We start from the raw sequence: 57,671 nt of genomic DNA on the forward strand, positions 1-57,671 counted from the left end.
CTGTGATTGACTTTTTTGCACAAGCACTGCTGGCTAATTCTAATAATTATCTGTCTCGCCCATCTCTGCTTCCTAAATATTAGACCTGAATCCTTACTCCAAAACTTTAAGGGTAACTCGTTGATCATTTTCCACCCAAAATTTTAAGTCTTCTAAAAATTCAGGTTGAAATACTGTTTTTCTTTGCTTTGGAGTTGCTGGATTTTCTGGTTTTGATTGGTTTTTGATGTTCTGCTTCTTGGTCAAATCCTAACTCCTTACTAAGATCATCCAAGCTTTGAGATTTCACAACTCCTGATTTAGCTCGATTTAAAGCTGTTAGCAAACGTTCAGCGTTACGAGGGGAACGTAAAAGATGAGCAGTTTCTAGAATACTAGAAAGTTCGTCAACAGCTATTAAAGCTACATTTTCAGCATTACGACGTGTAATGATTACAAAATCGCGTTCTGAAGTAACTTTCTGGCACAGTTCAGACAGCTTTTCTCGTGCTTGTGTGTAAGTATAAGTTTCAAAAACCATAAGTATCAAAAGTTTCCTTTGTACTTGTAAATTGAATTAAGTACATTTTCACTTAACCTGTACACAAAGTCTGTACAGGTTGATGCTTTTATCGTAACATCACAGAAATTGATAAAGTAAAATTTTCAAAAAACCTGGTCAAAAAATTCTGACTAATTGGGGTCAAAAACATTATAGGCTGCGGATTACAGGGTCTACAGTCTAACGATGAAAATAAATGCGATCGCATTTATTGAGGGGTGACAAGCACACGTCAGTCGATAACCCGCAACTTTGGTTACATAGCTACGCGTCTACGGTTGTCAATAGCTTATTAGTGACAAAATTAATATGTTACTGAGACGTCAAGATAGCAAATAATAAAATATGAAAAAAAATTAATTATTCCCCGCCTAAAATTTCCGGTTTTCTTCGGTTTGTGATGATCAATAAAAATAATAGGGTCAAATGTCATGCTTCTTGATGCGAAGGAACTCTTAGATTTTTCGCTTTTTCTAATCTGACATATTGTTATTATTACTACATTTTTCCATCAGATTCAGGAGGAGCAAATGTCTTCATTTATCAATGAATACTTAACAGCAATTAGCACTTACTGCGAATCAGTTTGTTTGTGGTGACGTTAATTCCTGATAAAACTCTACTCTAGATAGATACAAGTAACTATGCTGAAAAATGTAAAGAATTGATGGTATCTTTGAGCAAATTTTAAAGGAAAAGTAAAGGGTTTCGTGCCATTTTGGCAGGTTTTTATCAGACAGATGGGATATTAGTAGATTGTACCAATCGTTATTGTTATTCACACACTAGTTGCTATCTACCGAAAACGGCTAAAGCTAAGCCAATCCCGATATAGGTATAGGTGATTCTCTCCGCAATTTTAGGAACTAGGAAATAATACATGGTATTATCACTGTCTTCTCATAACGTTATCCAGTATTTGCAAGATGCAGGTCTGTGTAGCTCAGAAGATGGCGCAGCAAATGAATCTGAGTTACCAGAAAGTAGTAAGAATTGCAATTTACTGGTTACTCTGGCAGGTAACCGTAAACTGCTTGTTAAACAAGAACGTAATCTTAACAATGATGGAATGCCGCAAGAGTTTTTTAATGAGTGGCTATTTCATCAGTTACTTCAACAGTTTCCGGTTCTAGGCAACATTTCTGCGATCGCATCACTAGTGCTGCACTTTGATGAGGAAAATTCTATCCTTGTTCGCAATTATCTCAGTGAATATTTGGAACTTGGGAGAGTATATCACAGAAATGATATTTTTCCACTAGAAATTGCCTCCGCTATTGGCACTACTTTGGCTGGTCTGCATCGTGCAACCTTCAATCGCCGAGAATATAGTGATTTCATGGCAACTGCTCCTCAAGGACAGTTTCGCTATGGCTATTACAACCCGGCGCAAGGAATAGGGTCAATTAGTCCAGAGATTTTTGGTACAGTTCCCAGCGAGGCGCTAAAGTTTTATATTCTCTATCAGCGCTACGAAAGTTTAGAATCAGCAATTGCTGATTTAGCAAATGAGTGGCATCCTTGCTGCCTAACACATAACGACCTGAAATTAAATAACATTTTAGTTCATTCTAGGTGGGAGCAGCTAGACAATTGTCTAGTGCGGCTAATTGACTGGGAAGCCTGCTCTTGGGGAGATCCAGCATTTGATTTAGGAACTTTACTAGCAAGCTATTTAGAAATTTGGCTATCTAGTCTTGTAGTAGACCCCACAATTGAATTAGAAGAATCTTTGCATTTGGCGATGACACCTCTAGAGGTTATACAACCTTCAATAGTTGCCTTAATTAGAGCTTATCTCAATGCTTTTCCCATGATTTTGGAATACCGTCGTGATTTTATTTTGCGCGTTATTCAATTTGCGGGGCTGGCACTGATTCATCAAATTCAAGAGATGATTACGTGCCGCAAATACTTTGATAATGCTGACATCTGTATGCTTCAAGTCGCTAAAAGTTTGCTCACTATGCCTGAGCAATCTGTACTGACTATTTTCGGCATATCTGAGTCAGAAATTCTCAAACCTGTGGGAAACCTTCATAAAGTTCCTCAACCAGAAAAAGAGCAGCAAGTACTTCGCATTTATTATGAAAAAACTCGGCTGCGTGGCTGTTAATAGCACATAACAGAACAATTTAAAAGATAATTAAGATATTTTGAATTGTTCTGTATGCTATTTTTTGTCTAATTTGCTTAAATTGAAGTTTATGAAAAACTAGAAGGTTTTAAAATCAAATTATAGGCTAATACAAATAAATATTTTCGATTTATCTGTGGTTACAAATTTTATATTATGCTTTTTACAAGTAGCAAAGATATTTGATACAGAGTGGTTATTGAATTTTGAGTTCTGAATCGATTAATGCTAGATTATTCTACCAATCAACTGCTAACTACACTATTCGATATTGTTAACAATATCCAGATTGAGTCAAATTTTTGTATTTACCATCCCAACTATCAACCCTTTGCTCTGCCGACTAAAGTAGCCGACAGATTTCAGCAAACTTCCTCGGCTTTGCAGCATAAATATCTCACTTTGCTATTGCGAAATTTCCTTTATGGAATTTATTACAATGGCTCGCTGCAAACTACTTTGGCAGTTAATACCGAAAGTACAAATCACACGCAGTGCCATAATTTAGAAACCGATTCCGCCTTGGGAATTGATTGGGAATTTTATGGGCAACTGCATGAGTGTAATTATGGTATCGGTTATTTTGACCCTAGTTGGCGGGTGTTGCGGCAAGAGCCTGATGGTAGTATGGCTGTGGCTAAAGGCGGTTTGACACTTTATGTTGAGCCAAACTGTCATCTCAAACCCAGGATGAAATCTGCCAAAGCGGGTGAGCTAGTAGCCATCTGGATGCCCAAAAATCGTCTGCAAAACGGTTGTTATGTAGCAGTTAGCAATATTGGACAAGAACGGCAAAACCCAGATGCGGATTTGGGAGCAGGGAGAATCTATTTTAATTTCACCCCATCTGGTGCGATCGCGCTCATGCAAAGCCTAACTCAGCAACTAAATGCAGCGGCTATTCCTTTTAGCTTTCAGGTTCTCTACAACCCCTCTGCATACGAACGCTATGACTCAGGGGTACTCTTCTTTGAACTTCACGACTATCCAGCCATCCGCGAAATCCTTCAGGCTGTTTATACAGAACATCAATCCCATTTTCAAACCGAAATACCACTATTTACGAAATTTTTAGCCCCAGGACTGAGTTTAGCTGAGGAACCAACTCAAAAATTTGCGGCGCAAGAGAGTTTTGGGATGAACCGTTGCCAAATTGTAGCTAATGCATTGTTAGAGGCTTGGCAAAAAGGTAAGAATGCAATGGAGGAGCGGATGAGGGTAATTGACCAACACTTTGCACAGCATTCAATTGATTTACAGCATCCTTATCTAAATCCTAGTTCTGAAGATATATATTACCCCTTAAATTAATAATTTTAGTTACAGTAAAATTATAGAGCAGGTTTATTGCCTGCTATTTTTATGATTTAAAATTTTGAAAAATGCCTTTTACTTATAATCGAACAGTTCACTTTCAAGATACTGATGCTGCTGGGGTAGTTTATTTTGCTAATGTTTTGGGTATTTGTCATGAAGCTTACGAAGAATCTCTAGAAACATCAGGTATTAATATTAAGGGTTTTTTCAGTAACTCATCTGTAGCTTTTCCGATTGTTCATGCTAGTGTAGATTTTTTGCGCCCAATGTTTTGCGGTGATAAGTTAGTGATTAGCTTAATGCCCCAAAAATTAGGTATTGATAAGTTTGAAATTGCTTATGAAATTTCAGTTGGTGATATGGTTGTTGCTAAGGCAATTACTAGACACGTTTGTATTGAAGTGAGTAGTAGAAGTAAGCAGGAATTGCCTGATGAGATTATTCGGTGGTTGGAAACGAACCGCAGAGAAGCAGAGGGCGCAGAGAGAAGAAAGTCAAGAGAGATTATGTAAGAATTTTGTGGCTATTTGCTGTAGTTTTTGACGGTTGATTTTACCTTGGGAGTTGCGGGGTAAACTTTGCTGAGGAATCCAATGTTTGGGGATTTTAAATTTGCTAAGTTTGTCTTTGAGTAGGGTTTGGATTTCTAAGGTAGAGATATTTGAGTTTTGAGGAATATAAATGGCTGTTAATGCTTGTCCCCAGTATTTATCTGGTATGCCGATAATACAAATATCAGCAACCGTTTTAGTTGCTAATATCGCTGACTCAATTTCTGCTGGGTAGATATTTTCACCGCCTGTAATGATTTTATCGCTACTACGTCCAACAATATTTAAATAACCTTGGTTATCTAAAAAACCTAAGTCATCTACTTGGAAATAATCTTGTATTTTCTCAGTTGGATAATAGTAGCCAAGCGCTAAAGATTTTGCTTGGATAGTAATATTTCCTATTTGATTTGAATTTAAAATTTCGCCTTGTTGATTACGAATTGTTACATGGGCATGGGGGAGAATCTGACCACTGCTTATTTTACTTTTGAGAAAATCATCGGGTTTAAGGGTAGCAATTTGAGAGGCGGTTTCTGTCATACCGTATGTAGGTGATAACCGGATGCAATGGAATCTCGCTTTTTCTAGCAGTTCATTCCATGCTGGCGCACCTCCCAAAAGTACGGTTTTAAATTTGGTTAGCCACTCAGTTAATTCTGGGTTTTGTAGGAGACGTTGTAACTGCGTGGGTACTAAAGATAGGAAAAATTTTGATTCTTCAATATTGAGTTTTTGACCAGACTCTACTGCTTTGAATGGTAGGATAGCCAGTTGTCCTCCGGTTGTGAAGGAGCGCATAAATTGCATCAAACCACTGACATGATATAGCGGCAATACACAAAAAGAATTTACTTGCTTTAGCTGAAAATATTCTGTAAATCCTTGAACAGATGCCATGAGAGTTTCCCAAGTATGGATGACAAATTTAACCTGTCCCGATGTACCACCTGTGGGAATCATGATGAGTGTTGAGCGGGGGAGTGGAGGAGTGGGAGAAGGGGTAGTCTTTTCTTCCCAATCCCCAGTCCCCAGTCCCCAAATAATGTCTGGCTGTACTAAATCAAAGACTTGTTGCCATTCTTGTTTTCCCCAGTCGGGGTTACAGAGAAAAACTGAACAATTAGCTGCACAAGCAGCAAGAAAACCTGCTAAAAACTTTATTGGGTCGCGTTCGGCTAAGATAATTTTTGGTGGCGTTCCATATACTGATAACTGCGTTAGTTCTAAATATAATTCTTCAGCTATTTTATGAAACTGAAGGCTGTTATGACCAATCAGCCAATCGTGATCAGCACGTTTTTTTAGATAGTCTAAAGGTCGTTCCATAGACTTTGAAGCCAGGTTTCTTTGGGTTCAAAAAAGTGGTTGATGCCAAAACCAACTGCTCTGTTATTTTGAGATAATTCCGCTGCTAGTTGGAGTGCTGCAAGTCTTGCGATCGCAGTTTCAAATACTGATGAAAATACAGCATCAATTTTATGCTGTTGGCAAAATTGTCGTAGCCGAGATGGTGAACCGACTATCCCAGGCTTAATAACAAAAATTTCTCGCCAACCTTGTTGATAACAGGTGACAAGTTGGTTGAATGTGGCGACAGACTCATCTAAAGCGATCGCAGTCCCATAACATATACTTAATTCCAGCATTTCCTGAAATTGCTCAATAGGTAGCGGTTGTTCGATAAATTCAATTTCTACAGATATTTCTTCATTCGCCTTGATATTGTCGCAATTCCACAGCCATAAGTTAGCTTCTTCATAGCTGAGTCCGCCGTTAGCATCTAATCGCAGTTTTGTAGAAGTTGGTAAGCTATGCGTAAGTATGTTAAAAATTTCTAGTTCATGAGCGATCGCATACACACCAATTTTCCATTTAAACGTACGATATCCCTGCTGCCATAACGTTTCCCACTGATTTAAAGCCGCTTCCCCAGCGGGTAATAAGCCGCTATAGGTGAGAGATTGGGCATTGAACATTGAAGATTGGACATCGGGAAGAGACAAGGGAGAGTCTTTTTCAATAATTCCCCCCAGTCCCCAGTTCCCAGTCCCCAGTCCCTCTAGCGCTGACTCAAAACCAAATTGACAAGCAGGTAACTCATCTGAAATGGAGAAAATTGTCTCGTCTGTGATTTCCTCTGGTAATTGGCGACAAAAATCTAAAGCTTGTTCTATGGTTTCGGAACCAAACCAGCTAATAGGGGCAATTTCTCCCCAGCCGACTCTACCTATTTCATCGGTGAGGTTGAGGATAATCCCATCCCGGATATCCCAAATACCGTGACTGGTAGTTAAAGATTGCACAAATCTATGTCTATACGGACGAAATTTAAATCTGTATGTCACTAAAAGTCATTTGCTAAATGTCATTTGTTATTTGTAATTACAAATGACCAAGGATTAAGGACAGCCGCTACGAAAAATCTCACAACTTCTAGAGTTACTAAAGCATAAATCCCAAACCTAATAGTAAGCAACTCCAGAAATGCACGGATACGGCGATGAATTTACAGTTACTAACTTTTTCTGGCTGGTGATGATTTTTTTGGACATGACGACATAGTTTGACGGCAAAGGGTAAACTAAACCAACTCAGCAACGTCCAAATTGGAAAAAATCCCCACAACACAAACAGCAAGGTGAGGGGATAAATGCCACCAGTGAACCAAATTAGGAGTTGAGCAGCTTTTGCGGTTCCCAAACGGACGATAGGCGATCGCTTACCAGCAGCTATGTCATCCTTAACTTGGTGAAAGTGTGAGCAAAACAAAATTAAACTTGTGACGATGCCGACAATTATTGAGGCTGCTAAACTCGTCATTGACCAAGTTTGAGTTTGACTGTAATATGCTGCCGCTACTGCCAAGGGGCCAAAGGCGAAAAAGCAAATAATCTCGCCTAAACCTTGATATCCTAAGCGAAAGGGCGGCCCTTGGTATGTGTAGCCTAATGCACAGCAAAGCAGAATTATGCCAATAATAGTTGGGTCTTGTTGCCAAGTTGCGATCGCTAATATGCCCAGCAATCCCAAACCTAAACACAAATTTCCTAACCAAAATATTAATGACTTATTGCCAGTTAAGTTTACCAGAGAATGGTGTTTATTTTGATCAATCCCTGTTTCGGAATCAAACACATCATTACTGATATTTTCCCACGCCAGAATTAAAATTGCCGCACCTACAAAAGTAGAAAATACTGCACCATTAAAAATTTTAGTTTCCGCAAATGCTACTGCTGTTCCTACCCAAATAGGCATAATAGCAACGCTGTACATCGGCGGTTTAATTGCCGCCATCCATAACTTAGTGTTGGGATATAAAATCTGCTTGGTAGTCATCAGTCGTGATTAATTAAAATACCAAAATGTTACTCACACAAGAGACTTTAGTCGTGGGGTTTTACTCAGGACTCAGAACTCAGGACTGAGTACTACTGAAGTTGCAGCCCAATACTGAGCTTAGCTTGTTAGGGTCTGGGAACACCACAAACAAGGCAAACCACACGCTGGTGAAATGGCGACTTAATATGTTACCTGTAGAAATACGACCACGATTAATTACACTTTAGGAAGTTAACTTAAAAAAAATTTACTTTAGATCCATGACAGTTTCACCATGTCGTACCAACTCCTTTGTAGAGCACAAAGATTTATATCAATTTCTGTTAGCAGTGCAAGAAAAGTGCCTCAACAATAATTGCAGGCAAATTGTCAGTATCTCCCAAGAGATTGACTTAGTTGACCCCTTAGTTGTATTGAATAAACTTACACAAGCAAATGAAATAAATTTTTACTTTGAGCATAAAGGTAAAGGAGAAGCGATCGCGGCAATTGATACTGTAGCAAAATTACAAATTGATGGTATAGAACGTTTTAATAAAGCCGAATATTTTATCAAATCTTGTCTAAAAAATATAATTAACTTTGGTAACGCTAATCAACCTTTTTCTGGGCCTCACTTTTTTTGTTATTTCAGCTTTTTTGACAAAAATACCCAAGCAGATTATCCATTTCCATCTGCTACTGTTTTCTTACCACGCTGGCAAGTAGCTGTAAAAAATCAGCGTTGTATATTAGTAACGAATACAATTATCAATAGCAGTGTAAATATTCAAAGAGTATTGCAGACTGTGCAGGGCAAAATTGAATTTATCCAGTCTTTAAAATCTTATCCTCATATTGATTTTTTCCCGGCAAACTTCCGTAAGAAATCCGTCACAAATGCAACTCAATTTAAACGTTCAGTATCTTCTGTTCTGGAAAAAATTCGCTCTAACCATTTAAGTAAGATTGTTCTAGCAGATACGCTAGATGTCAGATCAAGTAATCATTTTAACTTATTCAAATCATTAGATAATCTTAGGCAAATACATCCTAATTGTTATATTTTTTCCACAAATAATGGTAAAGGACAAAACTTTATTGGTGCTAGTCCAGAACGATTAATTAGTATTAGTAATCAACAGTTAATCACTGATGCTTTGGCTGGTTCTGCACCACGAGGTAAAACACCCGCTGAAGATGCTGCCAATGCCAATCGTTTATTAAATAGTGAAAAAGAAAGGCATGAACATTTGTTGGTAATTGATTTCATTACTCAACGTTTATCCCAGCTAGGTGTATTACCTCAAGTGTTAGCACCACGCTTGCGACAATTATCTAACATCCAGCATTTATGGACACCAATCAGCGCCATCGTTCCTACCAATGTACACCCGTTAAAGATTGTTGCTCAACTGCATCCGACACCAGCGGTTGCTGGTGCAGCACGAGATGTTGCCTGTGCCGAAATTCGGCGCTATGAAAGCTTTGAGAGGGGTTTATATGCCGCGCCTCTGGGTTGGATAGACTCTGAGGGTAACTGCGAGTTTATCGTTGGAATTCGTTCCGCACTGATAGATGGCGATCGCGCTAGACTTTATGCTGGTGCCGGTATTGTTGCCGGTTCTGATCCTGACAAAGAGTTTGCAGAGGTGCAGCTCAAACTTCAGGCTTTACTGAAGGCATTAGTGTGAACTACTGAAACAATGGGAGTTAGTTACTTCAGTATGATACAGAATATGAGTGAACTTCCCAACAGTCTTGAAGATGCGATCGCCCAATCTCGTGTAGCTACCCAAGCTGCTCTTGCAGATGGCTGTACTCGCCTACAAGTTGAGTTCTTATTCCCAGAACTCAAACCCATACCAGTAGCAGAGCAATTTCTGCCAGTTTTTGCAGCTGATGATTCCCGCTTGAAGATTTTCTTTGCCGATGCTGGTGGTGCTGCCCTTGCCCGTCGTGATTGGGCAGACGCACCATTTAAAATTGAGGATATTGGTACAGGTAGGGCCGCCTCCTTAGAGTCAAAAATTCAGCCAGAGGATGAAATCTTCTTATTCATTGCCCCTACTTCCGTGGAAGTACCACAGCTAGAAAAGTTGTGTGAAGTAATCGGCTCACGCCCTTTAATCATGTTAAATCCTCGCCTAGAAGATTCTGGAGTTGTAGGCATTGGTTATACAGCCAGAAAAATCCGCGATCGCTTCATCAACACCATTGAATCCGCCTATTATCTGCGTCCCGTAGATGATGAAACTGCCGTATATCGCTGCTATCCAGGACAGTGGGAAGTTTGGCTGGAAACTAACGGCGAATATCAAAGAATTGCCGAATTACCCAAAAAACCATCAGGTGATGAGTTAGATCTGATCATTACAAAGGGACAACCACAAACAACAACTGACGCTGTACCTGCGAAAAAACCCAATGTGTTCAAAAGTTTGCAGCGGTTTTTTAAGGCATTGAGTAGTTAACTGACTTGAGCTAATCTATGACGGTGCGTTAGCCAGAAGCATAACGCACCCTAATCGTTTGGAACCATTGCCGGGGTATAAGATTGTTAAACTTCAAAAATCCGAATAAAACCAAAAAGAACCACAGATAAACACCAATATTTATCTGTAGTTATAACCATTTTGAAAAAAGAATGCGACAGATATACCATTGTAGAGACGTTGCAATGCAACGTCTCTACCAAAGGATTTGTTGCTTATGCAAGAAGTCTATTGAATGCTGTTGGCGAAGTCGTATTTGCCTCCACGTTCGAGAGCGCGTTTATAAGCAGGTCGTGTATGGATGCGCTCTACAAATTCCTTGATCTTTGGTCGGCTCTTGATCTGTTCGGGAAGCGTGGCGATCATTTCGAGAGGAAAGCTCATTTGGATATCGGCGGCGGTGAATTCTTCGCCTACAAACCACGTACTCTTACCAAGTTCGCTTTCTATGTAGTCAAAGTGAAGCTTAATCTGAGGCGCGATGAATGCATCCATCGCGCTGCTATCCGCTATTCCAAAACGGTTGAAAATGAGGTTCATCACCAGCGGTGGCATTGCAGAACCTTCGGCGTAATGCAGCCAATACGTGTAACGCAGACGCTCCGGTGTACCGGATGGCGGGACTAGCCGACCATTACCGTAGCGATCTATTATGTATTCAATAATCGCGCCCGACTCAGCGATCGCTAGATCTGCATCTGTAATCACCGGTGACTTGCCAAGCGGATGGACTTGGCGTAGTGACGCCGGTGCTAGCATCGTCTTCGCATCGCGTTCGTAGTACTTGATCTCGTGTTCAATACCTAATTCCTCAAGCAGCCATAACACGCGCTGCGATCGCGAGTTGTTGAGATGATGGACAACGATCATAAAAGGTTTTTCCTTTGGCGGCTCATTACTATCCGACCTCAGTATACAAAATTCGCTCAGAACCTATTTCTTCTAAAGCATAGCGATAATTAATTTCGATGCGATCGCACTTGAGTTTCGTTACGATTGTTATTTACAGTTACTCCAGCAGCAATTAGCTTATGAGCTTTACTTTAGAACGCGAAATGCCTCCTCTTCGTGAGGATGCAAAGGGAGCAATTCGAGTAGGAAATTCAAGAGTTTTACTGGAACTAGTTATTCGAGCATTTCAGGACGGTGCATCTCCTGAATCCATCGTTCAGCGTTATTCAACGCTACCGTTATCCGATGTTTACACCACAATTGGTTATTACCTCCGACACCAAGACGCGGTAGAAACCTACCTTAACCATCGAGAACAGCTAGCTGAATCCGTGCATCAGCGTTTATCGAGTGTTCAACCTGATTTGAGACTAATTCGTTCTCGCCTGTTATCTAGGCAGCAATCTTAAAAGCAATTATGCTGAGATTGCTCAATGATGAAAATTTCAACGGCGATATTATTCGGGGATTATTTCTGCGTTAACCAAATCTTGATTTACTTCGCGTTCAGGATGTTGGTCTACGGGAAGCGGATGATCCAGCAATTCTGGACTGGGCAGCAACCAATGATCGCATTGTTTTGACTTATGACCGTGCAACAATGCCAGACTTTGCTTACGAGCGATTGTTAAGAGGAGAGCAAATGTCAGGGTTGTTTGTGGTTAATGATCGGATGCCAATCAGACAAGTAATTGATGAATTATTACTGCTTGTTGACTGTAGTGAACAGTCCGAGTGGAAGGGAGTTGTACTATATTTACCCTTATAAAGTTTAAAGCCTGAAGCGATCGCTTGACTAATATTAATCAGTTTTTTGGCAACATTAGTGTGGGTTTTCTGTAGGGTAGATATTGCCACAATACCTTTTGGTTAATAGGGAAAGGGAAAAGGCTAAAATTACCCCCATTGGTGTCAACTTAAGCTCAAACACTCAATTTCCAGTAGTTTCAGATCCCCCAACCCCCTTTTTAAGGGGGCATTCGATTATAATTCCCCCCTTTTTAAGGGGGGTTAGGGGGGATCTCAAGTCTAGGTGGTACATCGAAAAACTTTGAAATGCTTATCAGACTAGGCTTTCACGTTAAGTTGACACCAATGAATTACCCCTTACCCTTTAACCTTTTCTCCCCTACTAATTCCCTTGCAACGGGGCGTTTAAGACTTTTTCGATGCGATCGCGTGTTTCTAGAATGTGCGCTTTAGTATATTCATCGTTGGAATTCACCTGCTTAAGTTCGTCATCTAATTGCCTAAGTTTATACCAAGCTAGAGTACGAGCATCTTCAGGTACATATTCTTTCCGCAACACCATAGCAGTCAAAATATTCAAGTATTCCCGCTGTAAGCCTCGCCGCAAACTGGCAATCTTTAGCGGTTTGTTTGTTGGTTTTAATACTTCCGTCCAGACACCTGATTGTAAAGTATCAAACAGTTCCGGTAGAGTCAGTGCTTCCCCTGGCTGCGTTTTGAGTTCGATGTCCTTAAGACGGGAGAGGCGATCGCGTGAAAGTAAATCCCGCAACACCGCACTTTGCATGAATAAAACCGAATCATGAATTGGATAATCCAAACGACCAACCAGCGGATTGCTACCCCAATGTCGCCAACGTGAAGGTGCTAATTTATTCAACAGTTCTGGTGAGAAGCTAAGGGCGTCCTCGGCAAACACATACTTTTGTAGCGTCTCTAAGGCTTGCCGCTGTTGTGCAACTGGCACTGGTTCAAATGGTAAGCGGCGATTAGCTAGATTGCCGGATGGCATTTCACTTGCCTTAACTCGGTAAAAAGACTGTCCACCAATATACTTACTTGTATAATATACTTGCTGAAAATAGTTACCTAATACTGTGCTAAAACGTTCACTCAAATCGCTGTAACTCTCTCCATCCATTGGATAACGCTTATTGAGACGCTCCCACATCACACGAGAATTATTCAACTGCCACTGTGAATAAAGCAACACATCGCTGCTGTTGTCCCAAGCATCGGCAGTTGGGTCGAGGCCATACACATCCTCATCTGTGGAATAACTTAGCTCCGGCTTGTAGGATTGCTGAGCAATTTCTTCTAAAATCGGCTTTTCTGCTATGGGAGATGCCGCCTGAATTGGTGTATAGCCGTACTTAATCGCCCATTCATCATATGGCCCCACCATAGTGGGGAAATAATCTCCCTGCTTTGTACCTTGGGGGGCGATATTTGGAGGAACATAATCCATCACCGATGCTGTCAAACCTTTGGTGCGGGTGATTTCCGTATTATTCATCTCTTCTGCTGGTAGCAGGGTACTACCACGGAAGTTGTGGCGTAAACCAAGGGTATGGCCAACTTCGTGAGCGATGATTAAACGTAAATATTGATTGGTATATTCTTTAAGCTGATCTTGATTAGGTACAGTATCTTGCAGCAGTGACATCGCCAGTGAACCAAAGGCAAACTGGTTAGCAGCTTCCATGCCATAGCACAGATCGTACTCACCTGCCAGTTTAGATAAACGATTCAATAACTCTTGTTTCCCCTGCATCTGCGTGGCAGTATCGTTGTTGGCATTTAAACCGTTGGCGCAAAGTAGGCGATTTTGCATCAATGCTGATAAAGAAGTACGTTCTGTTTGGCTGGGTTGGACGATTTTGCGATAATCATTCTTGAGCGCCCGCACAAAACTAGCATCTACCAAAATATCTGCATCCAAAATTTCTCCAGTCAGCGGGTTAACGCGGGATGGCCCCAGCGCAAAATATCCATCTACCGTGTTAATCCAGCGAATCGTATTGTAGCGAATATCTGCCGGATCCCATGTGGCGTCATCTGGCATTTGCCGAACTTCAATTGCATCCTTAAATCCTGCTTTTAAAAAGGCCTTGTTCCACATTAATACCCCTTCTTTAATGGCATCGCGATACTCGAAGGGCGTGGCATTATCAATCCAGAAGACAATCGGTTTTTTGGGTGGAGAAATTGCTGCTTTGGGGTCTTGTTTTTCTAAATCCCAGCGGTTGATGTAGCGGACAAAGGGATCACCGCGATCGTCTTTGGATAAGTCTTGGTAAGCGGTGATGAAATAGCCGACACGTTCATCAGCCAAACGTGGTCGGTAACTTTTGTCTGGTAGTTGTGAGAGACTATAGTGGACGCGGAGGGTGAAGCCACGGTTGTCAGGTAGTGCCGTGAAATTCCGCATTTCATTTTCGCTGCTTTTACCACTACTGGAGAAGTTTAAAACTGACTCAATTTCTAAGTTTTGCGGGAAGACTTTAGCAGTGCCAAAATAAGATTTGTCTGTGCTTCCGGGCAATCCTAAACTTAGAGATAGTCCGGCTAAGTCTGTTAGTAGCAAATCTCCTAAGTCAATCAGAATAGTTTTGCGTTCTGGATGAATACTTTTAATAGTGATGGTATAAAGAACAGAGTCGCTAAAAGACCGGGCAAGCGATCGCGCCTGGGGATCTCCATCACGAGTCCGAAAATTGACATTGCGAACAACAAAGTTTAAATTTTTACCTACTCGCTGGAAATAAAACAAAAAATCTTGCAAAGGCATACCACTATAAATGCCTTTTTCCCCAATGCCTGATTCCAATGTTGCCGTAGCTAAATAATTCTTATTTAGTTGCTCTGGTTTAACTTCTAGATAGATTTTATTCTTTTCTTGATTCCGATAAAGTGTGAATAGTCCTCCGGATTTTTTAGTGTCTTTCACCACTTCATCAAATGGCTCGAAATCATCCTTTTTTGGTGGTTTACTACTAGGATTAGGCTTTTCATTCGGCTTCTCTGGGGTTTTTTGTACTTGCAAAAATGGCTGCTGTTCTGCTTTTTTCAGATCGTTAACTACCCAAATAAAAGATTGACGCTGTGCCTGTTTGTTCTGATTAACCACCCAAACTTGCTCTGATGGTAGCCTCACTTTCTCAGAGATATTGGCGTTTGCAGATGATGCCGAAAGCAGAGTCGAAGAATTTCCCTCTCGACTATTTTTAATTCCTATAGCAGTCGGGCGACGTCCATTTACATGGAAGTCCTGAGTTGCTTTAGCTACCTTCTGATCAACTTCACTAACAGGTAGTGACTTAGCACTAGTAGTTGCTATTCCTAAAAACAAACTATTTAACAAAATTATACAAAAGGTTAATCTGTTCATTTAATTCATCCCTGACAACTATGACTAGTTAATTTTTAATTTATGCAAAGCTACCCAGTTTTACCTCTGCTAATTGAGTCAATCTAAAAATTCTTGTAACAGCCTGTTATCAAGCAACTAACATTTTAGTTTAGCTTTCATTTGTAATTTTTAGCTTTGTTGAACTGTTTTACTGTAGTATTCTTCCTAATAACTACGTCTGTAACAAACAGTACGTATTATTTTTGCCTCAGACTAGTGAAGATGCTGGAACAGAAGTAGAACTTAAGCAAAATGTTAGAGCTCTCTCAGAAATAAAAGAGTTTTAGATCTGACACTTTAGCCTCCTTGTGAGCAAAAGCGTCAGGTTCCTGGTTCCTCAAGGTTAGCGAGATGCCATCTAGCACGCTACCCATAACTTCTGGCAACTCTTTCGAGTAACGCGATCGCTAACGCACTATTACTTAGGTACTTAGTATTTATTTTACTAATATATTTCTTTATTGAAAAGCTTACTGGCAAGGAAATATCTTTACATACAGTTTATCACAACGGTAATTTTGTAGTATTAACAGGCACAACAATGTCAACATATTTATCTCAAGTCTGGAAGCTGCTGAGAAATTATGTAAGGGGTACAAGGTTAAAACAGATGCCAAAGACAACATCTCTGGAAGCTGAAGCGGCTGTGCCTCCTGGAAAAATGATTAAAGAATTAGACAACGTTAAATTTGCTCCAGATCATTTACAGGATTATTTATGGTTTCAAAGACTGCAAAAAAGCTTGGAAGAATGGACAATATCAGTCAGTAGCTTGACTTTGAAGCCAAACACACTGCTTTACGAGAAGTTGCCTGGAGGAAATTTAGGCGATCGCCAATTGTATGAAGAGATTTACGATTTACTAGGCAACGGTGCGCTGAAACCAGAAATAGTCGAGCAATTGATGGAATTCCTTGTAGCTAGTAAAAAAATTCGCCCGGAAATGCTTTTCCAGCGGCTAGAAGATTTTTATCGTCGCTGGTGCCAGGGAGAATTTATTGACGCCACACCGGAGTCTAACCTGCCTCAGAAAAAAATGTTAAAGCTGGCAGCACAAAATATTACCATCGGACTCAGACAAGTAGATATATATACAGGGCTGAACGTACTGATTTTGCTCTTGGAGTTACATCGCTACGCACAAGAACGAGATGAACTCAAGCAACAAATTACTTTTTATCCATCTGCTCAACCAAATACAGAAAATTTTTTTACATGCCAATTGCTTCAGATTATTAACTATAGTGATGCTCTGGAAATTGGCAATTTTAGTACTATTGTTGGGGAATTTCTCAGAAGTGGCAACTTTAGAGGTGCTTACCTCGGTGATGCCAACCTCACTGGAGTAAACTTCAGCGGTGCTGACCTCAGCGGTGCTTACCTAGGTGATGCCAACCTTACGGGCGTCAACTTCAGCAGTGCTAACCTCAGCGGTGCTAACCTCGGTGATGCTAATCTCAGCGGCGCAAACCTCAGCGGTGCTAACCTTAGCCGTACTGATCTTGGTAGTACCAACCTCAGCGGCGCTAATTTTATCGGTGCTAACCTTAGTCGCGCCAATCTCACCCACGCTGATCTCAACAGTACCAACCTCAGCAATGCTAACCTCAGCCACGCTGACCTCAGCAGCGCAAACCTCAAAAATAGCAAACTCAGCCGCGCCGACCTCAGTAACGCTATCCTCTTCGGTGCTAATCTCAGTGAGGCCAACCTCATCAGCGTTAACCTTAGTCATGCCGATCTTTGCCGCGCCGACCTCAGCGGTGCTGAATTGTGCCATGCTATCCTCAACGGTACTAACCTCAGTGACACAATTCTTTTTAGTACCAACCTCAGCGATGCCATCCTGGTCGCAGCAGACCTTAGTTACGCCAAACTCAACGGCGCAAAGCTCAACGACGCCAGACTCAACGGTGCGATGTTCCTAGGTGCTGACCTGAGTGGTGTAGACCTCAGCAGAGTATCTCTCAACGATGCCGATCTCAGCGGGGTAATTCTCAACGATGCTGACCTCAGTGGTGCTGACCTCTCCGACGCTGTACTTTTCGGTACAGACCTCAGCTATGCCAACCTTAATAATACCAACCTCTGTGGCAGTAACCTCAGCGGCGCTATCCTCAATGGTGCAGATCTCAGCCACAGTAACCTTAGCTACGCAATTCTTAGTGGTGCTGACCTCAGCGACGCCAATCTAGAAGAAATGACTTGGGGTGAAAAGCAGCAGTGGAAAGGTGTACGAGGATTAGAGACAGCAATTAATGTGCCAGAAGCGTTAAAAGAACAACTGGGACTAAATTAGGAAGGGAAGCTTGGGAGTATGTACAAGGACTGAATGTAGTATTCAAAACATCAACTAACGCATGCCGGACATCAACTAACGCATGCCAGACATCAACTAACGCATGCCGGACATCAACTAACGCATGCCGAACATCAACTAACGCATGCCGAACATCAACTAACGCATGCCGAACATCAACTAACGCATGCCGGACATCAACTAACGCATGCCGGACATCAACTAACGCATGCCGGACATCAACTAACGCATGCCGGACATCAACTAACGGGTATGTCAGTCAGTACATAAATAAAACCCGAAACCCTGTAGAGACGTTGCAATGCAACGTCTCTACAATCTGAGGATAGCGTTTATGCATAGCACCACAGCTAACTACCGCAAAAACAACTCCCGAATCCCCACACTACCAATTTCCACCGCCAGGGCCGCCAAGATAAAACCCAAAAGCTGAGTAATAATCACCTCACCTTCTGCACCAATCCACTTGTCGATGTAGTTGCAGAAGCGTAAAATCAACCATGTGACGAGCATAGCCCCCACAATACCGACCAACACGCTAATATGCGGACTTTGAGTCTTCGACATTAATAACATCACTGTTGTAAGCGTACCTGGCCCCGCTAGCAACGGCAAAGCTAGTGGAGTAATTGCGACATCGCGTCCTTCCTCAACAATGGGTGTATCTAATTCTCCCCGCAGCATTTGTAAAGCAATTAACAGCAACAAAAGTCCCCCAGCTACTCGCAAAGACCCCATGCTGATTTCTAAATAATTCAAAATTATTTGACCAGTAAAGGCAAAAAGTAATAGAACTGCGATCGCTACAATAATCGCTTTATCTATGACTTTATTTCTTTCCTCTGGCGTCTTGCCTTTAGTCAAAATTAAAACAATTGGTATATTGCCCACAGCATCCGCTAGGACAAACACCGCGATAAACGTTTGAATCAGAACAGAGGTATCCACAACAGACAGCTTTTATCAGGGTTTGATAACAACCTAATCTGAATCTGGTTTAGTTTTCCAGAATCCATAGGAAGATTAAAATAGAGTAATAAGGATAGCTAACCCTGAAATCACTGAACAGTCAACAGTTACCAAGATTTCTGGCGATAATTTAGCCCCCATCTACACCGCTCACTTAGATTCGTCGCCGACTCTAACTTGCTACTGAAAAACTGATAACTGCTAACAGATAACTGATAACTGTTAAAGAAAAGCAACGTTTAGACATTTCTAATTAAGCCCACTAGGGTTGAAGTAGCGATATATTTTGAGAATCTATCTTGCTTAAATCGACTGCTCCTTATTGAATCTATGAAGTCTTATTTAGCCGCCGCTATTCAATTGACCAGTGTGCCTAATCTCCAAAAAAATTTGGCACAGGCAGAAGAATTAATAGATCTTGCCGTACGTCAAGGTGCTGAATTGGTAAGTTTACCAGAAAACTTTTCTTTTATGGGAGAAGAAAACGACAAACTCGGCCAAGCGGAAGCGATCGCCCGTGAAACGGAAATATTTCTCAAAAAAATGGCTCAGCGCTTTCAAATCACTATCTTGGGCGGCAGTTTTCCCATTCCTGTAGAAAATACAGGCAAAGTTTACAACACCACCATACTTATCGACCCCAACGGTCAAGAACTTGCCCGTTACTACAAAGTACATCTATTTGATGTCAACGTCCCCGACGGTAACACCTATCGAGAATCTAGTACTGTCGTGGCTGGTAAGCAACTACCTCCCGTTTATTTTTCAGAAACACTCGGTAATTTAGGACTTTCTGTTTGCTACGATGTCCGCTTCCCCGAACTATACCGTCATCTAGCAGATAAAGGAGCCGATGTCGTATTTATTCCCGCCGCCTTTACCGCCTTCACAGGCAAAGATCACTGGCAAGTACTACTACAAGCAAGAGCCATTGAAAATACCTGCTATATTATTGCTGCTGCTCAAACCGGCACCAACTACGCCCGTCGCCAAACCCACGGACACGCCATGATTATCGACCCTTGGGGCGTAATTTTAGCCGATGCTGGGGAACAACCGGGAATTGCGATCGCTGAAATCAAACCTACCAGGCTCGAACAAGTCCGCCGTCAAATGCCCTCCCTACAACATCGAGTATTCTAATTAGAGCAGAGGAGGCAGGGGAGGCAGGGGAAGAAAATAACTCTTGATTCTTGACCCTTGACTCCTTCTCTCCTAAGAGAACAAAAAAACCGGGCAACTTAAATGTTCCCCGGTTTATTTATCCCAATATTTAGAATCTTCAGCTTTCTAGGAGGATAACAATACTGTGCCCCTATTTATTCACTGACAAAATTAAACGTTAGCTGTTTTCTTGGTGACAACGTTGAGTTCGCCTTTTGCGTACTTAGCTGCAAAATCTTCCAGAGAAATCTGCTTAATCTTGCTAGCATTGCCAGCTGTGCCAAATTGCTGATAGCGATCGGCACAAACCTTCTGCATATATTTAATAGAAGGCTTGAGGAAGTGACGGGGGTCAAATTCCTTGGGATTTGTAGCCAAAGCTTCACGTACCGCAGCGGTAATAGCCAGACGGTTATCGGTGTCAATATTTACTTTACGTACACCGCTCTTGATCCCTTTTTGGATTTCTTCTACAGGTACACCGTAGGTTTCAGGAATTGCACCACCATACTGGTTAATTAGCGCTAGTAAATCTTCTGGTACAGAGGAAGAACCGTGCATTACCAAGTGAGTGTTAGGTAGACGGCGGTGAATTTCTTCAATGCGGCTGATAGCCAAAATTTCCCCAGTCGGCTTGCGGGTAAACTTGTAAGCACCGTGGCTAGTCCCAATGGCAACTGCCAAAGCATCTACTTGGGTTTGTTCTACGAAGTCAACTGCTTGATCAGGGTCAGTCAGTAGTTGGGAGTGGTCGAGTGTACCCTCAAAACCATGACCATCTTCAGCTTCACCAGCACCAGTTTCTAGAGAACCCAAGCAACCGAGTTCACCTTCAACGCTGACGCCCAAAGCATGAGCTACATTCACCACTTCGCGAGTGACATTAACGTTGTACTCGAAGCTAGCAGGAGTTTTAGCATCAGCTTCTAAAGAACCATCCATCATCACGCTGGTGAAGTTGTTCTTAATTGCTGAGTAGCAGGTAGCAGGTGCATTCCCATGATCTTGGTGCATGACAATGGGAATCTGAGGATAGGTTTCTACCGCTGCCAAAATCAGGTGGCGTAGGAAGTTTTCTCCTGCATAAGCACGAGCGCCACGAGAAGCTTGCAAAATTACGGGGCTATCTGTCTCTACAGCAGCCTTCAGGATCGCCTGAATCTGTTCCAAATTGTTAACATTGAAAGCTGGGATGCCATAACCGTTTTCAGCCGCGTGATCCAACAGCAGCCGCAATGGTACAAGCGCCATAGATAGTCCTCCTAATGTGGTTATCAGCTAGTCTGTGTGAGAGAAGCGTAATAATTACGCTAAATCTTAAGAGTTTTTTCAACTTATAGGAAATTATAACTAGTGTCGTGTGTCTATGTTGAAAAAGTTTATGCCATCATTCATAAACATGCCCTACACTTAACTATTCTACTGTAGGGTAAGCTACCCCATGTTTAGAGGCTTTGGTAGCTTTGTATCCCAAATGATTTAGGGCTATGATTCACTGGCTAATTTCTGAACAAATGCTGTGTGTTCAGGAGATTGCAAACCTGCCTGTAAAATAGTCAACACGGATTGCATATTTCCCGCTAATAACTCTGTTACCCCTAACCACAACCCAGGAAAAACTAGACTTCGCAGAATTCCATTACTATTAGTGGCTAATTCCAGATCCTCACCTTGTTCCAGATAAAACCAAGCCAATTTCTGATCGAGAACTTGCCAAACGATATATTCTTTAACTCCATTCCGGCGATAGGCTTGCTTTTTAGCATGAAGGTCAATGGCGGCGCTACTAGCTGCTATTTCGACAACTAACTCTGGCGCACCTTCGATGTAATCATCATCACTTAGCTTTGCTTGTCCACCTACTTCTGGGTTAATGAGAAGAACTGCATCTGGTTGAGGTTCGTTATCTAAGTCTAAGCGTACAGTCGGTTCCACTCCTAAAGCGACTCCTGGTGTAGGTGCTTCATACGTACCAAGCCATGTGAGAATCCACCCATGAGGTTGACCGTGACTTTTAAAACGCAAAGCAGCAGGCATAATATAGACAATTCCTTCGATCAATTCAGCTTTTTTCAAGTTGGGCATGGCGTTGTAGCGACGCTCAAATTCATAACGGGTGAGTTTGTCGCCATTTTCCAAACGAGGAATTGTTAAATGCTGCGGGGGTGTTTTTACCATGACGATCGCATTTGGATGAGCCTATGGCTATGCTACCGAATTGAGAATATTTATTGTAATGGGTAAATTATGCGATTGCGCTGACTGCAATTAAAAAGAGCGATCGCACTAGAGTGTTTTATTTTCTAGGGCGATCGCATCCGCAAATTTCCGATTAAAAATCAGCCCCGCCTCAACTCTCTATTTCTAAAGCATCAGCAAGGTTTTTTCTTTGATATGGGTCGCCCGGGATTCGAACCCGGAACTAATCGGTTAAAAGCCGAGTACTCTACCGTTGAGTTAGCGACCCTTTCGCTGTATTTCGCAACTTTGCCATCATAGCATAGACATCTGTAGATTTGTAAACAGGTTTAGAAAAAATTAGCAGTCAATCTTAAAGATGCTGTGTGGCTAGCTCCTGGTGCTAACACAGTCAGGTTATCGCCAGTATTAAGAGAGTTACGGGTGGCACTCCACGGTTCTAGACAGTAGAATTCCTTGCCTTTGACTGTCCAAAATACCAGCCAGGTAGAGAAATCGTCATAATCCAAGGTGAGCTTTAACTTACGGCTGCGATCTATAGCAGTAGCCGATTTGCTCGTTAACTGTCCAAAGGCAAAATCAATTTCATCACGGCTAAAGTCAAAATTGCCATCAAAAGAGTGAATTTCTTTACTTTGATTGTCTTGATACTGCTTAGAGGGAATTTCAAACTCTAACTGAGTTTTATCACCGCACAGAAAGTACGGATGGAAACCAGCCGAAAAGGGCATTGGTGTGGATGACAAGTTTTTATACTGTTGACGGACTTCTAAAGTATTACCTTGAAGTTCGTAGGTGAAAGCCAGCTGAAAATCAAAAGGATAAACTGCCTTGGTTTGCTCATTGCTATCAAGAATGACAGTCAGACTAGCTTTATCCTCAGTTTGTTGTTCTGTTGCTTTCCACGGCAATTCACGGGCAAAACCGTGTTGTTTAAGAGTATATTTTTGCCCGTTGTGAGTGTAGGTATTATCTGGTAGATTGCCACAAATAGGAAACAAAATTGGATTTCCACCCCTGACACTTAAATCAGGATGAGTGAAGCGTTCAGTATCCAAGTAGAAAATTTCTTGCCCTTGAATGCGCCAACGGGTGATAATCCCACCGCGTTCTGGTACGACTTCCAGTTGAGAGCCAGCGGTTTCATCTGAAAGAATGTAGGTCTTATACTGTTGCTTTTGAACTGTAATGGTAAACACAAATTTTAGTCCTGGGTGTAAGGATTGGGGACTTGTACTGATCAGAGCCGAAGTAATGGGGAATGGGGAATGGGACTTGTACTGAGCGGCTTGCCTTGACTTGTGCTAAGCGTAGTCGTAAAGCCTACGGCATAGCTACGCTTAGGGCGCAGCCTCAAAGTAGAGAAGTGTTAGGGAGTGGAAAGATTTCCCAGTAACCAGTATTCAGTCCCCAGTCCCTAACTTACTCGTCTTCTGCAAACACAAAGCGATATAACTCGCTGGGGTCTGGTTCAGGGCTGCTTTCGGCGAACTTAACTGCTTCGTCGATTACATCTTGAATTTTACGATCAATGGCTTTGAGTTCTTGCTGATCTGCCAGGTTTTGCTCAACTAAATAAGCTGCTAACTTCTTAATTGGGTCACGAGCAAACCAAAATTCTTTCTCAGCCTTGCTTCGCATTTCATCTGGGTCTGCCAGAGAGTGACCACGGAAGCGGTAGGTAAGTGCTTCAATTAATGTCGGGCCTTCACCTGCACGAGCGCGACTTACAGCTTCTTGGGCTACGGCTCGCACCGCTAGCACATCCATACCATCTACTTCCACACCCACCATGTTAAATACACTGGCTTTTTTGTAAATCTCTGGCTGGGAAGTTGCTCGCTCGTGAGCCATACCGATTGCCCACTTGTTATTTTCTACCACAAAAATAATTGGCAGTTTCCATAAAGCTGCCATGTTCAACGTCTCAAAAAATTGACCGTTGTTAGCAGCACCATCGCCAAAAAAGCAAGCTGTCACTTGGTCGGCGCTGTTATCTCCCAGTACTTCGCGGCGATATTTGCTTTGAAAAGCTGCTCCAGCTGCTACAGGAATTCCCTCAGCCACAAAAGCATAGCCACCTAACAGGCGATGTTCAGCAGAAAACATGTGCATGGAACCACCACGCCCTTTGCTGCAACCTGTGGCTTTACCAAATAACTCTGCCATTACCTCTCTTGCTGGTACGCCTGCACTCAGAGCATGAACGTGGTCGCGGTAGGTACTAGAAACGAAATCTTCACCTGGTCGCATCGCCTGGATAACACCAGTGGAAACGGCTTCTTGACCGTTGTACAGGTGGACAAAGCCAAACATTTTCCCCCTATAGTACATTTCGGCGCACTTGTCTTCAAACAAGCGCCCCAGTACCATGTCTTCGTACAACCGCAACCCTTCTTCTTTGGTGATGTGGGTAGTAGCAGCATTAAATTTGGGTAATGTGCGTTCATGAACCATGATTTTTGAGTGTCCCTGTTGTACAACTTAAAAGTTACGGTCTTAAATTAAGTTGCTCTCATAATGCTTTAGCTTTATGACAAGCTAGCGTTTGCAAGAGTCAACAATCAAATTTATTTATGCACCAAAAAGGGTCGTATGGAATAGTTTATTAGTTCTGAGTTCTCAGTTTTGAGTCCTAGAGTATTATGCTTTTTACTCAAGATTCAAGACCAGCACTGTTTGCTTACTACTCCCCCTCATAGGCTAGCAATCAGGATAGACTGCTTTCTGCATATCCATTAACAATTTAGGAAAAATGGACTTCAAAATCATATACCTAGCTAGGTAATTGTAATTAAAATCTAATCATGATATGATATTCTTCTCCCGTATCGTTATCAGGTTCAACCCTCAAAAGTGGTATTTCTATTACCGCATACGCAGGGTGTACTTAAAGGAAAATCATATAGATTCTTGCAAGTACAATATCTATGCCGTCACTAAAAGTGGTAGTTTTACATTACGGTATCGAATGCAAACAGCAGTTGTGTTAAACGAAAAATACTAAGAATTAAGACAAAAAGCTGACGCTTTCTAGGCGAAGGCAAAAATTAATACTAGAATGTGACTCAAAATTTCGGGAAGGTACAAAACAAGTTGTTGCAATATACACTTGTAGTGTAAATTCTACACGGCATTATTATGGCACGGTTTTACATGCCTGGAACGCTCTAGGTAAATTATGCTGATCACGGTGCAGGGGAAGTAGGCTGTGCGAATTCCACTAGATTACTACCGAATTTTAGGACTACCGTTAGCGGCAAGTAATGAACAATTGCGGCAAGCATATAGCGATCGCATTGTACAATTGCCGCGACGCGAGTATTCTCAGGCAGCAATTTCTTCTCGCAAACAACTCATAGAAGAAGCTTACGTGGTTTTATCAGATCAAAAAGAACGTAGCACCTACGATCAGCTTTATCTGGCTCACGCCTATGACCCTGATAGCGCCACCGCAGTGGAAAACCGCACGGAAAGCCACAAAAAGGGTCTTGACGCGCAAAGTCTTAGCATCGAAATTGTCCAAGACGAATTAGTTGGCGCTTTATTGATTCTGCAAGAGCTAGGAGAATACGAACTCGTACTAAAACTGGGTCGTCCGTACCTAGTGAAAAATAGTGCCAGCAAGGACAATAATCTCGCAAGCGAAGAAATCCACGAAAGTGCTGAACGTCCAGACGTTATTCTCACCGTTGCCCTTGCCTGCTTAGAGCTAGGACGCGAGCAATGGCAGCAAGGCCACTACGAAAATGCTGCCATATCCCTAGAAACAGGTGAGGAATTGCTATCACGCGAAAGCTTATTCCCCAGCGTACAGGTTGAAATTCAGGCGGATCTTTGCAAATTGCGACCATATCGAATTTTAGAGTTACTGGCACTACCTCTAGAGAAAACTACCGAACGGCGTCAAGGTTTAGGATTATTGCAAAATATCTTAGAAGACCGTGGTGGTATTGATGGCACTGGCAAAGATCTATCTGGTTTAAACATAGATGACTTTCTGCGATTCATCCAGCAGTTACGCAACCACTTAACAGTTGCAGAACAGCACAAGCTATTTGAAGCTGAAAGTAAACGTCCCTCTGCTGTTGCTACCTACTTGGCTGTTTATGCTTTGATAGCACGAGGATTTGCTCAGCGTCAACCAGCTTTAATTAGTCAAGCAAGGCAAATGCTGATGCGTCTGGGCAAGCGCCAAGATGTACATTTAGAACAATCACTATGTGCATTACTACTGGGGCAAACCGAAGAAGCAACCCGTGTTTTAGAACTCAGTCAAGAATACGAAGCCCTAGCTTTTATTCGAGAAAAATCTCAAGATTCTCCAGACTTACTACCAGGGCTGTGTCTGTATGGAGAACAATGGTTGCAACATGAGGTGTTTCCGCACTTCCGAGATTTGGCAAAGCAGCAAGCTTCTCTAAAAAATTACTTTGCCGACCAACAGGTTCAAGCTTATTTAGAAGCACTACCAACTGATGCAGAAACAACTGATGAATGGGCTGTAATTAACCGCCAGCCTTTTCCCCAGGTACAGACAAATAATTCCCGTCGCCATAGTAATTCAACTGGGTCTCGGCAATTCAATCACAACATAACACCTGACCCAGAGTTACCAGAAACACTAATAAGAGAAAGGTCTGAATATGCCAACTTCTCGCCACCTACATGGAATACGTCTGGGAGTGCAAAATCAGAAGTATCTGGGGCACAGATTCCTACTGCTGAACGAATAGCCAGAGGCACTAACAGCAACTTAAATGGTTCAGCTAAGGCTGCTACAACGGGTCAGAATCGAAAGCGAAGGAGGCGAAAGCCCACTCAAGTGCCGCCTCGTGAGCGTGTATTAGATAATCATCATCATTATCCTCGGCGGCGGCGAACTTTTGCTAGCACCCTAGAAGGGAAAACGCGGCTTGTGTGGAGAGTGTTTATTTCTCTAGTAGGTCTATTAGTTTTCTGGGTAGTAGTCACAACAGCTTTTGGATGGCTAAAAAATCTATTTTTCCCTGCACCGTCTTTACAAGGTGAACAATTATTCGTCCAACTTAATCAACCACCAATACCGATTCCTGACAAAAATAGCAACCCACAACCGCCAGAGGGAACTCTCACAGATACAACCGCACAGGAAGTTATTCAGGCTTGGCTCTCTACCAAGGCCGCGGCTTTAGGGCCAAATCATGAGATTAGTAGTTTAGACCAGATTTTAGTTGGTTCAGCTCTAACTCAATGGCGACTAGTTACCCAGCAGGATAAGTTAGATAACCGCTATCGTAAGTATAACCATAGCCTCAAAGTGGAATCTGTAAATAACATTGAGTTAGACCCAGATCGTGCTGCTGTAGTAGCTACAGTGAAGGAAGTCACGCAGTTCTATGAAAATGGTCAGTTTAAAAAGTCTTCTGAGGAAAGTTTGCGAGTTCGGTATAATTTGATTCGGCTTAAAGGTGCGTGGCGAATCCAGAATATGTCAGTTATTAGTTAGAACCTGTTTGTAATTGAAAGGCTTAGATTCCCGATTTGTCTAAAAAGTCGGGAATCTTATTGTTCATGAATGATTAAGTAGGGCTATATCACTGAGCAATAGACAAAACCCAATCACGTAAAAGTGGGTTAATTCTATCGGGAACTTCGTCATGAGGACAATGACCCGCTGTTAAGAAATGTTCTGTGAGTTCAGGATAATATTGACGAAACTTGTGGGAACGTTCTCTAGCATTCATCCAAGGGTCAGCTTCTCCCCACAAAATTAATAGAGGACAAGTTAATTGCTTTAGTAGCACATCAACTTTTTCTCCTTGAGGAGTGCTAAAGACCGAAACAAACACTTCCATTGCCCCCGAATCGTAAGCAGGACGATAAATTTCCTCTACCAATTGGTCTGTAATCGCGCTCTTGTCAAGATAAACTTTCTCTAAAGTTTGGCGAATTACCCAACGCTGTCGCACGTATTGAAATAACAAAAATTGAGCTAAAGGTTGTTGCAAAATCCACTTGACACTATCACCTAAGAGTTTTTGCAAAGGGTCAGGTTGTTTGGGAGCCTGAATTTCTGATTGTAAAGCTTCAGGTTCAGATGTCGGCTGACTTTCGCTAAAGGGCCCTGCACTATTGAGCAAAACTAAACCAGCTACACTGTCAGGATGTTGTGCTGCAACACACAAGCAAGCATAGCCACCAAGGGAGTTCCCTGCTAATACTGCTTTTTGACCAATGACTTCACTGATAAAGTCGTTTAGTTGGTCGCGCCACAAGTCACCGCTGTACTGCAATTTCGGTTTTGCTGAGCGTCCAAACCCCAAAAGGTCGATCGCAAATACTTCAAAATCTTGGCACAATCCTGTGATATTCTTGCGCCAGTGGTCTGTGGAAGCACCAAAACCATGTACTAGCAGCAAAGGTGGATGTTGCGATTGTCTCTCTCCCGCACGCACATAATAGATGTTGTGTCCTCGCCACTGCCAATATTTGCCAGGAATTGGGCTTGTAGAGGAAACTGTGGTTGCCTGCATGATATAAAGAAATATTAAGTAACTTCTAATAATTGTAGGCTAGCCGTCAAACCTTACGAGTACTCGACCGATTAAGAGTGGGGGAGTGAGAGCAGGGAGCAAGCGCACGAGTAGCAACGGAACAGAAAACCGGGATAAGAAAATAAACTCAAGAAAATTGCTAAAACCCTTGCCATATATACATAGCTGAAATCCACGCCATTAGTATATTTGTTCGTACCGGTATCGAACACCTACCGCTTCAAAGATACAAAGGTGGAGACTATATATAAAACAACCTTCCTTACAATAGAGAATTAAAAACGGGAAATCCTCGAAATAAACCTGACATCAGGCATGATAGTGTCGATAAAAAAAGCTTCAGCTAAACTCTGTACAATAAATTATTAGTTCTTACTGCATCTGGTTCACCATACTAATAAATGTCAGATCAACCTGCACTCCTAATCGAACTGCTCCGTGCGGCGTACGCAGCCTTCAACGCGCGAGACATTGACGCTGCCCTTGCCCTCATGACTCCGGACGTGGTTTGGCCCAGAGCGTTCAAAGGCGGTTTTGTCCGTGGGCCTGAAGAAGTTCGCGCTTACTGGACGGAGCAATGGAGCGAGATCAATGGGCACGTCGAGCCGATTTCCTTTTACTTGGAGGAGGACGGGCGCATTTTGGTCGATGTGCATCAGGTCGTGCGTGACAAGGCTTACGCAGTTCTTGCCGATGAACACGTGGGCCATCGATTCACCCTTGAACACGGCTTGATTCAAGCTATGGAAGTCTGTCCACTTCCATCGTCCACCCCAAAGGCCTAACCACGCCCAAAGAGCGAACAGGCATTGGCGGGCGGCCTTCTTCTGTATCCGGGGTGAAGTAAGCATCCGTACAGAAAGTTACGCACTTGGATTTGATGAGCCGCTTTTAACCCAAGCGATCGCCACGGAGAAACCTGTAACAATTGAAGTGTGATTTGAATTTTGCCAATATTTTTGATTTTATTTTCTTATCCCGGTTTTCTGTTCCGTTGCTACTCACACCCCGGAGCAGGAGAGCACAAGGGGACATAAATACTGACTTTTGACTCTTGTACAGACGCGATTAATCGCGTCTGTACTCTTGACCCTTGACAAATGACAAATAACTAATAACAAATGACAAGTGAAATTACAGGCAAAACTAAACTGCTAGGAGTCATTGGACATCCGGTAGAACATTCGCTCTCACCTGTGATGCACAATTCTGCGATCGCTCAATTAGGCTTAGATTATATTTATCTCCCCTTTCCTATAAAACCAGAGAATTTAGAGATAGCGATCGCTGGATTCGCCGCCATTGATGTTGTCGGCTTTAGTGTGACAATCCCTCATAAACAGGCAATATTGCCCTTATTATCCGAAATTACGCCCATTGCTCAAGCCATAGGAGCAGTGAATACTGTCAGCCGTCAAAATCATCGATGGGTGGGTACAAATACAGATATAGAAGGATTTATTGCCCCTCTGAAAACAACGTATAAACAGGATTGGAGTCAGAAAGCGGCGGTAATTTTAGGTAATGGTGGCGCTGCGAGGGCTGTTGTTGCAGGTTGTCACCAACTAGGTTTTGCCAAAATTCATGTTGTTGGGCGCAACATGCAGAAATTACAAGAATTCCGCAACAGTTGGGGTAATTCACCACTAGCAGAGAATTTGCAAATTCATACATGGGACGCACTCATAAAACTGATTCCGCAAGCTAATTTGTTGGTAAATACAACTCCTATTGGGATGTATCCCAAGGTAAATGAGTCGCCTTTGAGTGCAGAGGAAATGACAAATTTAGCATCGGGTGCGATCGCCTACGATTTGATATATATTCCTAAACCGACGCAATTTCTTCAACAAGCAGAATCACAAGGCGCAATTGCGATCAATGGATTAGAAATGCTCGTTCAACAAGGAGTAGCAGCATTAAAAATCTGGTTGCAGTCAGAAACTTTGCCTGTGGAAGTAATGCGCCAAGCATTGCGAAATCACCTAGACTTAAGGTAATGGGAACTCAAGAAACAGGATATGGATTTGTTTGTTGAAGAAATGAGACGAGCAGAGCTAAGTTGGAACTGAGTAATAGTTGTTTAGGCGTGAAGATATGCGATCGCCTCTGGCGGGGCGTAGCCCATTGCACCCTCATATCCAGGGCAATATGTAAAGCCAAGCCACTCTGCTTTTACGCGCCTGCACGATTACTAAAAAGGAAAAAAACCGTGAAACGCGGAGCTTCACGGCTTTCGATGTGGTGTGAGGAGCTTAACTAAATATCATCATAAAGTAACTATCCCACAGCAATACGCTCGTAACAATTTTGGTAACAGATTTTTCTTAGTGATGATAGCATCATCCCCAAGGAGAATTAACATTGCTCCCACATTGCAGACTATATTTCTTGTATCAAATCTGTGCCAATTAACCTTATGTTTTGAGATCCAGCCTGTATAGCAAACCCCGATTTAAAGCAACTTATAGTTGCTATAATAAAAACAGTATATATTCTCTTGAGCAAACTTATATCCGCATAAGAGTGCTGGTAAGAATCAGCCAGAATGCTTACTAATATCGGATTAAAGTGTTTTAATAGATAGATATGCTAATTACTGAATTTATCTCCAATAAAAAAGTAAAAGCCGTGGAAACTTAGAAGATTCCGCGGCTTTTTGGTGTGGTGTGAGGAGACTTAACTACATATCATCATAAACCCATCTAACTATTAGTGATGTATACGTAACAGAATTTGTAACAAAATTTTCCTTTGATGACATAAAGATATTGTTAGGCTGTCAATCAAAAATGCACAATCGATTGACTAATTTAGGATGTAGATACTTAGTGGAAAAAGGCTAGTCTGAAGGCTGAGTTCAATATTTAACTGAATCTAACTTCATCTTTTAACTGACTTTAGAGCAAAGCACCACCACAACTGGAACCACACCCAGCAGTACAACCATAGCAATAAGAGGCTGTTTGGATCTCACTAATCAAATCTAAACTGCCAGCTTCTAACAATTTTGTAACTGTCAAAGGTTTACCATTGTGAGTTTTCGCAGGTAGATTCATCATCTGGTTAAAGTCACAATCATATACATTACCCAGATAGTCAATTGAAAGTTCATCACGACACATTAAATGTTCAACTGTACTGCCATTAAAATGTGACTCTAAAAATTGCAAATAGCTAGTGTACAGTTTTCTCCGTTCTAAATACATTTGAGTTCTACCAACTGGTAGGTTGGTAATGGTGAAGAGGTTGTTAAATACAATATTAAAATGTTCTTGTAAGAACATTTTGTAATCTTGTTCTAGGTTTGTTTGTTCAGGAGCCAAGGAAAATTTTTCACTTGTGGGCAACTGGGGATTGTATACTAAGTCTAAAATTAAATTTGGATTTTTCCCATAGCCTACTTTGTTTAGCCATTGCAAAGCTTTGACTGAACTATCAAAAACACCAGTACCGCGCATTCTATCAACATTATCTGCTAGGTAGCAAGGCAGAGATGCGACTATTCTCACTTGGTGTTTTGCACAGTATTCAGGTAAATCACCAAACTCATCTTCAAAATAAATGGTCAAGTTAGACCGGACAATTACCTCTTTACCTGTTAACTTTGCTGCTTCTACTAATGGCTTAAATCCATAATTCATTTCTGGTGCACCACCGGTCAAGTCAACTATTTTGATTTCAGGGAATCTGTGGATTACCTCAATTAACTGTTGGCAAATTTCTGGGGAAAGTTCTTCGGTTCGTTTAGGGCTGGCTTCGACATGGCAATGTGTACAGGCAAGATTACAGCGCTTACCCAGATTAATCTGTAAAACAGTAATTTCCTTTTTTGTCAAAGATGAACTAAGTTTGTGTTTGAATGGTGTAATAAATTTATCTAGTTGATTTATTGATTGAGCTTGCATAAGTTATTACTCCTTAAATATATTTTTTCAACCTTGCAATAATCTGTAGATTATTCCACTAATAATTGCAGCAATTGGTAAAGTTAAAATCCACGAAAGTAGTATCTGATAAAAAACACGTTTATTGGCTTTATTGGCAATCAGTCCTGCTCCAAAAATAGAACCAACTGAAACGTAAGTGGTAGAAACAGGAAGCCCAAACTGAGTAGCTGCAATGACTAAAACTCCAGTTACCATGTTGGCTGATAAGCCCTGAGTTTTATTCATTGAAGTAATTTTTGTACTCATGGTTTCAGCAATTTTTTGGGAGTTAAGTAAACCGCCAAGTGCAATTGCGATCGCTATAGTGATCATTCCTCCCTGAATTGAGAAATATTCAATAATCAAAATCAGCGAAACAATCTTGGGAGTGTCATTGAATCCTCTGGCAAAACTGATTACCCCAGCGCTAATAAAATGACAAGTATCAATTATTCTCGGATTGTCTGGTAAGCGCCATCTGGAATTGATGTAGTTAGATAAGCTGTAAATTCCTGCTCCCAAAGAGATAGCGATTATCGGACTAAGTAATAGAGGCAAAAAGAAGGAATTTCCTAAAGCTGTAAAATTAACTTTGAGTCCGATCGCTACTAATCCAGGGCCAATCAGCGCACCTGTTAAACTGTGAGTTGTAGAAATGGGAAATCCTGTAAGGCTAGCAATGAGTACTGTCAAACCAGCAGCGATCGCTACTGCAAGATGAAACTCTGATGTATTAGCGATCGCATCTGGTACTATTCCTCTGCCAGAGAAGTTTTTAATTAGTTTACTTACCAACAAAATCGAAGCGATCGCACCAGCAGAAGTTGTAAAAGTAGCCCACAAAATCGCTGTTTGGTAGCTAGTTGTTCCACTACCAAACAGCGTTGCTACACCTTTAAAGTTGTCATTTGCGCCATTTGAGTAAGCTAAAAAAAGCGTAGCCAGAAATAGACTGATACTGATTAACAGCATTTCATATATTCGGAGTTAACAGCAGCCACCGCCACTATAGTACCAGGTTGAATCCGTAATCATTATTTCTGCTGGTTTTAGAGCTCCAAGCTTAGCAGCAGTTTTGTCACACACAGCTGCGGGAATACCAAGCTGAAGCAGATGACCTGCTGAATCATCGAAAAAGGGTTCTGTACCAGCATAAATCGCTGTTTTTCCAGTGAAGATACAAGCACCGTCTTCGGGAATACCAACTTTAAATGAAACAGAATCGAGACTTTCTAGAAGTAAATTTTCTTCTAGGTTATAAGTCTGGGAATCAAGCAGACGGTAAGGACGACGAGCACGAATTTCAACCTGACCAAAGCCAGCATTTATAATAAGTTGAGTGTACTCTTCATAGGTAAGAGCGCCTGATAAACACATGGCTCTTAGCCGCTCATCTTGTTGTAAATGTGCTGGAATTGGACGAGTAGCAATTGGATCACTCATCTGCAACCGTCCGCCTGGTTTTAATACTCGATATGCTTCTTTTAAAGCACGGGTTAAATCTTCTGGTTCAAAAATGTTGAACAGGCAATTTTGCGCCACGATATCGACGGTAGCATCAGCAATAGGTAAATTAAAGGCATCACCATCGCAAATTTGGACAAAGCTGGTGTCAAACCAAGGATTTTCCTGAGCCGCAATTTCCAAGTTACGTGTAGCAGCTTCTCGCATAGCTGCAACTGGTTCAACGGCAATTACTGCACCTGGATAGCGGGAAAAATAAGCGAATTGCAAGGCTTCTAAACCACCACCAATACCGACATACAGCACAGTCGGTTGGTTTCCTAGTTCCGTGGGGTGAACGGTAGTACCACAACCATAGTTCATTTCCTGCATCGGCACAGGAATTTTCAGCCCTGGTAGTTGCAAAGGTGTGCTTTGGACGCAACAAAGTCCAACTTGTGGTGTTTGGGCGACTTCGCCATAGAATTGCGCTGCTGTTTCTAAATAAGTCATTGCAGTTCTAACGTTGTGTGTTGTCGTAGAGAGTTAGCTTTGTGCATCCTAGTATAGTTAACTCTGAGTTAGATGAGTTTTCGCTGAAATTGCCAAAATCCCCAACCTTTATTTTTTAACAAAGTTTGGGGATAATGTTTTTCGGATAAGTACTCTTTACCTCTCTTGTGGACTGGGAAAGAGTAAAGGGTAGTGGCAAAAGTTAATCACGCAGCACGTAGCCAACACCACGCACAGTTTGAATAAGGCGCTTTTCGTTATTAGTTTCGAGTTTCAGGCGCAGGTAGCGAATGTAAACTTCGATGATGTTTGAATCGCCCATGAAGTCGTAATTCCAGACTTGCTCTAAAATGCGATCGCGTGTAATTACCTGTCGTGGATGAGCAAGTAAATATTCTAGTAAGTCAAATTCTTTGGCGGTTAACTCAATGAATCGATTGCACCGATACACTTCCCGCGTGCGACGATTTAAGCTTAGGTCTTCAAATTCTAAAATATCTGCGGCGTCTGCTTCTTGGGTTCTTCGCAGATGGGCGCGGACTCTAGCTAATAATTCCTCAACGCTGAAAGGCTTAACTACATAATCATCAGCACCAGCGTCTAAGCCCGCAACGCGATCGCTCACTTCATCTTTAGCAGTTAATAAGATTATCGGCACTTTATCACCAGTACTTCGCAGGCGGCGGCATATTTCCAACCCCGACAAACCGGGCAACATCCAGTCTAAAATTACTAGATCTAGATTTAACTCCCGTGCTGCGGTAAGTGCAGTTAATCCATCGTAGGCAACGCTGACTTGATAGCCTTCATAAGTCAGCTCTAATTCGACAAATCGAGCCAGTTTGACTTCATCTTCAACCAGTAAGATGTGCGTCATGATAATGTTAATGATTTCAGCAGGGTGTGGTAAGCAAAAATACGGTCTCAGAATTTAGATTAATGCTAGCTACTAAATAGCCAGATATCTAATTAGGTGTACGTTAGCTTAGTATAAAGCTGAGTAAGTAACAACCGTAAATCCACAATTACCAATGGCTGCTTGGTTCACATAAGACTCCAACTGGTTATTAACAGTAAGCTGTGACATCTTCACCGCATTCATCGGCAAGATAGCATAGAGCTTTAAAACGCAGACTAACCACTTGCTCATAAAGCGGATTCAATTTACACATTGGTGGAATATGAAATAGCTTCCGACTAAACAGTGTGATATCTCGTTCAAACGGACATTGAGCAGGAATGGCTTTACACAATAAATGAGCTAGTTTGGAATTATGAATTTCTATTGCTTCCAACCACTCACGGACTGGATGTAGTAGGTCGTTGTGTAAGTATTGAATAAAGTTTGTCATAATTACTCACCTGATCATTTAGCATTACAAAGTTTTTCAGTTTGTTGAGTTTGCATCTCTATAAAATCTATACGGTTGGTTTCGGCATTTTTATGCAGTTCTTGCTTCTTTCTTAGTTGTAACTGCATCTCTAGTTTCTCGGTATAGGCTTAACTACACATTTAAGTACCGGAATTCCGAATAAATCGCCTGTTATTTTTAGGTAAGATTTTGATAATACATGAACACTACAGGAATTTTAATCAGCTTTTTACCTAATTCAGACCATCTAAACTTAAACTGGAGCGATCGCGGTAAGTCCTCAAAAGAAATTGGCACAAACCCAAAGCCACTATAAAACTCTGTTAGTCGTTCGCCTAGACATTCAAGATACAGTGGTTGAGTCGCCGCGTTGATCAAATACTGCGTTAGAAAAGTACCCAAACCACGACCTCTCCATGCAGGTGCAACCACCAAACTACCCAGTTCTTGTGCATTTGAAAAGTTACGTAGCTGTCCGCAAGCTACTATATCTCCATCGCATTCAATCACCCAGAATTGCTGCCAACGTAATTGAGTTGGATCAAGTTTAGCTGAAAATACTGATAATCGAATTGACCATTTATCCGCAGATGTTGCCTTGCGGAGAACACACCCAATTGGTAATGATAAATTGTTCTGTTTCATTAATTACATTGTTATTTTTAGTATTAAAAATTACATAATATTATGTTTCAGGTAGCACTCAGAGTATTTGACAGTCAATATCGCCTGCTAATCAAGCAGTTACCAAGGAATCTTGGCATATATAACCACTTTAATCAGTTTCAAGTTCTCCGTTAACTGCTGGAAGTGTTCATACTTTAACAACCTCCGTTTTGTGCATTCCCAAAAGCAGATATGAATAGTACTAAACAATACTTCCGATAGAGGGATAGATCAGCCATAACTAGATTCTAGATAGATGAACTCACCCTTCCTATTTTCTTAGAATTATGTCAACAACAAATGACTAAATGATTTCTAGGAGAACACTAATGGCTGAAGAAAAAAAATCTGATAATCAAGGCACTACACCCAGCGCTTCTGGTGGCTATCAAACCCCCATCGAAGAAAGTATCCGCAAGACAGGCGATGCTGAAAAGAGTGATGCTAAACCCACTGCTACACCAGAAGCACCAGGAGAAGACTCTGTAGCAGGTAGCCCTAATCAAGGAACTGAGTCACGTTAATTGGTTTGAGATATCCCAATTGTAAATAATCTAAATTGGGTCTTTTTTCGTGACTATATTTAGTAAATTTGGAGTGGATAGTTGTAGCTTAGATTACAATTATCTACTCATTTTTGTTGGTGTTGGAACCGTTTTTAGCGAGAGTAGTGGCTGAGTTTGAGAGGATGAGGAGAATAACTACACTATATTTACTTGGGTGTGATGGGCTACGCCCCGCCGGAGGCGATCGCAATCCGAAATCCCAATACATCTAGTAGCTCAACCAAACCGTAAATTTCTGCACCTTTTGTTTCTAACAAAACTTTCTCAAGTTTTTCATAATGCTGTTTGGCTTCTTCTGAAAGATTATTCATCTGCACACGCGCATCTACAACATCTTTCAGCGCTGCTCTCAAAAGTTCAGCTGGTAGTGGTTCTTTTTCTTCTTCCAATTCTAAAAAAGTTTCGATGTAAGCAGCCGCTTCTTGGGGGTCTTTGAGAGAAGAAATCAAGTACTCGTGATAACTTCTACTGGTTGGCGTTTTCACTTCTTTCATAATCTCTCCAATATTCCCTAGCTATTTGGATATCTTTTTCTTGGGTGCTTTTATCTCCGCCACAAAGCAAAATTACTATTGTTGACCCTATTTGCCCAAAGTAGATGCGATAACCTGGGCGATAATTAATTTTCAGTTCACACACTCCTTCTCCAACTGAACGATAGTCTCCCAAGTTACCTGACTCTATTCGTTTGAATTTATTTCTAATTTTAGCTCTGGCTCTAAACACTACCTATAACTATTTAGCTATTCCTAAGTAATTATACTGTATTCTTTGATTCAAGAGTCGGCATTAGCTTGCCATACAGGCTAAAACTGAATTGGTTATTAGCTATACTTCTGCGAATATTCCATGAACAGACTGTCAGAAAAATTTGTTGCAGGCGGTTTTAGCTCAGCATTAATACTACTGTGTGGCGTCGGAGCAGTCTCATACTTGAGTATCGAAAGATTGACGGCAGAAAAGCGATGGGTAATTCATACATATCAAGTCATAGAAGGTTTAGATCGCGTGCGTATTGGTATTAGCAATGCCGAGAGCGCACAAAGTGGTTATATTCTCACGGAAAAAGCAGTTTACCGAGAAACTTATCAAGGAGAGAAGCAGGAAATTTACCAAGCGATCGCAGCCATGCGACAGTTAACCAGTGATAATCCTGATCAACAACGCCTACTGGATACATTTGAACCCCTAATTGCACAGAAATTTGCCTTGCTTGAGCAGTCAATCGAGCTATTCAGTCAAAAAAGTTTAGACAAGCCAACTCAAATGGCTATTAGCGATAAAGGTATAGAAGTACGCCAACAGCTCCAAGCAATCAGCCAAGCAATGGAAAATGAAGAAAAAAGCCTATTGCAACAGCGCACAGCAGTAACAGATGCTCGTTTATCTCAAATCATTACTGTGGTAAGTCTGGGGTATGGTTTAAGTGTTGTCCTGCTTATTGTTGTGTACTCACTGCTACAAAAGCAAATTCGCATTAACAAGGCTTTATCTGAAGAAGCTATTTGTTTGCAACAGCAAGCCGCAAAAGCAGAACTGGCGACTATTTTAGAGAGTGTCACAGATGCCTTTATTGCCCTCGACCACAATTGGTGCTTTACTTACGTGAATCAGAGAGCAGGTCAAATTCTTGACCGTCGCCCCGAAGACTTGATTGGCAAAAACATTTGGGAAGAACTCCCTGAAGCTACTGAACACAACTTTTATCACGCTTACTACCAAGCTGTGGCAGAACAGCGAGTCATTCAGATGGAGGAATACTATCCACCGTGGGAGCGCTGGTTTGAAAATCGCATCTACCCCTCTCAAGAAGGACTATCAATTTTTTTTCAAGATATCACTCGCCGCAAACTAGCAGAAATTGCCTTAGAAGAGAATGAAAGACGCTATCGTTCGCTGGTGATTGCCACTTCTCAAGCCGTCTGGATCGCTGATACTAAGGGGATGTCAAAAGACTTTTCATCTTGGGCAGATCTGACTGGCCAAACTGATACAGAAGTCAATGGACGAGGATGGTTCAATGCAATTCATCCCGAAGATCGGAAGTTGACAGAGTTGTTGTGGACTCAGGCACTAGCAACTAAAAGTCTTTATAAAACAGAGCATCGCGTGCGAGTTGCTGATGGCAGTTATCGATTTTTTGCCGCGCGTGCGGTTCCTGTCTTAAATGCCAATGAAGAGATTCAAGAGTGGGTGGGTACTCACACTGATATTAGCGAACAGCAAGCTGCGCTGCGCGATCGCAAGCTTGCCGAAGCCGCACTACAACAGGCAAATGAAGAATTAGAAAACAAAGTTCAGCAGCGGACGGTGGAATTACAAAGGCTGAATGAGGAACTCAAACGCTCGAACCAGGAGTTAGAGCAATTTGCTTATGTGGCTTCTCACGATTTACAAGAACCATTGCGAGCCGTGACGGGCTATAGCCAACTATTAGGACAGGAATATCAAGACCGTCTAGACGAGTCTGCTCAAGAATACTTTGCTTATATTGTAGATGGGGCAAAGCGGATGCAGCAGTTAATTCAGGACTTACTAGCTTATTCCCGTGTCGGAACTCGCGGTCAGAAATTTGCCTCTGTTGACTGCAATGCTGCCCTCAGTCTGGCTCTGAGTAATTTACATGTTGCAATCGCCGAAAGTAAAGCCATCATCACTCATGACCCTTTGCCAGAGTTAATCGCCGACAAAACCCAACTAGTGCAGTTATTTCAAAACCTGATCGGCAATGCTATCAAGTTTCGCCGACAGGAAGCACCCCAGATTCACATTGGTGCAGTCAGAAGAGGAAGGGGAGAGATGGAGAGGGGGAGAGGGGGAGCCGGGGGGCAGGGGGGAGAATTTATAACTTATTCACTTAGCACTCAGCACTCAGTTTGGCTTTTCTGGGTACAGGATAATGGTATTGGTATTAAGTCTCAGTATCTTGAGCGGATTTTTGAGGTTTTCCGACGACTTCACACCCGTCGTGAATTTACTGGTACGGGCATCGGTCTAGCTATCTGCAAAAAAATCGTTGAGCGACATGGTGGTAGAATCTGGGCTGAGTCCGAGCCAGGTGTAGGAACAACCTTTTATCTTACCCTCAATGAAAATTAAGTTACCTTAATATATGTAATATACATAGGCTTAATAAACAATTAATAACTGCATGATTGACGGTCAGGCATTCCGACACATTGAAATTTTGTTAGTTGAAGACTCTCCCAGCGATGCTAATCTCACCATCAAAGGCTTCTTAAATGCCAAAATCGCCAATAACTTGCACTGGGTTGAAGATGGTGAAACTGCTATGAACTACGTGCGACAGCAAGGCGAGTTTGCTAATGCCCCTCGTCCTGACTTAATCTTGCTCGACCTGAATCTCCCAGGGATGGATGGGCGCGAAGTACTAACAGAAATTAAATCAGATCCAAATTTCAAGTGCATTCCTGTTGTCATAATGACCACCTCAACCGATGAGCAGGACATACTACGTTCCTATAATCTCAATGCTAATTGCTATGTAACAAAACCCATTGATGTCTACCAGTTTATTCAAGTTGTACATTTGATCAAAGATTTCTGGCTGGTAGCAGTGACACTACCACGATCATAGGTTTTAAAATTTCCAATTTTGCTTGCAAACCAGAAGATTAAGCGCTTTTGACAAATGGGAAATCAGGTGACTATCTTGCAAATTGGTATAACCCTGCACTATGGAAAAGATCAGAATTCACATTCTACTGGTAGAAGATAGTCCTAGTGATACCCGTCTGTTACGCCAGATCTTTTTACATGCTTCTCAAGAAGAATGGCAGATGTCACATGTTGAACGGCTATCAGAAGCGATAGATGCGAGTAGAGAAAATTCTTTACCCACACTTGATAATTCTCAGATAGAGAGTTCAAGACAACGCAGATTCAATCTAGTTTTATTAGACCTCAGCCTCCCAGATTCTATTGGACTGGATACGTTGAAAGAATTTCGGGTAGCAATACCTGATATCCCAGTAGTAGTGTTAACAGGGCTTGATGATGAAGATTTAGCACTACAAGCATTAGCAGAAGGCGCACAAGACTACCTTGTTAAAGATCAATTAACCATACAACGGTTAGTGCGTGCTATTCGCTATGCCATTGAAAGGAGCGAAATTATTAACCAACTACGGGAGAGTGAAGAACGTACCCGTCAAGCACTGGCAAAGGAACAGGAACTCAATGAACTAAAGTCGAACTTTGTAGCAATGGTTTCTCACGAGTTCCGCACCCCGATGACCACTATTCAGACCTCTATAGATATCCTTGAATACAACAGTGATAAACTGACTGATGAGAGGAAAACAAAATACTTTGATCGAATTCAAAATGCTATTAACCAGATGCTTCAACTCTTAGATGAGGTATTATTCTTGAGTAAAACAGAAGCAGCTAAACTTGAATACAAACCTACATCTCTAAATTTAGAAAATTTCTGTAGCGAACTCATAGATATTTTTCAACTTAGTGCAGGCAATCAGTACAATATTATTTTTAGCTCTCAAGGAGAACACACCCAAGCCCAAATGGATGAAGATCTCCTAAATTGTATCTTCACTAATTTGCTCTCCAATGCTATTAAGTATTCTCCTGAAAATAGCACCATCTGGTTTGATTTGATTTGTAAAGATGGCCTTGCAACTTTCCAGGTAAAAGACCAAGGAATGGGTATCCCTCTCAAAGACCAAGCACGTCTATTTCAAACCTTCTATCGCGCCAGTAATGTAGGTGTAATTCAAGGTACAGGACTAGGACTTTCTATAGTTAAAAAGTGTGTAGATCTACATGGTGGTCATATTCAATTAGAAAGTGAGCAGGATGTTGGTACAACGGTGATAGTAACGCTGCCATTACGCTCTTTTGCACCCCACTACTAACAATTAATTAAGTGGTATAACTTGAAGAATAAATTGGACAGTCTTGTAAGAAGAAGATGGACAAAATGGAGGCTAAAGTATTGATTTTTTAGTTAGCATTGCTCGTCCCAAAACACCTATTCAGAACAAATCCAGTCTGAATATATCGTTACAATTTATCAGTTGGTTTTGAAATTATCTTTCTGCCCACCTCAAATATCGATACAATAGGCAGATCGATATATATGCACATGGCAGACCATCACCAACTCTCCAACTTTATTTGGCAAATTGCTGACTTATTACGGGGCCTTACCGTCCACCGCAGTACGAGCGTGTAATGTTACCAATGACGGTGCTGCGTCGCTTTGATTGTGTGCTTTCGCCAACTAAGCCGCAGGTACTAGCGGAGTGTAAAAAGTGGAGTGAACAAGGACTAAAAGATAAAGTCCTGGATGCAATGCTAAACAAGGTAGCAGGGCAGCGTTTTCATAATCGTTCAATATATTGCATCTGTGGAAATGGGGCAATCTCCGCCATCTACTGACTATTCATTATCAGTAGATGTAGGATTACCATTTTTACGCGCTCCGGTAGGTGAACTCAACATAGCTGATCAGAAATATGGAATTGGTCGTGGATTATGTACTATTCGATGCCTTCATTATCTTCACAAAGGCTTTGCATGGTGGGCGCTATATTGGGCGCGTACACAGTTAGCTTATGAAGCTACAGGTAGCACATACGAAGCAGTGGCATCAGAAGATGTTGCCAATTTATTAATACTTTTTCCAAGGTTAGATAACCAAATTGCGATCGCAAATTACCTTGATCATGAAACTGCCAAAATAGACACACTTATCTCAGCTAAAGAACGTCTGCTTGATTTACTAACAGAAAAGCGCCGCGCTCTAATTACTCATGCTGTAACTCGTGGGCTAAATCATAATTCACCAAAGACTGATTCCGGGGTGATATTGTTTGGTAAGATTCCTGGACATTGGAAAATTAGTAGATTAAGGTGGTTTGTCAAAACTTTAGAACAAGGTTGGAGTCCACAAGCCGAAGAAAGAGTAATTGCAGAAGAACAATGGGGAGTATTAAAGCTAAATGCTGTAAAAGAAGGTCAATTTGATGACTCAAAAGCAAAAGCTCTATCTGAATTTCTAGATATTCCAATAGACTTGGAAATTCGTCCAGGTGATTTTCTAGTAACAAGAGGTAATACACCTGAACTAGTAGGTTATGTTTGTTATGTTTCCAAAACAAGACCTAATCTTATACTTAGCGACTTAATTTATCGGTTACGTCTTGATGAATCAAAACTAAATGGCAAATTTTTAAGCTTTTTTTGCAAAGTCATATAGGACGATTGCAAATTATGGCAGATGCTAGAGGATCAAGTGTATCTATGGTTAAAATTTCTCAAGAGCATATTTTGGATTGGCTAGTGCCTATCCCTCCTTTGGAAAAGCAACATTATATCGCTCATTGGAAGGTAAAATTGGACAATCTTATGTGAAAGGTAAAGTTGGACAAGCTGTCTATTTTCTTCTTCAAATCACAGTCGGTCAGGTTTAAAGTAAATTGCGATTAATGGAGCTAAGCGGATTCGAACCGCTGACTTCCTCAATGCCATTGAGGCGCTCTACCAACTGAGCTATAACCCCTTAAGGTGCGTTATATATATTGCATTAATTATTGGTAATTTGTCAAGTAGTTTCTAAAATTTAAGTGTAAACTATATCATAGGCAACTCAGTGTGAGTACTTGCTACGACACTTGCAACAAATAAGTCATACAGTGACCCATCAGGAAGTAAACTACTAACATGGCAGCAGCCGCAAGAGCAACTAATGTACCAGCCAACATCAGAGAAAATTCTTTATTCTCGTAGGCTTTTTCCATTAGGTGCAGCGACCACGCCACCAGTGCCACATCAAAAACTAAAATAGGAATCAACATATTTCTTAATATTTGTTAATACTTGTAAAATAATATTAACACCCTTTTCAGGAAGTGTGTCTAACCTAGGGTAGATGTCATTAATGGAGGAATTACAGATCAGTAAACAGTTCGTACTGGTACGTTGCGATCGCCCAAATAATTTTTAATTTCTGCCACGCTCAATTGACCGTAGTGTAACAGAGATGCCAGTAATGCTGCTTGCGCTTTGCCTTGAGTCAACGCCGTATAAATATGTTCACAATTACCTGCACCACCAGAGGCAATAACTGGAATTTCTACAGCTTCAGCGATTGACCGTGTTAACTCTAGGTCATACCCAGCTTGGGTTCCATCAGCATCCATACTTGTTATTAGCAGTTCTCCGGCCCCCCGTTTTTCAACTTCTTGTGCCCACACTAAGGCATCTAAGCCTGTGTTTTCCCTGCCACCACGTACATACACATCCCACCCAGGGTTATTGGGTTCGACTCGCTGTCTAGCATCAATAGCAATAACTATGCACTGATTACCAAAGCGATCGCTGGCCCGATTAATCAAGTCTGGTTCACGTACTGCCGCAGAATTAATACTAACTTTATCTGCTCCCGCTCTTAACAAAGCTTTAACATTTTCTAAGGATTGAATGCCACCACCCACAGTTAACGGAATGAAGACTTGTTCAGCAGTGCGGTAGACCACATCCAGAATAATTCCCCGGTCTTCATGAGTCGCTGTAATATCCAGAAACACTAACTCATCTGCACCGGCTTCGTTGTAAACCTTTGCCAGTTCTACCGGATCGCCTGCATCTTGCAGATTGACAAAGTTAACTCCTTTTACAACCCGTCCCGCCTTCACATCTAAGCACGGTAAGATTCTTTTAGATAACATAGCAACTTTTGTACTTCTAGGTAATTGACCAGAATTTAAATTTTAAATTGGCGCGGGTATTCCCAAACGAAAATTTTTGCACGTGCGTTTATTTGCAAAGATTGCGGCGTAGATAACGCTCACACAGTTCCAAAGTCAACGTTGATAGCTGAATTATGGCGATAATATCCTCGAAAAAACAGCCTCCAGAACCTAATGGAGAACAAAAGCAGCGCCGGGAGTCGGCGAAAGCAGCCTCCACAGACAACATTTTGCAACCACAAGCTGCTATTGATGAACAAGATAAGCAAGAAGAGGGTATTCGACCGCAGCGATTTGCCGATTATATTGGTCAAAAAGATTTGAAGGATGTGCTAGATATTGCCATCAAAGCAGCCAAGTCTCGAAATGAGGTGCTGGATCACTTACTCCTATATGGGCCACCGGGATTAGGCAAGACAACGATGGCAATGATTTTAGCATCAGAAATGGGCGTAAGCTGTAAAATTACCAGTGCGCCTGCCTTAGAACGTCCACGCGATATTGTCGGGTTACTGGTAAACCTTAAACCAGGGGATATTTTATTTGTCGATGAAATTCATCGTCTCTCACGGATGACCGAAGAAATACTTTATCCGGCGATGGAAGATTATCGCTTAGATATCACTATTGGCAAGGGTTCAAGCGCTCGGATTAGAAGTGTGCCACTGTCAAAGTTTACTCTAGTGGGAGCGACAACACGTGTGGGTGCGTTGACTTCGCCACTGCGCGATCGCTTTGGTTTAGTTCAAAAGTTACGATTTTACGAAGTTGAGGAATTGAGCAAAATTGTCCTGAGAACCGCTCAATTACTTAAAACCCACGTTACAGATGATGGTGCAACAGAAATTGCGCGGCGATCGCGAGGAACACCACGAATTGCCAATAGGCTACTAAAGCGAGTCCGTGATTATGCGGAAGTAAAATTGTCTGGGCAGATTACTGAAGTAGTTGCATCAGAAGCATTGCAACTATTTCAAGTAGACCCTTGCGGCTTAGATTGGACAGACCGCAAGATGCTAAGTGTAATAATTGAACACTTTAACGGCGGCCCAGTCGGATTAGAAACAATTGCTGCCGCCACAGGTGAAGATACACAAACAATTGAAGAAGTATACGAACCGTATTTAATGCAAATTGGCTATTTAAGCCGTACTCCCCGTGGGAGAACAGCCACAAAAGCAGCATACAAGCATTTGGGGTTCACACCGCCTAATGAACAGTTGTCGTTGTTGTAATGATGGGATTGGGGATTGGGCATTGGGAATTAATTGTCTGTGATTTTAGTGCCTATGCCTCATCCTTAATAAATGCTTGCTGATTGCATAAGTTCCAGCGATGATAAATTGTGGAATTCAGACCACAGATGGACACAGGTAAAGCCAGATGATTAAGTTGATTACTATTTTTCTCAGTCTTTTGCTTGTGTTTAGCTGGGGTACACCAGTGATGGCACAATCTCAACAGCCCAGCATTACTCAAGAGCAATTAAAACAAGGGGATGAGTTGGCAAATCAAGCTTTTGCAGCTACAAACGCAGGCGATTTTGCTACGGCTGAAATGTACTGGACACAGATTATTGAGCAATTTCCTACTAATGCTGGGGCTTGGAGTAACCGAGGAAATTCGCGGGTAAGTCAGAATAAGTTGGAAGCAGCATTGACAGATTACAACAAAGCTATAGAACTTGCTCCAAATGTCACTGATCCTTATTTAAATAGAGGTGCGGCGTTAGAGGGTTTGGGAAAATGGGAAGATGCGATCGCCGATTATAATCATGTTCTAGAACTTGATCCTAACGATGCGATGGCGTACAACAATCGCGGAAACGCCAAGACAGGTTTGGGAAAATGGGAAGATGCGATCGCCGATTACAAAAAATCTAACGATATAGCCCCAAATTTTGCCTTTGCTCGTGCTAACTACGCCCTCGCCCTTTACGAAACTGGTCAAATAGACCAAGCAATCCGCCAGATGCGGAACATAGTCCGTAAATATCCTCAGTTTGCTGATATGCGTGCGGCCCTCACCGCTGCTTACTGGGTCAAAGGAGAACAAGGTGAAGCCGAAAGTAACTGGGTAGCAGCTTATGGACTAGATCCCCGCTATAAAGACATTAACTGGGTGACAAATATCCGCCGTTGGCCTCCCAGCATGGTAGCAGCTCTGGATAAGTTCTTGAAACTCAAGTAAAGGCGATCGCTAAGTACACAGCATAAGTAAGTGTGCAATAATTTTTTAATTCACGTCAAGAAAATCTCTGTGACTTGGCGTGAATTTAGCTATTAATCAGCCTGTTTTACCTGAGCGACTCTAAAAAGCCGTCTGCGATCGCAAAACATTATTCCTAACCAATGCTATCTTTTTTTAAAATTAGAACTGAAACTTAAAGAAATTATTAATTTTTTAAGTTTTGTTTTGATTGATACAAAGGGGCTGGGGCAATTTTCCATTTTCAAGATTGACTCTTCAATTTATCGAAACAGTTGGCTGGTATTCCATTCTACGAGTATCAAATTAGCAATCTAAATTCAGGATGATTTTTTCTTAGAGGTTTGATAAATTACTATAATAAATCCGCCAGTATTTACTTAGTCGTAATTTTAGAACTGTGCAAATTCATCCTCACTCACAATTTGAACATAACCCAAATCGCCATAGAGAAGAGGGTCTACAAAGATTACTTGACGGTCTTGTCAAGACAATGCAGCGGGATGAGTTAGTCCGCCAAACTACGAATCAACTGAAAGAATCGCTCCAGGTTGATCGCGTAGTTTTGTATTACTTTTACGGACAGTGGCAAGGGCAGGTAACATTTGAATCATTGAGTTCTCAGGAATTCTCAATACTTGGTTCCACTGGCCCAGATGATTGTTTTAACAACGAGTATGCCGCTCTGTATTTGGCAGGACGAGTAAGAGCGATCGCTGATATTGAATTAGAGCCAATCCAAGCTTGTCACCGAGATTTTCTCAGCAATATGCAGGTTCGTGCCAACCTCGTAGTACCCATTTTGATCCCCAGAGGATTATGGGGATTGCTAGCAGCACATCACTGTCAAGGGCCACGTTATTGGTCACCATTAGATATAGAAATGATGCAAACAGGGGCAAAAACTCTGGCAACAGATCCTAATATCCTAGAGAGTTAACTTACGTGTATTTAAATCGCATACAGTTAAGTAGTTAGGATACCTGCTAGCAGTATTCAAGAGGAGAAAAAATTGTGAAATTTGGTTACACAATTATCTGGGTAGACGATGTAGTTAAGACCGTTGAGTTTTACGAAAAAGCATTTGGTTTCCTTCGTCGCACTCTCCAGGATATGGGTCAGTTTATCTGGGCTGAAATCGAAACCGGAGACACTGTACTAGCTTTTTCCTCCACTAGCGAAGCACAAATGTTATTTCCTGGCGGTTTCCATCCCAATGATCCCACGCAACCACCAGCATTAATTCAGATATCATTCATCACGCCTGATGTTGCCACTGCCTATATTAGAGCCATAGGAGCAGGAGCAAAAGGATTAGATGCGCCGAAAAAACAACCTTGGGGACAGACAGTTGCTCGTGTCCGCGATCTTAATGGCGTGCTGGTGTCGCTAGTGAGTAGCTAGTACTACTGCGTTGGAATTCGTAATGACAGCTCCTACGGACGCTCTTTCCTCTCTACGAGACGCTGCGCTATCGCTAACGTAATTCCTATACCGCAAATGTTTCATTGATTAGGGCATCAAACAGGCAAAGTTATAATTAACGTAGCCTCTAGCCATGTTGCATAGTTCTATGACCCATCTTCTGACACTGGAACTGAACGATGAAATTTTCACCGCGATTCAGCGACAGGCTGAGGCGATTGGCGTTCCTCCTGAACGGCTAGCTGCAACGTTGCTAGAGCAGCAGTTTGGACAAGTTTTTAAATTGTTGCTGTCTGAAGCAGAAAAGGAGACAGCACGAGCCAGATTTGAAAGCCATTTTGGGGCGCTTAATCTCGAACATACTATTGATCTAAATAATGAGAGCATTGATGCAGATTTGGTGAGAGAGTATGCCAGTAACCACGCGGAGGGTTAGTACTAATCGATACTTCTGGGTTACTTTGTCTGCACTATCAGACTTAGCCTTTGCATACTGAAGCTAGTGCTGCCTACAAGAGAGCAACAATCCGATTAACTCACAGCTATGTCATTGCTGAGTACGTCGCATTAGCCACTGCAAGGCGTTTTCCGCGTTCATCCGTCCTTGCTTTTGTGGTTGATTTGCTGGATAACCCAGACATAGAAACAGTTTGGGTGGATGAGCCATTGCACCGAACAGCAGTCGATCTCCTAATGAAGCGGGAGGATAAAACCTACTCTCTATGTGATGCGTTGAGCTTTGTGCTAATGCGCCAGTGCGGAATTACAGAGGCATTGTCTACTGATCGGCACTTAGAGTAAGAAGGGTTTATCCGCTTACTGCGACCAGCAGGCTAACATGACAATGAAAAGTGAATATCGTGAGTTGGTGAATGAAGTCCTAAGAAAAATAGGACGAAATATATTAATGTTTCAGCAAATCGAGAAAAGTTTGAAACTGCTTCTTCCATTTATTCACTCAGATGCTAGTGCAAAAGGTATCGATAGCTTTTGGAAGTACAGAGAAGCAGCTAAATCGAAGACTCTAGGGAATCTAATAAATGCCTTTATTGAGTCTGCGGATTATGACACTGATTACTTTATCGAGAGATTAAGAGAGATGGTTGCCGAGCGGAACAAACTTGTTCATCACTTTGGTGAGTCGGAAGGTTTGAATATATTAAGCACCCAAGAAGGATGTAAAACTTGTATTGCTTACCTAGAATCACAGTACCAAGAGGCAATTTCCTTTTATAAAGAAATAACACTATTTGTATTTTGTGTAGTTACCTTCCTTCGAGAAAATTACGCTGAATCTAACCCAAAAATCGAACTTTTATATAAGCAATTAAAGGCAGATATTATTTCTTTTGACGTTGAATATATAAATCTGAACAATTCGTCTGAGACAGTATGGGAGAATACAAAAATTGTCAAGTTACTGCGTTTAGCCGAAACAAACACAGACAAAATAGGTGATATGACTTTGCTGGCAAGAGCGGGAGAATTTATTAAGAGTCAAGACCCTGAGTGTACACCTAAGAAGTATGGAATTAAGACACTAAAAGGTGTTTTGAAGGCGTCTGGCTTATTTGAAATTACCGAGAGTCAAGTTAGCGAGCAGAACAGCGTGTTTATTTTATATAAAAGTAAACTTTCGCACTAACAAATCGCTGCACAAACCGCAGGTTCCAATTTTTACACTTCGGTTAAATTGATTATGCCGCTTGCAAGTATTTATTTTCTCTAGTTCCCAATCTAAAACCTCAAATTTTATGGATTCCAATCCAGCATTGTGTGCAGCGATCGCTCATCAAATTACCGCTAGTCCGCAACAGCGAATTACTTTTGCTGAATTCATGGACATGGCGCTATATCACCCTGAACAAGGCTACTATTGCAGCGATGCAGTCAAAATTGGCTTTCAAGGTGGTGATTTTTTTACCTCTGCTAACCTTGGCGCTGACTTTGGCGAGTTACTAGCAGAACAATTTTTCCAGATGTGGAAGATTTTAGAGCAACCTGTGCCGTTTTCTCTGGTAGAAATGGGAGCCGGTCAAGGAGTGTTGGCATTACATATCCTCAAGCACTATCAGCTACACTACCCAGATTTTCTTACTGCTCTGGAGTACGTCATTGTAGAAAAATCCCCGGCTTTAAGACAAGAACAGCAGCAACGCTTGCAAGAGTTTCCAGTGCGTTGGTGCAATCTAGAAGATATACCATCTAACTCGATTACTGGCTGCTTTTTTTCTAATGAGTTAGTTGATGCTTTACCAGTGCATCAATTCAGCTTAGAGACTGGGGAACTGCGAGAGATTTATGTAACAACGCAAGCAGATAAGGGAGATGAGGAAGTATTTTCTTCCCCTACCATGCCATCATTTGTAGAAGTCACAGGAGAACCTTCTACGCCCCAACTGGCTGAATATTTAGATTTTGTGGGAATTAACTATGCTCAAAGTATTTATCCAGATGGCTACCGTAGCGAAATTAATTTAGCTGCTCTAGATTGGTTGAGTATAGTAGCCGACCGCTTGCAACGTGGCTATGTGTTAACAATTGATTATGGCTATCCTGCCAGTCGTTACTACAATCCCAGGCGATCGCAAGGTACGTTACAGTGCTACTATCACCATCGTTTCCATGACAACCCCTATATCAATATTGGACGACAAGACATTACATCCCATATTGATTTTACAGCTTTGGAACGCTGGGGTGAGCGGTGTGGTTTAGATAAAGTTGGCTTTACCCAGCAGGCTTTGTTTTTAATGGCGTTGGGTTTAGGCGATCGCATCGCTGCCATCTCCTACCAAAACGAACCTCTCTCAAAGTTATTACAACGACGGGACGCACTACATCAGCTTCTAGATTCCACAGGACTGGGCGGCTTTGGAGTCTTAGTTCAGAGCAAAGGTTTACAGGAAATAGAAGCTTCTCGACCACTCAAAGGATTAACTTTCTCAGAGCCAACATAAATGTGAAAAGTTAAAACTCTATTTAAGAATGCTGTATCAGTCTTATTTAGACTAGGATAACAGTGATTACTGTGAAGTCAAATTTAGACAAAAGTAATAATTATGACTGCTCATGAATTGGTGTTGTTAGTAACATTACTTAGCCCAGGTATCTTACTTTCAGTTTTAATAATGCTTACTTTTGCTGCTGGTGGTTGAAGTAGTCAGTCATCAGTTATCACTGTTTACTGATAACTGATAACTGAATTAATAGAAACTCAATGTCTACGACAGGCTACGTCTACGCTGTATCAAAGGAACATGAAAAATGAAGGTGGCATTTCTGGGAACTGGACTGATGGGACTACCAATGGCTCAAAGATTGTTAGCCGCAGATATACAGCTAGTTGCCTACAACCGCACCCCAGAAAAATTAGCACCATTACAAGCAGCCGGCGCTGAAGTGGTGACACATCCCCGCCATGCCATTCGTGCGGCTGAGTGCATCGTTCTCATGCTCACTAATGCCCCAGCAATTTATCATGTCTTGCTTTCCGATACTGCTTGGCACACTCTGGAAGGGCGTACTATCATCCAAATGGGAACAATTACACCCACAGAAAGCCAAGAAATCAGAGATGCAGTGGTTGCAGGTGGTGGTGAATATTTAGAAGCGCCTGTACTAGGCAGCATCCCAGAGGCCCAAGCTGGCAAACTGATGGTGATGGTGGGTGCTGAGCCAGAACAATATCAAAGTCACTTGAAATTACTGCAACATTTCGGAGCAGAACCTTTGCTTATAGGGCCAGTGGGAACTGCTGCGGCGCTCAAATTAGCACTAAATCAACTAATAGCTTCCTTGACAACTAGCTTTGCTCTCAGCCTCGCTTTTGTTCAGCGTCAGGGTGTCGATGTGGATGTGTTTATGCAGATATTGCGTGAGAGTTCACTTTATGCACCTACATTTGACAAAAAGCTGCAACGGATGTTGGCTGGCAATTATGCTAATCCTAATTTTCCGACAAAACATTTGCTAAAAGATACAGAGTTGTTTATCTCGGAAGCAAAATCACGTGGATTGGATCTCAGCAGTATTAAAGGTGTGCGACAAATCTTGCAAACAGCAGTGAAAATGTCATTTGCTGATGCTGATTACTCATCACTATTTTCTATTATTAAGGAATGGGGAGAATCGAGTGAGGAATAAGCAATTCAAAAGCGATCGCCATCTATAATTGTTACAACTTTGGCATTGCTGTTGCAGGTAGTCCAAGAATTTGGCTAACTTGAGCGATCGCTATCCTAGATTGAAGCAAATTCTGTGCTACGTGTAACAATTGCTTTAAGACTTGTTTTGCTTTATTTTTTGGTATCTTTAAGTAAAGTATAAAAATTGATTAACTTTAACGCAGATTGTGGAAAAATCTGTGGAAAACTTTAGGGTTTTCGGGAAAAACTTAATTAAGTATAATTACCCTGTGGAAAACATCAGGGGTTTTTCCACAAGTTTTCCACAGATAGTTATTTACTTAACCATCTGTTAAGCACACTTGTGGCAAGTTTTCCACAAATTCCACAGTTACTAGTATGTAAATAGAAAATATCATTTTAGTAGTAGTTCAGTATGCAGTAAAGTTACCGCTGTTAAACTGGACTGTCATCACTTCTGTATAAACAACAAGGGTGCTAGGATATCCTTCACCAGTTGAATCTAACTATGAAATTAGTTTGCGCCCAAAGCGATCTCAGTACAAATCTCTCACTCGTCAGCCGTGCTGTACCGTCACGGCCGACTCATCCAGTACTTGCCAATGTGCTGCTCCAAGCGGATGCTCAAACTAACCAGGTAAGCTTAACAGCCTTTGATCTCAGCTTGGGTATCCGTACCAGCTTTAACGCTGAGGTATGGCAAGGTGGAGCGATCGCCCTTCCTGCTAAATTGCTTGTAGACATCACCTCTCGTCTTCCAGAAGGAGAAATCACTCTAGACGATGAATCAGTCCTCACAGGTGCAACAGGTGGTGAAGGTTTAATTGTCACGCTTACGCCGAAGAGTGGGCATTATCAGGTGCGAGCAATGGGGCCTGAAGAATTTCCTGAATTGCCTGTAATTGAAAATGCCGAAGCACTACATATCCCTGCTGCTGCATTAATTGAGGGATTGCGGGGTTCATTATTTGCTACGAGTGCAGATGAAACAAAACAAGTACTCACTGGAGTCCATTTAACAGTTAAACAAGATACTCTAGAATTCGCTGCTACTGATGGACATCGCTTAGCAGTAGTAGAAACGACTAACGAACGCTCTCCTGACGAAAGTAGTCAACTAGAAGTCACAGTACCAGCTAGAGCATTACGTGAATTACAAAGAATGTTGGCTCATATCTCCTCATCAGATGAGCCTATAGCTTTACATTTCGATCAAGGTCAAGTTGTGTTTTCCTGGCAAAATCAACGCTTGACTAGTCGTACATTAGAAGGACAATATCCTGCTTACCGACAACTGATCCCACGCCAATTTGAGCGAGAAGTGACAATTGAGCGGCGACAATTCATCAGCACTTTAGAGCGAATTGCGGTGCTAGCCGATCAGAAAAATAATATTGTGAAACTCAGCATTGATAGTGATGCTCAGGAAATTACTTTGTCTTGTGAGGCTCAAGATGTGGGTAGTGGTAGAGAGTCAATGCCGGCACAGATTTCTGGGCAAAACATAGAAATTGCTTTTAACATCAAGTATCTGATGGAAGGCTTGAAAGAGTTACCATCTTCTGAAATTCAAATGCATCTGAATCAAAGTCTGACTCCAGTGATTTTTACCCCACTGGGGGGGTTGAAAATGACCTATTTAGCTATGCCAGTACAGATTCGTACTTAAAAATAGCGCGTCTACAAAGTAAACAGCAATAAACACTTAACTTTGTAGACATATAAATTGGATATTGACTTACTAACTCTTATGTGAAGATGAGTTCTATAAGGCGATCGCTCTCTTAAACACGGAAATCTAAACTTCAGAAATTGAAAAGCAGACGCAGTATGTAAATGTTCAATTTAGGACTTAGAAGTGATTTGTTTCATTGGAATTTCAATCCAAAATTCTGTTCCTAACCCTGGTTGTGAATCACATTTAAATACACCACCATGTTTCTCTACGATAATCTGGTAACTAATTGACAACCCCAAGCCAGTACCTTTTCCCACTGGCTTAGTAGTGAAAAATGGATCACAGATTCTAGCCCTTAGAGTTTCAGGTATTCCTAAACCATTATCTGCAATGCGAATCACCACGCTCTTAACATTATCTTCCAACTCTCCGATCGCAGTACGGATGATGATTTGACTACTGTGAGGTTCTGATTTAGATTCTTTGCCATCTTCTAGGGCATCGATCGCATTGCTCAAAACATTCATAAATACCTGATTGAGTGGGCCAGCATAGCACTCTACCAAGGGTAAGTCACCGTACTCTTTGACTAACTCAATAGCTGGACTTTCGGGTTTTGCTCTCAAGCGATGTTGCAAAATCAGCAAGGTGCTATCAATACCTTCGTGAATATCAACTGGCTTCATTTCAGCCTGGTCAAGGCGCGAGAAATTTCGCAAACCCAAGACAATCTGACGGATGCGCTCAACCCCAATTTTCATAGAAGACAAGGTTTTTGGTAAATCTTCTATGGCAAATTCTAAGTCTATTTCTTCTGAGCGATCGCGAATTTCGGGGCTGGGATTAGGGCAATGCTGTTGATAAAGCTCTAGTATACTAAGTAAATCTTCTGCGTATTCACTGACGTGGTTGATGTTGCCATAAATGAAGTTCACGGGGTTGTTAATTTCATGAGCAACACCAGCTACCAATTGACCAAGTGAAGACATTTTCTCACTTTGGATGAGTTGGGTTTGAGTTTGTTGTAAATCATGCAGAGCTTGAGCTAGCTTTGCTGTCTGTTCTTTGGTCTGGTTCAGCAATTGGGTTTGTTGGAGTGCGACCCCCAGCTGATTGGCAATCTGAGCGATAAACTGAACTTCCGAGGCTTCCCAGTGACGAGGTGCAGAGTTTTGGTATGCTGCTAATAAGCCCCATAACTGTTGTCCAATAAAAATTGGCGCGATCGCATACGCTTTTGTCTGTAATTGCTCCAAAGCCTTAATATGACACTCAGAGTGACCAGCCTCATAGATATCATCAACTGCAAAGGTTTGATTGTGGCGATATCGTCCACCTTGAGTTTCCTGTAAATAGCTATCTTTCCAATCGGTCTTGATATCAGAACTTACTAACTTGACCCAGCCATTAACTACAAACTCAGCGATATATTCACCACTCCAATCAGGGCCGAAGCGATAAACTGCAACTCGATCCGCTTGCAGTGATTTACAGACTTCTTGGGTGGTTGTCTGAAAAATCGCATCTAGATCAAGTGATTCCCGGATTTTAGCAACTACTTCAAACAAGACTCGCTGTTGTTCTGCTGCCTCATGCAAATCAGCTGCTTGCTGTCGTGTCTGAACGAGTAAGTCAGCTTGCTCTAGTGCTACACTTAACTGAGCTGCAACCTGGGTAGCAAATTGGATTTCTGAAGTTTGCCATTCGCGGGGCTGGTTACATTGGTGAATACACAACAAACCCCAAAGCTCATTACTTTTAGCTAGTGGTAAAACTAAATTAGCTTGAACCTGGAGTTGCTCCAGCATTTGGACATAGCAAGGGTTCAGTCCAGAGTTATGGATATCAGCGATCGCGTTAACGCGTCCCTGACGATAAAGAGCATGATACTTCTTTTTAAAACAGTTATCTTGAATTTTTAAAGTTAAAGCAGAAGTAAACTCTGGCAAAACATTTTCTGAAACAATTTCACCTTCATCAAATTCAGAATTAGGGTCAAAGCGGTATACTACCACTCGATCAGCATTCAAAGAGCGACGCACTTCACATACTGTTGCTGCAAAAACTGTCTCCAAGTCAAGCGATTCTCGAATCTTCGCAACAACTTCAAACAATACCTGTTGCTGTTCTGCTGCTTGTTGCAAACCTAACGCTTGCTGTTGCGTTTGCGTGAGTAACTCCGCTTGCTGTAGTGCTACACCAATTTGAGCAGCAATCTGACTGAGAAAGTTAATTTCAACAGCTTTCCATTGGCGGGGCCTAGAGTGTTGATAAGTTGCAAGCAAACCCCAAAGTTTTTGTCCAACAAAGATTGGAGCAAGCACAAAAGCGTGAATTTGAAACTGCTCCAGATTGTCGATGTGACAAGGATCAAACCCCATCTTGTAGATGTCATCTACCGCAAATGTTTCATTATTGCGGTAACGTCCTCCTTGGGTGTCTTGTAAGTAGGTGTCATTCCAAACTGTATTAATACCAAGTTTGTACTCATTTGACCAGTATGGACTAGCAGCCTCAAAATCACCGACGAATTCCCCACCCCAATCAGAACTGAAGCGATATACAGAAACGCGATCAGCTTTGATTAATTGACAAACTTCTTTAGTAGTTGTTTGAAAAATTGTATTAGTGTCAAGAGACTCACGAATCTTGGCAATAACTCCAAACACAGCTTGTTGTTGTTCAGCTGTCCGTTGCAGTTCAAATGTGCGCCTTTTAACTTGTTTTTCTAAATTCTCATTGAAGGCTTGTACCTGTTGGTATAGTTCATACTGTTGAATTGCTGAAGCAAAATGTTTGCTAAGTTCTCCAGCTAGTTCAATCTCTTCATCTGTCCATTTGCGTGCTTGAGCTTTCTTATATTCCCGCCAAACTTCAAACGATAGACGGGGATATAGTTGCCTTTGATCAAGGTCTAATTGACCTGCCCACAGGGTTTCTGTATCTATTTCGTTCCGAAAAATGCTTAAATAGCCCAGCAATTGCTGACGATACTGGAGTGGAATCATCAACATGCTGCGAATTTTAGTTTGTTGAAAACTAGTTTGTAAACTTCGCAAGCTGGGAGTTTGATATATGTCTGAAATTGCCCAAACATCATATTCACCAGACTTGTAATGTTCCTGCCAGACGCTATACTGCTCTATCAATGGATAGATATTTTGTTCTGGTACTATAGGCTGTTGTCCAGAAGTATAAAGCCTGATACAATTATTTCCTGGGATTAAACATTCTACTAAACTCTGAACGCTGCCATTTTGGAAATTCAAGGCTTCATTTCTAATGCAAAGCCTGCCACCAATACCATTAAAAGCAGCTATAGC

At 41.7% G+C, this 57,671-nt stretch carries 52 protein-coding genes, 2 tRNA genes and 1 pseudogene (1 of these 55 running past the window's edge); 29 read left to right on the forward strand and 26 right to left on the reverse strand.

The features are described from left to right. Positions 1 to 160: 160 nt before the first annotated feature. Positions 161 to 520 (reverse strand): type II toxin-antitoxin system Phd/YefM family antitoxin, encoded by a 360-nt coding sequence (locus HCR01_RS17845; protein ID WP_193197476.1) that lies wholly within the window; start codon positions 518 to 520, stop codon positions 161 to 163. Positions 521 to 1,421: 901 nt separating this feature from the next. Here HCR01_RS17845 and HCR01_RS17850 point away from each other — a divergent pair. The 3 genes from HCR01_RS17850 (at position 1,422) to HCR01_RS17860 (ending at position 4,507) form a co-directional block, all read left to right on the forward strand. Then, positions 1,422 to 2,657, forward strand: coding sequence for a phosphotransferase family protein (locus HCR01_RS17850; protein WP_193197477.1), 1,236 nt, complete (start codon positions 1,422 to 1,424; stop codon positions 2,655 to 2,657). A gap of 246 nt (positions 2,658 to 2,903) precedes the next feature. Beyond that, positions 2,904 to 3,989 carry a T3SS effector HopA1 family protein gene (locus HCR01_RS17855; RefSeq protein ID WP_193197478.1) on the forward strand — a complete coding sequence of 362 codons (1,086 nt, stop codon included), beginning with the start codon at positions 2,904 to 2,906 and terminating at the stop codon, positions 3,987 to 3,989. Positions 3,990 to 4,060: 71 nt separating this feature from the next. Beyond that, entirely contained in the window at positions 4,061 to 4,507 is a 447-nt protein-coding gene (locus HCR01_RS17860; protein ID WP_193197479.1) for an acyl-CoA thioesterase, read from the forward strand. On the opposite strand, the gene HCR01_RS17865 is transcribed toward HCR01_RS17860, so the two are convergent. From HCR01_RS17865 to menA, 3 genes are all read right to left on the reverse strand, one after another. Continuing rightward, entirely contained in the window at positions 4,490 to 5,875 is a 1,386-nt protein-coding gene (locus HCR01_RS17865; protein WP_193197480.1) for a 2-succinylbenzoate--CoA ligase, read from the reverse strand. The genes HCR01_RS17860 and HCR01_RS17865 overlap by 18 nt on opposite strands. Continuing rightward, on the reverse strand, positions 5,860 to 6,894 hold the full coding sequence (locus HCR01_RS17870) for an o-succinylbenzoate synthase (protein ID WP_193197481.1): 1,035 nt from the start codon (positions 6,892 to 6,894) through the stop codon (positions 5,860 to 5,862). Before HCR01_RS17870 ends, HCR01_RS17865 begins: the two co-directional genes overlap by 16 nt. Before the next feature lie 97 nt (positions 6,895 to 6,991). Then, a complete protein-coding gene (gene menA / locus HCR01_RS17875) occupies positions 6,992 to 7,888 on the reverse strand; it encodes a 2-carboxy-1,4-naphthoquinone phytyltransferase (RefSeq protein ID WP_193197482.1) in 897 nt (298 codons plus the stop codon). Between the two features lie 263 nt (positions 7,889 to 8,151). Here menA and HCR01_RS17880 point away from each other — a divergent pair, with 263 nt between their 5' ends. Together HCR01_RS17880 and HCR01_RS17885 are read left to right on the forward strand one after the other, a co-directional pair. Continuing rightward, the gene (locus HCR01_RS17880; RefSeq protein WP_193197483.1) at positions 8,152 to 9,564 is read left to right on the forward strand and encodes an isochorismate synthase MenF; all 1,413 of its coding nucleotides are present in this window, start codon (positions 8,152 to 8,154) and stop codon (positions 9,562 to 9,564) included. Between the two features lie 45 nt (positions 9,565 to 9,609). After that, a complete protein-coding gene (locus tag HCR01_RS17885; protein ID WP_193197484.1) occupies positions 9,610 to 10,344 on the forward strand; it encodes a DUF1995 family protein in 735 nt (244 codons plus the stop codon). Positions 10,345 to 10,593: 249 nt separating this feature from the next. On the opposite strand, the gene HCR01_RS17890 is transcribed toward HCR01_RS17885, so the two are convergent. Continuing rightward, positions 10,594 to 11,235: a glutathione S-transferase family protein gene (locus HCR01_RS17890; protein ID WP_193197485.1), complete on the reverse strand. Its 642-nt coding sequence runs from the start codon at positions 11,233 to 11,235 to the stop codon at positions 10,594 to 10,596. Between the two features lie 161 nt (positions 11,236 to 11,396). Between HCR01_RS17890 and HCR01_RS17895 the strand changes: the two genes are divergently transcribed. After that, positions 11,397 to 11,726, forward strand: a complete 330-nt coding sequence (locus tag HCR01_RS17895) for a DUF433 domain-containing protein (RefSeq protein WP_193197486.1) — start codon at positions 11,397 to 11,399, stop codon at positions 11,724 to 11,726. Positions 11,727 to 11,774: 48 nt separating this feature from the next. Here the strand turns inward: HCR01_RS17895 and HCR01_RS40035 are convergent, their stop codons facing one another. Further along, positions 11,775 to 11,918 (reverse strand): hypothetical protein, encoded by a 144-nt coding sequence (locus tag HCR01_RS40035; protein WP_264299918.1) that lies wholly within the window; start codon positions 11,916 to 11,918, stop codon positions 11,775 to 11,777. Between HCR01_RS40035 and HCR01_RS17900 the strand changes: the two genes are divergently transcribed. Continuing rightward, positions 11,864 to 12,085: a hypothetical protein gene (locus tag HCR01_RS17900; protein WP_264299920.1), complete on the forward strand. Its 222-nt coding sequence runs from the start codon at positions 11,864 to 11,866 to the stop codon at positions 12,083 to 12,085. The genes HCR01_RS40035 and HCR01_RS17900 overlap by 55 nt on opposite strands. 363 nt (positions 12,086 to 12,448) lie before the next feature. Here the strand turns inward: HCR01_RS17900 and HCR01_RS17905 are convergent, their stop codons facing one another. Further along, positions 12,449 to 15,457, reverse strand: a complete 3,009-nt coding sequence (locus tag HCR01_RS17905) for a zinc-dependent metalloprotease (protein ID WP_193197487.1) — start codon at positions 15,455 to 15,457, stop codon at positions 12,449 to 12,451. A 631-nt stretch (positions 15,458 to 16,088) separates the two neighbouring features. Between HCR01_RS17905 and HCR01_RS17910 the strand changes: the two genes are divergently transcribed. Continuing rightward, positions 16,089 to 17,777 (forward strand): pentapeptide repeat-containing protein, encoded by a 1,689-nt coding sequence (locus HCR01_RS17910; protein ID WP_413773952.1) that lies wholly within the window; start codon positions 16,089 to 16,091, stop codon positions 17,775 to 17,777. Positions 17,778 to 18,152: 375 nt separating this feature from the next. Here the strand turns inward: HCR01_RS17910 and HCR01_RS17915 are convergent, their stop codons facing one another. Beyond that, complete coding sequence (locus HCR01_RS17915; protein ID WP_193197489.1) at positions 18,153 to 18,746, reverse strand: MarC family protein; 594 nt, start codon at positions 18,744 to 18,746, stop codon at positions 18,153 to 18,155. A gap of 351 nt (positions 18,747 to 19,097) precedes the next feature. On the opposite strand from HCR01_RS17915, the gene HCR01_RS17920 reads away from it, so the two are divergent. Further along, entirely contained in the window at positions 19,098 to 19,910 is an 813-nt protein-coding gene (locus HCR01_RS17920) for a carbon-nitrogen hydrolase family protein (RefSeq protein ID WP_193197490.1), read from the forward strand. Positions 19,911 to 20,102: 192 nt separating this feature from the next. On the opposite strand, the gene fba is transcribed toward HCR01_RS17920, so the two are convergent. The 5 genes from fba to pdhA all read right to left on the reverse strand — a co-directional run bounded on the left by fba (position 20,103) and on the right by pdhA (position 24,587). Continuing rightward, positions 20,103 to 21,182: a class II fructose-bisphosphate aldolase gene (fba, locus tag HCR01_RS17925; RefSeq protein ID WP_193197491.1), complete on the reverse strand. Its 1,080-nt coding sequence runs from the start codon at positions 21,180 to 21,182 to the stop codon at positions 20,103 to 20,105. A gap of 234 nt (positions 21,183 to 21,416) precedes the next feature. After that, a complete protein-coding gene (locus tag HCR01_RS17930; protein ID WP_193197492.1) occupies positions 21,417 to 22,109 on the reverse strand; it encodes a Uma2 family endonuclease in 693 nt (230 codons plus the stop codon). A gap of 217 nt (positions 22,110 to 22,326) precedes the next feature. Then, a tRNA-Lys gene (locus tag HCR01_RS17935) sits at positions 22,327 to 22,398 on the reverse strand. A gap of 61 nt (positions 22,399 to 22,459) precedes the next feature. Beyond that, entirely contained in the window at positions 22,460 to 23,329 is an 870-nt protein-coding gene (locus HCR01_RS17940) for an aldose epimerase (protein WP_193197493.1), read from the reverse strand. A gap of 223 nt (positions 23,330 to 23,552) precedes the next feature. After that, a complete protein-coding gene (gene pdhA / locus HCR01_RS17945; protein WP_191759035.1) occupies positions 23,553 to 24,587 on the reverse strand; it encodes a pyruvate dehydrogenase (acetyl-transferring) E1 component subunit alpha in 1,035 nt (344 codons plus the stop codon). A gap of 754 nt (positions 24,588 to 25,341) precedes the next feature. On the opposite strand from pdhA, the gene HCR01_RS17950 reads away from it, so the two are divergent. After that, the gene (locus HCR01_RS17950) at positions 25,342 to 27,618 is read left to right on the forward strand and encodes an IMS domain-containing protein (protein WP_193197494.1); all 2,277 of its coding nucleotides are present in this window, start codon (positions 25,342 to 25,344) and stop codon (positions 27,616 to 27,618) included. Between the two features lie 88 nt (positions 27,619 to 27,706). On the opposite strand, the gene HCR01_RS17955 is transcribed toward HCR01_RS17950, so the two are convergent. Beyond that, positions 27,707 to 28,645, reverse strand: coding sequence for an alpha/beta fold hydrolase (locus HCR01_RS17955; protein WP_193197495.1), 939 nt, complete (start codon positions 28,643 to 28,645; stop codon positions 27,707 to 27,709). A 422-nt stretch (positions 28,646 to 29,067) separates the two neighbouring features. Here HCR01_RS17955 and HCR01_RS17960 point away from each other — a divergent pair, with 422 nt between their 5' ends. After that, on the forward strand, positions 29,068 to 29,451 hold the full coding sequence (locus HCR01_RS17960; protein ID WP_193197496.1) for a nuclear transport factor 2 family protein: 384 nt from the start codon (positions 29,068 to 29,070) through the stop codon (positions 29,449 to 29,451). A gap of 336 nt (positions 29,452 to 29,787) precedes the next feature. Then, positions 29,788 to 30,666 carry a shikimate dehydrogenase gene (locus tag HCR01_RS17965; protein WP_193197497.1) on the forward strand — a complete coding sequence of 293 codons (879 nt, stop codon included), beginning with the start codon at positions 29,788 to 29,790 and terminating at the stop codon, positions 30,664 to 30,666. A gap of 900 nt (positions 30,667 to 31,566) precedes the next feature. On the opposite strand, the gene arsS is transcribed toward HCR01_RS17965, so the two are convergent. From arsS to HCR01_RS17995, 6 genes are all read right to left on the reverse strand, one after another. Further along, a complete protein-coding gene (gene arsS / locus HCR01_RS17970) occupies positions 31,567 to 32,574 on the reverse strand; it encodes an arsenosugar biosynthesis radical SAM (seleno)protein ArsS (RefSeq protein ID WP_193197498.1) in 1,008 nt (335 codons plus the stop codon). Between the two features lie 27 nt (positions 32,575 to 32,601). Next, the gene (locus HCR01_RS17975) at positions 32,602 to 33,567 is read right to left on the reverse strand and encodes an inorganic phosphate transporter (protein ID WP_193197499.1); all 966 of its coding nucleotides are present in this window, start codon (positions 33,565 to 33,567) and stop codon (positions 32,602 to 32,604) included. Positions 33,568 to 33,582: 15 nt separating this feature from the next. Then, complete coding sequence (arsM, locus tag HCR01_RS17980) at positions 33,583 to 34,551, reverse strand: arsenosugar biosynthesis arsenite methyltransferase ArsM (protein ID WP_193197500.1); 969 nt, start codon at positions 34,549 to 34,551, stop codon at positions 33,583 to 33,585. A gap of 202 nt (positions 34,552 to 34,753) precedes the next feature. Next, entirely contained in the window at positions 34,754 to 35,428 is a 675-nt protein-coding gene (locus tag HCR01_RS17985) for a response regulator transcription factor (RefSeq protein ID WP_191759018.1), read from the reverse strand. Positions 35,429 to 35,618: 190 nt separating this feature from the next. After that, entirely contained in the window at positions 35,619 to 35,903 is a 285-nt protein-coding gene (locus tag HCR01_RS17990) for a Mo-dependent nitrogenase C-terminal domain-containing protein (RefSeq protein ID WP_193197501.1), read from the reverse strand. 198 nt (positions 35,904 to 36,101) lie between these two features. Continuing rightward, positions 36,102 to 36,569 carry a GNAT family N-acetyltransferase gene (locus tag HCR01_RS17995; RefSeq protein ID WP_193197502.1) on the reverse strand — a complete coding sequence of 156 codons (468 nt, stop codon included), beginning with the start codon at positions 36,567 to 36,569 and terminating at the stop codon, positions 36,102 to 36,104. Positions 36,570 to 36,919: 350 nt separating this feature from the next. On the opposite strand from HCR01_RS17995, the gene HCR01_RS18000 reads away from it, so the two are divergent. After that, positions 36,920 to 37,114 (forward strand): hypothetical protein, encoded by a 195-nt coding sequence (locus tag HCR01_RS18000; RefSeq protein ID WP_162399281.1) that lies wholly within the window; start codon positions 36,920 to 36,922, stop codon positions 37,112 to 37,114. Between the two features lie 206 nt (positions 37,115 to 37,320). Here HCR01_RS18000 and HCR01_RS18005 read toward each other — a convergent pair whose 3' ends face one another. Further along, on the reverse strand, positions 37,321 to 37,650 hold the full coding sequence (locus tag HCR01_RS18005; protein ID WP_193197503.1) for a DNA-binding protein: 330 nt from the start codon (positions 37,648 to 37,650) through the stop codon (positions 37,321 to 37,323). Then, a pseudogene (locus tag HCR01_RS18010) lies at positions 37,622 to 37,876 on the reverse strand (type II toxin-antitoxin system RelE/ParE family toxin); the annotation flags it as partial. The gene HCR01_RS18005 and the pseudogene HCR01_RS18010, both read right to left, overlap by 29 nt. A gap of 129 nt (positions 37,877 to 38,005) precedes the next feature. Here HCR01_RS18010 and HCR01_RS18015 point away from each other — a divergent pair. From HCR01_RS18015 to HCR01_RS18040, 6 genes are all read left to right on the forward strand, one after another. After that, positions 38,006 to 40,255 (forward strand): CHASE3 domain-containing protein, encoded by a 2,250-nt coding sequence (locus tag HCR01_RS18015; protein WP_193197505.1) that lies wholly within the window; start codon positions 38,006 to 38,008, stop codon positions 40,253 to 40,255. 52 nt (positions 40,256 to 40,307) lie between these two features. Then, complete coding sequence (locus tag HCR01_RS18020; protein ID WP_193197506.1) at positions 40,308 to 40,754, forward strand: response regulator; 447 nt, start codon at positions 40,308 to 40,310, stop codon at positions 40,752 to 40,754. 100 nt (positions 40,755 to 40,854) lie between these two features. Beyond that, complete coding sequence (locus HCR01_RS18025; protein WP_193197507.1) at positions 40,855 to 42,051, forward strand: hybrid sensor histidine kinase/response regulator; 1,197 nt, start codon at positions 40,855 to 40,857, stop codon at positions 42,049 to 42,051. Positions 42,052 to 42,331: 280 nt separating this feature from the next. Beyond that, positions 42,332 to 42,577, forward strand: coding sequence for a type I restriction-modification system subunit M N-terminal domain-containing protein (locus HCR01_RS18030; RefSeq protein ID WP_413773953.1), 246 nt, complete (start codon positions 42,332 to 42,334; stop codon positions 42,575 to 42,577). Further along, complete coding sequence (locus HCR01_RS18035) at positions 42,552 to 43,397, forward strand: hypothetical protein (RefSeq protein WP_193197508.1); 846 nt, start codon at positions 42,552 to 42,554, stop codon at positions 43,395 to 43,397. The genes HCR01_RS18030 and HCR01_RS18035 overlap by 26 nt, the downstream gene beginning before the upstream one ends. A gap of 14 nt (positions 43,398 to 43,411) precedes the next feature. Continuing rightward, entirely contained in the window at positions 43,412 to 43,552 is a 141-nt protein-coding gene (locus HCR01_RS18040; RefSeq protein ID WP_193197509.1) for a hypothetical protein, read from the forward strand. A 75-nt stretch (positions 43,553 to 43,627) separates the two neighbouring features. Here HCR01_RS18040 and HCR01_RS18045 read toward each other — a convergent pair. The 3 genes from HCR01_RS18045 to hisF form a co-directional block, all read right to left on the reverse strand. Continuing rightward, a tRNA-Ala gene (locus HCR01_RS18045) sits at positions 43,628 to 43,700 on the reverse strand. A 103-nt stretch (positions 43,701 to 43,803) separates the two neighbouring features. After that, on the reverse strand, positions 43,804 to 43,995 hold the full coding sequence (locus HCR01_RS18050; protein WP_162394079.1) for a hypothetical protein: 192 nt from the start codon (positions 43,993 to 43,995) through the stop codon (positions 43,804 to 43,806). Between the two features lie 99 nt (positions 43,996 to 44,094). Further along, a complete protein-coding gene (gene hisF / locus HCR01_RS18055) occupies positions 44,095 to 44,868 on the reverse strand; it encodes an imidazole glycerol phosphate synthase subunit HisF (RefSeq protein ID WP_193197510.1) in 774 nt (257 codons plus the stop codon). Positions 44,869 to 45,023: 155 nt separating this feature from the next. Between hisF and ruvB the strand changes: the two genes are divergently transcribed. The 10 genes from ruvB to dnaN all read left to right on the forward strand — a co-directional run bounded on the left by ruvB (position 45,024) and on the right by dnaN (position 54,339). After that, positions 45,024 to 46,124 (forward strand): Holliday junction branch migration DNA helicase RuvB, encoded by a 1,101-nt coding sequence (gene ruvB / locus HCR01_RS18060; RefSeq protein WP_193197511.1) that lies wholly within the window; start codon positions 45,024 to 45,026, stop codon positions 46,122 to 46,124. A gap of 148 nt (positions 46,125 to 46,272) precedes the next feature. Then, the gene (locus tag HCR01_RS18065; RefSeq protein ID WP_193197512.1) at positions 46,273 to 47,079 is read left to right on the forward strand and encodes a tetratricopeptide repeat protein; all 807 of its coding nucleotides are present in this window, start codon (positions 46,273 to 46,275) and stop codon (positions 47,077 to 47,079) included. A gap of 418 nt (positions 47,080 to 47,497) precedes the next feature. Continuing rightward, complete coding sequence (locus HCR01_RS18070; protein WP_193197513.1) at positions 47,498 to 48,037, forward strand: GAF domain-containing protein; 540 nt, start codon at positions 47,498 to 47,500, stop codon at positions 48,035 to 48,037. Positions 48,038 to 48,111: 74 nt separating this feature from the next. Then, positions 48,112 to 48,501, forward strand: a complete 390-nt coding sequence (locus HCR01_RS18075) for a VOC family protein (protein WP_193197514.1) — start codon at positions 48,112 to 48,114, stop codon at positions 48,499 to 48,501. Between the two features lie 169 nt (positions 48,502 to 48,670). After that, positions 48,671 to 48,958 carry a hypothetical protein gene (locus HCR01_RS18080; protein ID WP_193197515.1) on the forward strand — a complete coding sequence of 96 codons (288 nt, stop codon included), beginning with the start codon at positions 48,671 to 48,673 and terminating at the stop codon, positions 48,956 to 48,958. Between the two features lie 50 nt (positions 48,959 to 49,008). Continuing rightward, positions 49,009 to 49,323, forward strand: a complete 315-nt coding sequence (locus HCR01_RS18085; protein ID WP_226889417.1) for a type II toxin-antitoxin system VapC family toxin — start codon at positions 49,009 to 49,011, stop codon at positions 49,321 to 49,323. A gap of 43 nt (positions 49,324 to 49,366) precedes the next feature. Continuing rightward, positions 49,367 to 50,167 carry an OST-HTH/LOTUS domain-containing protein gene (locus HCR01_RS18090; RefSeq protein ID WP_193197516.1) on the forward strand — a complete coding sequence of 267 codons (801 nt, stop codon included), beginning with the start codon at positions 49,367 to 49,369 and terminating at the stop codon, positions 50,165 to 50,167. A gap of 109 nt (positions 50,168 to 50,276) precedes the next feature. After that, positions 50,277 to 51,482, forward strand: a complete 1,206-nt coding sequence (locus HCR01_RS18095; RefSeq protein WP_193197517.1) for a class I SAM-dependent methyltransferase — start codon at positions 50,277 to 50,279, stop codon at positions 51,480 to 51,482. Between the two features lie 307 nt (positions 51,483 to 51,789). Then, positions 51,790 to 52,668: an NAD(P)-dependent oxidoreductase gene (locus HCR01_RS18100; protein WP_193197518.1), complete on the forward strand. Its 879-nt coding sequence runs from the start codon at positions 51,790 to 51,792 to the stop codon at positions 52,666 to 52,668. A 510-nt stretch (positions 52,669 to 53,178) separates the two neighbouring features. Further along, the gene (gene dnaN / locus HCR01_RS18105; RefSeq protein WP_193197519.1) at positions 53,179 to 54,339 is read left to right on the forward strand and encodes a DNA polymerase III subunit beta; all 1,161 of its coding nucleotides are present in this window, start codon (positions 53,179 to 53,181) and stop codon (positions 54,337 to 54,339) included. Positions 54,340 to 54,515: 176 nt separating this feature from the next. Here the strand turns inward: dnaN and HCR01_RS18110 are convergent, their stop codons facing one another. Continuing rightward, on the reverse strand, positions 54,516 to 57,671 hold the 3' portion of the coding sequence (locus HCR01_RS18110) for a GAF domain-containing protein (protein ID WP_193197520.1). Its footprint extends 705 nt past the window's final position; 3,156 of the gene's 3,861 nt are visible here — the last part of the coding sequence; the start codon falls outside the window, past its right edge — the gene reads right to left on this strand; the stop codon is at positions 54,516 to 54,518.

It is taken from the genome of Nostoc sp. MG11, from assembly GCF_014904695.1.
GTDB lineage: Bacteria > Cyanobacteriota > Cyanobacteriia > Cyanobacteriales > Nostocaceae > Komarekiella.

Excerpts from the sequence above, each read along its gene's own strand:
- HCR01_RS17845 (WP_193197476.1), bottom strand. The coding sequence starts at position 520 with ATGGTTTTTGAAACTTATACTTACACACAAGCACGAGAAAAGCTGTCT.
- HCR01_RS17930 (WP_193197492.1), bottom strand. The coding sequence starts at position 22,109 with ATGGTAAAAACACCCCCGCAGCATTTAACAATTCCTCGTTTGGAAAAT.
- HCR01_RS18100 (WP_193197518.1), top strand. The coding sequence starts at position 51,790 with ATGAAGGTGGCATTTCTGGGAACTGGACTGATGGGACTACCAATGGCT.
- HCR01_RS18040 (WP_193197509.1), top strand. The coding sequence starts at position 43,412 with ATGGCAGATGCTAGAGGATCAAGTGTATCTATGGTTAAAATTTCTCAA.
- HCR01_RS18065 (WP_193197512.1), top strand. The coding sequence starts at position 46,273 with ATGATTAAGTTGATTACTATTTTTCTCAGTCTTTTGCTTGTGTTTAGC.
- HCR01_RS17985 (WP_191759018.1), bottom strand. The coding sequence starts at position 35,428 with ATGACGCACATCTTACTGGTTGAAGATGAAGTCAAACTGGCTCGATTT.
- HCR01_RS17880 (WP_193197483.1), top strand. The coding sequence starts at position 8,152 with ATGACAGTTTCACCATGTCGTACCAACTCCTTTGTAGAGCACAAAGAT.
- HCR01_RS17955 (WP_193197495.1), bottom strand. The coding sequence starts at position 28,645 with ATGCAGGCAACCACAGTTTCCTCTACAAGCCCAATTCCTGGCAAATAT.
- HCR01_RS18005 (WP_193197503.1), bottom strand. The coding sequence starts at position 37,650 with ATGAAAGAAGTGAAAACGCCAACCAGTAGAAGTTATCACGAGTACTTG.
- HCR01_RS17865 (WP_193197480.1), bottom strand. The coding sequence starts at position 5,875 with ATGGAACGACCTTTAGACTATCTAAAAAAACGTGCTGATCACGATTGG.
- HCR01_RS18080 (WP_193197515.1), top strand. The coding sequence starts at position 48,671 with ATGACCCATCTTCTGACACTGGAACTGAACGATGAAATTTTCACCGCG.
- HCR01_RS17895 (WP_193197486.1), top strand. The coding sequence starts at position 11,397 with ATGAGCTTTACTTTAGAACGCGAAATGCCTCCTCTTCGTGAGGATGCA.
- HCR01_RS17860 (WP_193197479.1), top strand. The coding sequence starts at position 4,061 with ATGCCTTTTACTTATAATCGAACAGTTCACTTTCAAGATACTGATGCT.
- HCR01_RS17960 (WP_193197496.1), top strand. The coding sequence starts at position 29,068 with ATGTCAGATCAACCTGCACTCCTAATCGAACTGCTCCGTGCGGCGTAC.
- HCR01_RS17920 (WP_193197490.1), top strand. The coding sequence starts at position 19,098 with ATGAAGTCTTATTTAGCCGCCGCTATTCAATTGACCAGTGTGCCTAAT.
- HCR01_RS17890 (WP_193197485.1), bottom strand. The coding sequence starts at position 11,235 with ATGATCGTTGTCCATCATCTCAACAACTCGCGATCGCAGCGCGTGTTA.
- HCR01_RS17850 (WP_193197477.1), top strand. The coding sequence starts at position 1,422 with ATGGTATTATCACTGTCTTCTCATAACGTTATCCAGTATTTGCAAGAT.
- HCR01_RS18015 (WP_193197505.1), top strand. The coding sequence starts at position 38,006 with ATGAACAGACTGTCAGAAAAATTTGTTGCAGGCGGTTTTAGCTCAGCA.
- HCR01_RS18025 (WP_193197507.1), top strand. The coding sequence starts at position 40,855 with ATGGAAAAGATCAGAATTCACATTCTACTGGTAGAAGATAGTCCTAGT.
- HCR01_RS17995 (WP_193197502.1), bottom strand. The coding sequence starts at position 36,569 with ATGAAACAGAACAATTTATCATTACCAATTGGGTGTGTTCTCCGCAAG.
- HCR01_RS17990 (WP_193197501.1), bottom strand. The coding sequence starts at position 35,903 with ATGACAAACTTTATTCAATACTTACACAACGACCTACTACATCCAGTC.
- arsS (WP_193197498.1), bottom strand. The coding sequence starts at position 32,574 with ATGCAAGCTCAATCAATAAATCAACTAGATAAATTTATTACACCATTC.
- HCR01_RS18000 (WP_162399281.1), top strand. The coding sequence starts at position 36,920 with ATGGCTGAAGAAAAAAAATCTGATAATCAAGGCACTACACCCAGCGCT.
- HCR01_RS17885 (WP_193197484.1), top strand. The coding sequence starts at position 9,610 with ATGAGTGAACTTCCCAACAGTCTTGAAGATGCGATCGCCCAATCTCGT.
- HCR01_RS18050 (WP_162394079.1), bottom strand. The coding sequence starts at position 43,995 with ATGTTGATTCCTATTTTAGTTTTTGATGTGGCACTGGTGGCGTGGTCG.
- arsM (WP_193197500.1), bottom strand. The coding sequence starts at position 34,551 with ATGACTTATTTAGAAACAGCAGCGCAATTCTATGGCGAAGTCGCCCAA.
- dnaN (WP_193197519.1), top strand. The coding sequence starts at position 53,179 with ATGAAATTAGTTTGCGCCCAAAGCGATCTCAGTACAAATCTCTCACTC.
- HCR01_RS17975 (WP_193197499.1), bottom strand. The coding sequence starts at position 33,567 with ATGCTGTTAATCAGTATCAGTCTATTTCTGGCTACGCTTTTTTTAGCT.
- fba (WP_193197491.1), bottom strand. The coding sequence starts at position 21,182 with ATGGCGCTTGTACCATTGCGGCTGCTGTTGGATCACGCGGCTGAAAAC.
- ruvB (WP_193197511.1), top strand. The coding sequence starts at position 45,024 with ATGGCGATAATATCCTCGAAAAAACAGCCTCCAGAACCTAATGGAGAA.
- pdhA (WP_191759035.1), bottom strand. The coding sequence starts at position 24,587 with ATGGTTCATGAACGCACATTACCCAAATTTAATGCTGCTACTACCCAC.
- menA (WP_193197482.1), bottom strand. The coding sequence starts at position 7,888 with ATGACTACCAAGCAGATTTTATATCCCAACACTAAGTTATGGATGGCG.
- HCR01_RS18090 (WP_193197516.1), top strand. The coding sequence starts at position 49,367 with ATGAAAAGTGAATATCGTGAGTTGGTGAATGAAGTCCTAAGAAAAATA.
- HCR01_RS17965 (WP_193197497.1), top strand. The coding sequence starts at position 29,788 with ATGACAAGTGAAATTACAGGCAAAACTAAACTGCTAGGAGTCATTGGA.
- HCR01_RS17910 (WP_413773952.1), top strand. The coding sequence starts at position 16,089 with ATGCCAAAGACAACATCTCTGGAAGCTGAAGCGGCTGTGCCTCCTGGA.
- HCR01_RS17905 (WP_193197487.1), bottom strand. The coding sequence starts at position 15,457 with ATGAACAGATTAACCTTTTGTATAATTTTGTTAAATAGTTTGTTTTTA.
- HCR01_RS18095 (WP_193197517.1), top strand. The coding sequence starts at position 50,277 with ATGGATTCCAATCCAGCATTGTGTGCAGCGATCGCTCATCAAATTACC.
- HCR01_RS18035 (WP_193197508.1), top strand. The coding sequence starts at position 42,552 with ATGGGGCAATCTCCGCCATCTACTGACTATTCATTATCAGTAGATGTA.
- hisF (WP_193197510.1), bottom strand. The coding sequence starts at position 44,868 with ATGTTATCTAAAAGAATCTTACCGTGCTTAGATGTGAAGGCGGGACGG.
- HCR01_RS18020 (WP_193197506.1), top strand. The coding sequence starts at position 40,308 with ATGATTGACGGTCAGGCATTCCGACACATTGAAATTTTGTTAGTTGAA.
- HCR01_RS17855 (WP_193197478.1), top strand. The coding sequence starts at position 2,904 with ATGCTAGATTATTCTACCAATCAACTGCTAACTACACTATTCGATATT.